The sequence below is a fragment of the Haloferax mucosum ATCC BAA-1512 genome (genome assembly GCF_000337815.1).
Lineage (GTDB): Archaea > Halobacteriota > Halobacteria > Halobacteriales > Haloferacaceae > Haloferax > Haloferax mucosum.
This window is the reverse complement of record NZ_AOLN01000017.1, coordinates 56,146-111,116: the sequence shown is the minus strand read 5'-3', so window position 1 is coordinate 111,116 and position 54,971 is coordinate 56,146. Positions and strand designations below refer to the sequence as shown.

The window sequence follows — 54,971 nt, the reverse complement described above, 5'->3', positions numbered from 1 at the left end:
ACCGACCTCGCGGGCGTAGTTCGAAATCTCGCCGGACGGCCGCCCTTCGCGGATGGCGACGGTGATGTCGTGGTCCGTCTCCGCTCGAACGTCGGCCAACGCCTCCTCACCTCGCTCGCGGAGCGCGTCGCGCATCTCGTCGCGGAGACGCTCTGGGGCCGTCTCGACGTCCCCGGCATCGACGACGTAGAGCGCGTGAACCGAGGCGTCGAAGCGGTCGGCGAGATCGACGGCGACGCGAACCGCCCGGCGGACGCTCGCCGAACCGTCGGTGGCGATGACGATGGTGTCGAACATGTCCACGGGTTCACGGTGCGGCGTCATAAAACCAGTCTGAGACGCCGGGAACTGGGACGGTGGGGTGACTTTTTTGTCATCCCCCAACGGAGATGGGTGCATGTCATCGCGCCCGCTCTCCATTGACCTCGTTCTCGTGCCGGTCGATCAAAGCGAGGAGGCGACGCGTGCGGCGGAGTTCGCCGTCGCCATCGCGGCCGAATACGACGCCGCGGTCCACGCCGTTCACGTACTCGGCGACGACGTCGTACGCGCTATCGAGCAGGGCGTCGTCGATCAGGACGCCGTCGCCGAAGACAGCAAGGCCGTCACCAACACGGTGTCGCACATCGCCGCCGACGCCGACGTGCCGATTACTACCTCTGTCGCGTACGGCTTCTCGCGGACGAGCAAACTCCGCCACCCCGGAAGCGTCGTCCTCGACACCGCAGAAGAACTCGACGCCGACTTCGTGGTCGTCCCGCGAGAACCCATCTCCGACGACCCCGGCGAGGTGCTCGCCAAGGCCGCCGAGTACGTCCTCCTGTACGCCAGCCAGCCCGTACTTTCGGTCTGACATTTCGCGGCTTCAGAGCCGTCGAAGGCGTCTTCGTCTCGCGTTTCTGTTTTTTCTGCGTTTCTATTTTTCTGGCGTCCTCGTGTTTCGGCCTTCACGTTTCGTTTTTCGCGCTTCGCGTCCGCTTACGCCGCTTCGTCCGGTTCGGAGAGTCGAATCGTCATCTCCAATTCGAAGCTTTCGGCGTCGCTCGTCTCGAAGCCGACGGTCTTGTAGAGTCCGACCGCGGCGCGGTTCCAGCGTTCGACCGTGAGCCAGACCTTTTCGACGCCGGATTCACGGCCGTGGCCGAGAAGCGCTTTGATGAGTCGCGTCCCGATACCGGCGCGCTGGTAGTCCTGATGGACGAAGATGGCGAGTTCGTAGGCGTCGCCGTCGGGGACGAGCGTCGCGTGACCCGCGACTTCGTCATCGCTCCACGCGACCACGTTCAGACAGTCGTCGCCGAGGATGTTGTCCAGCCAGTCGCGGATGCGGTCTTCGCGTCCCGGCGGGATTCCCTGTGCGCGGTCCGAGGGGTCGAACGCGTCGTACATCTCGACGAGCGCCTCTAACTCCTCGTCGGAGCCGTCGTAGGCCCGAAGTTCGATGGTTCTGTTGTCCCCGTCGGTAAACGACAGCGGCGGTGCCTCGTAGGGGTCGGCGACGGCTTCGGAGTACGTTCGTGGGCTCATCGTACCAGAGTCACGGTCACGTGGGAGTTGAGCAGGACGAACTCCGCGATGTTCCCGATCTGAATCTTCCCCATCGGACTTCGCTGGCCGCCGCCGAGGACGAGTTGTTCGAACCCTTCGTTCTCGGCGAGGTCCACGAGCGCGCTCCCGGGGTCGCCGTCGAGCCGGAGGACGGTCGCATCGACGCCATGGTCGCCGAGCACGTCTCCCACTGTCGTTTCGATGTCCTCGCGCGAGCGCTCGACGGCGGGGTTATCGACGACTGCGATGGTGAGGTCATCGCCGGCGTCGGCCGTCCGCTCGACCGTCTTTTCGAGCGCTCGGATGGAATCGTCACTGCCACCGATTCCGAGCAGTACCTTCATGATTCCCAATCTCGCGGTGGTGATAGAAAACCCTTACCCGAAACCGGGGGTCGAACGTGGGGTGAACGCGGGGTGAACGTGGGACCGACCGTCGCGGAACCCTTTTCGGCGATGCCGCGGTAGCCCGCGGTATGACTGACGAGTCCGACGAGTTTGAGACGGGGGCGGCCGACACCGAGGCCGACGCACCCGAGCGCGATGCCGAACGCCAGCCAGACGCCGACTCGTCTCCGACAGCCACCGCCGACGAGACTTCTAACGTCGAAATGACTGGCGAGGAGGCCGCAACCGCCGAAGGCGAAAGCGCTGACGAGGCGAGCGTCGCCGACGCCGACGTCCCGGGCGACGACGCTTCCGACTCCGCCACCGCCGACGTTCCCAAAGACGTACAGAAGTACGCTCGATTCAAGAAGGTCGATGGCGCGCAGTACGACCGCGTCAACGACTTCCTCCGCGAGCGAACCTACGTGACGGCGCGCGAGTGGGCCATCGCTCGACTCTGTGCCGACTTCCGAACCGAGACGGGCGTCGAGATGACGAAAATCGGCGAGAACCTCCCCGAACTCGTCCCCTTCATGACCGACACGTACACCCCACAGGCAGTCAACCAAGCGCGCTCTGCCTTCCGCGACAAGGTCCGAAAGTCGGGTGCGACGTTCCTCTACGGGGCGATGTCGGGCTTTTTCACCGCCGAAGAACTCGACGAGATGATGTACGAGGTGACGGAAATCGCCAAGTTCCTCCTCGAAGTAGAGGGCGTAGACCTCTCCGTGGAAGAAGAACTCGAAGCCGAAGAGCGCATTTCGAGCGTCATGCGCGAGGTCCGCGAGGCGAGTACGGAACTGCGAGAAGAAGAACTCTCGAACGACGACTGAACACCGCTCGCAGTCGAAACCGGGACGTTACGGAAACAGCGGGTCCGGGTCGGACTGGACCAATTCGACGCGCTGGTCGGCTTCGACCGGCCGGACGTACAGACGGAGCGCGCCCTGTTTTTTCGCCCGCCGTTTCAACACCGACACCTCGTCGAGTCCGTAGTACAGCGGCACGACGACCGCTCTCTCGGTTGTCGCCGATTGGACGACCGAGACGACGAACGCGGTGCCGTCCTCGTGGGCGCGATACACGTCGTACCGGTCGAACGCGGCGTCGGCAACCCACTCCGAGAGCGTCTCGAACTCCTCGCCCGGAACGAGTACGTCGAAGCCGACGCGCGCCGTCGAGTCCGGGAGATTCGACGGCGGGAGCACCGTCACGTCGCTGGGGTGGAGCACGAGCGTCTCCCAGCCTTCCTCTGTGTACTCGGCGGCGGTCGCCTCGGCGTCTTCGATGACCGTCTCCCAAAACGAGAGCATCCCAGTCAGCGCGTGCGACTCGTCCGCGTTCGGGCCGCGACTCCGCGGCGTCTGCTCGTCGGTCATGCCTGTGGGTGTCTCAGGTCGTCAGACGGGAAAATGTTCGCTTGCGTGACCTGTCGAGGAGGGAGTTACGCGCGGACGTTCTCGCCCGCCACGTCTCCGAACGACTCGCCGTCCCAGACCGTCTCGCCGCGGAGCATCGTCCACTCGGGGAAGACGCCCGTGAAGCCCTCGAACGGCGTCCACCCGCACTTCGAGTGGAGGTCGTCGCCGCGAATTTCGCGGGTGGCGTCGAGGTCGTACAGCGCGAGGTCGGCATCGGCACCTGCCTCGATACGGCCTTTCCGCGGCAGATCGAAGATGTCCGCGGGGTTCGTCGCAACGACGTCGCGGACGCGTTCGATCGAGAGGTCGCCTTCGACGGCGGCCCCGAGCAGGAGCGGCACCATCGTCTCGACGCCGGGGACGCCGCTCGGCGCGTCGAGGAGTGACTGGTCTTTCTCATCGACCGTGTGGGGCGCGTGGTCGGTCGCAACCACGTCGATGCGGCCGTCGGCGAGGCGTTCGAACATGGCTTCGCGGCGCGTTTCCGACCGGAGCGGCGGGTTCATCCGACCGTACGTCCCGAGTTCGTCGCAGTCGTCACGCGACAAAAAGAGGTGGTGCGGCGTCACTTCGCAGGTCGCGCCGCCGTCGCGGGCGGCATCGACACCTTCGGGCGTGCTCGTGTGAGCGATGTGGACCTGTGCGCCCGTCTCGCCACCGACGCGGACGGCGCGCTCGACGGCGGCTTCCTCGGCGTCGGCGCGGCGGTAGGCGCTCCACGCGTCGGCGTCGGCGTCGCGGCCCGCTCCGCCGAGGTCGCCCTCGATAGCGGACTCGTCGAACAGGTCGGCGTCTTCGGCGTGGACGGTCACGGGAACGTCGGCTTCGCCGGCGCGTTCGGCGGCCGCGGCGAACAGGTCGGCGTCGATGCCCATGTCACCGGTCGAGTCCGCGAGGAACACTTCGCCGAGGGCGAAAAGCGGTCGGTCGAAGAGCGTGTCGGGGTCCCAGTCAGCCGTGACGCCGCCGTTGATACCGTAGTCGATACACGACGTCGTGGCGCGTTCGGCCTTCGCGTCGAAACCCTCGCCGGTCGTCGTCGTCGGGTCCGTGTTCGGCTGGTCGGCGACGGTCGTCACGCCGCCCGCGGCGGCGCTCTTCGAGCCAGTTTCCCACGTCTCTTTGTGTTCGAATCCGGGTTCGCGGAAGTGGACGTGCACGTCGATAGCGCCCGGGAGCAACAGGTTCTCGTCGGCGTCGATTACCTCCTCGCCGTCGGCGGGGTCGAGGTCGCCGACGGCGTCGATGACGCCGTCTTCGACGCGGACATCGACCACGCGCCCGTCGGCCAGCGTCGCGTTCTCGATTCGCATAGGTGAGGGTGCGACGTGCCGGGTTCTAAGTCCGGCGGTTCGGCCGGTGAGTGCGTGCCCGCGTCGGCGGCTTCACGTCACGTCGGCGGCGTCTTCGACCCGCGATTCCGCGTCGCCGACGAAGACGGATTCGAGCGCGCGGCACACGTCGTCCGGACTCGCGGAACCGCCTGCGGTTGCGACGCTCCCGACCGAATCGGGGTCGAACGGCACGCCGATGGCGTCGTATATCGGGACGAGTACGTCGACGATTTCGTCCCGGTCGGCGACGACGACGACGCCGGACACGAGCGCGGCCGACTTGCGGACGCGCTGGGCGATACCGCAGAGTTTCCCGCCCGCTTGCACCGAGTGCTCGCCGGGGCAGTACGAGTTCGGCGGCTCGCCCCGTCGCGCGGGAACGCCGAGGGTTCGCAAGGCGCGAACGACGGCTGACGTTTCGGCCTCGTATCGCGCGTCGAGACCGGCCCGCGCGTCGTCGAGGGGAACCGCGTGGGCGAACGCGACCGTCGTACCGGTGTAGGCGACCGCTCGACCGCCGACGGAGCGCTCGACGGGCGGGAACCCGCGTGCTTCGGCGGCGGCGACGGCGTCGTCGTATCGGTCGGCGCGGGCGTCCCGCCTGCCGAACGCAATCTGTCGGTGCGGCGTCCACGCGCGGAAGGCCGGTTCGCCCGTCTCGCCCGCGTCGCGGAGCATGGCCGCGGTGACCGCGCTGTCGGCGTCTCTGTCAGTTCCGCGACCGCGGATGACGCGCATACCCGTTCGAAACACCCCGACGTACCTAAGCACATCCGTCCCGTCCCGACGACCATGTTGCGTCTGCCGCGGTCGATCTGCTTTCGGTTCGAGCGCTTTTCACTCTACAACTCCCCGTACCCCGCCCACGACAGCGGGTGTGCAATCGACCTCTACGTGGACGACGACGACCCAGTGGCCCGCTCGCCGGTCGCGGGCGTCGTCCGCGAGACGCGAACCGTCCGCGCTCCGGACAAGCCCTACGCCCACGACGACGAGTATCTCATCTTACTCGACGTGGACGCCGAACGGACCGGGCTGGGTTGGAGCGGCGACCCCGAAACCGACCCGCGTGATGGACTCGTCGCGCGAATTCTCCACGTCGAACCCGGCGTCGCCGTGGGCGACGAGGTCGCTGTCGGCGACTCGCTCGGGCGACTCGTCCGGTCCGGGTTTTTCGCGCCGTGGGTTTCGAACCACGTCCATCTCGGCTTCCGCCGGGCGTCGGCGAATCTCCATCGCGCTCGCGGGTCGCTCCCCCTTACGGCCGATGTCCCCGTCTTGCCACTCGACTGGGACGGTCGCGGAACCGTCGTCGATGTCGGCGAGACGTTCGTCGTTCTCGACCGACCGACTAGAGCCGACAACGCGGTCGATACCGGCGAGTTCGCCGGCCTCGCCAGCGACGACGGTATCGTCCTCGACGGCGGTCTCGCTCACTACGCCGCCGGTGGGACTCTCTCGCCGGTCGCAGACGAGACCCGACTCTCGCTTTTCGACGTCGATGTCGGCCGCACCACCGGCCGCGACGTTCCGTGGGCGGCGTTCGACGTGGTCGCAAACGGCGAGCGCGTCACCGGACTCTCGCTTTTCGCCTCGCAGACGACGTTCGGAACGAAGGTAGTCTGTCCCGACCACGACTTTTCGGTCGGCGACGACCTCGAAGTGACGATTCGGACGAGCGAGAATCCGATTCGGCTTGGATAATCGTTTAATATTACATTTCGTTGTCTTGTTTTGCCTAGAATACGTCGGGATACCATCGACAACTACCACCGGTGTACGCTCATATACATTTAAACACCTTTACTATGAAAGGTGGCGGCTCCGCAAATAATATCCTCTATTCGTTCGTGTTTCACACTGTTTGTGAGACGTGATACGCGGATATGTGACGATGTTTTGATTTCTTCCGTCGGCACGCTCGCGCGACGATGACTGGTGGCTACACCCACGGGTACGAAGTCGAACTCGGCCACTCACTTGACGATTCGTGTCTGAGTGCCGTCCTCGCCGACGCCGACCTCGAAATCACGTTCGTCGGGTGCGTTCCCGTCTCGGGCGAGCAGATTCCGTACTTCTTTGCCCACGGCGACGGATTCGACGCCGTCTCCGACCGTCTCGAAAGCCACGTCGGCGTCGAGGATTTCGAAGTCGTCTCGGAGAGCCAGCGAGGGCGACTCTACCGGTGTGAGTGGATGCTCAAAGGTGACGGACTCATCACGACGATTCGTGAGTGCGGCGGTATCGTTCGGAAAATCGTCGGCACAAAACACGGCTGGACGCTCTCTATCTACTTCCCGACGAACGAGCAAACGACCCAGTTTCACGACGCTTGCCTCGACCGTGGCATCGACATCGACATCCGACGCGTCGAATCCACGCACCTCGACGAGCGACACTACCCGAACAGCAACCTCTCGGAGAAACAGTTAGCCGCGCTCAAACTCGCGTTCAGTCACGGTTATTTCGAGACGCCGAAAGAGACGACGCTCGGCGATATCGCGTCGAACCTGGACATCTCCGAACAGGCGCTATCGCAACGGCTCCGTCGCGGACTTCGACACCTCGTCGGCTCTGCGGTCGAAGACCTCGACGACGACTCGCTCCAAGTAGAGTAATCTCGATTCGCCGAACTCCGCCGCAGTCCCGAAAAATCCGCTATCGAGAGGCGTGCGAAGGCGAGGTCCGTTCGCCGACGACACGTCGTACCTCGAAAAGGGGTGCCACTGACAACGAAAATATCGGCCATTCTAGTAATATATCTGACCCTTGTTCTGTCAACCTGTATTTATATGGTCAAAATAATCGACGTACGACGCGACGAACGAGGTGAGTTCTTCGTACGTCGGCGGGCGTCCGTTGCGGACGAAATGGCCGGCGACCGCGTTCCCGACGACGAGCGACTCGGTGGGACCGAGACCGAGAACGTGCGCGAGGGCGAGTCCGGCGTTGAAGTGGTCGCCGGAACTCGTCGTGAGCACCGGGTCGTCGGTTCGCGGGACGCCGACGCTGACGAGACCGTCGTCGTCAACGAGGTGGGCCGCGTCGATTCCGTGGCCCGCGAATCGGGCGACGTCGAGGTGGTCGAACGCGGCACGCGCCTCGCGTTCGAACGCCTCGTCTTCGACGCCTGCGAGTTGTGCGAGATACCGCGTTTCGTAGCGATTCGCCGAGACGACCACGTCAACGACGTCGTTCAGCGCCGACACCTGTTCGACGCCGTCGGCGACGACGTCGGGTTCGCGCTTGCGCAGGTCGCCGGGGTCGAGAAGAAGCGTCTCCGGCGGGTTCGAGAGCGTCGGCCAGAGGTCTGTCCGAAGCCCGCGGGCGATGTCCGGCAGGGCGGGGAGTTCGGACCAGTAGCCGACGCCGAGCAGGTCGGTCCCATCGACGAGTTCCGTGAGTCGGTCGAGACCGACGCGAGATTCGATATCGGCCCAGTCGAGCGTCATCAGCGCGCCGATTTCGGTGAGCATCAGTTTGCCGTCGGCGAACTCCACGGCGTCGGTGTATCCCGGCGACCCGAGGGTTTCCAACGGCATGTCGCCGAACGCTTCGAGAAACGGGTCTTTCGGTGGGTCGCCGAGACAGCCGACGATAGCGGGCTCGAAGCCCAACGCGTCGAACGCGCGGGCGAGGTGGCTCACGTGGCCGCCGGTTCTGACGCCCGCTTGAATCCATTCGAACGAGAGCGAGCTTTCGGCTTCGACCGACGCGTTCACGCGGTCGGCGAAGGCGTCGAGCGTCGGCACGCGCTCGTACGACGTCGCGGACTGGCGCTCTGAGACGAACTCTCTCACCCGGTCGATGTACCCGTCGAACCCGAATACGACGCGTCCGCCGTCTACCGCCGGTGGGAGCGCGTCGTGACACGATGCGACCGCTTGCGTCGTCGCCTCGTCCGGACTGTTCATACGCTGTCGTTGGGCCGACCGGGAATTAGGCGTTTCCGACGGTAACAGTGGACTCGCCCGTCAGCGGGTGCCGTCGGTCGTGACTTCGAACCGAACGCCGCCGCCGTCGGTCTCGGCGAGTTGGATAGCCCAGCCATGTGCGTTGACGACGCCCATGACGACGCTCAGACCGAAGCCGGTTCCTTCGGCACTCGTCGTGTAGCCCGCCTCGAAGACGTGCGACTGCTCGTCGGACGGGATGCCGGGACCGTCGTCTTCGACGTAGAACCCGGGGGCGTCTTCGAGCACACCGACCCTGATCGTCACGTCGTCACCGCCGTGACGAATCGCGTTCGACAGGAGGTTTTCGAAGAGCTGTCGAAGCCGTCCGTGGTGAGCCGCTATCTCGGTTTCGCCGTCGAATTCGAGCGTCGCGTCCGGCGCATCGGTAGCGACGGTGTTCCACGCCTCGGAGGCGACGCGCTTGAGCGAAAGCGTCTCGACTTCATCGACCGTCTGGCCGCTTCGCGCCAACGCCAACACGTCTTGGATGATGTCTTCCATCCGGTCGTGCGCCTCTTCTACCCGCGCGAGTTCGTCGCTGTCGTATCTCTCTTGGGCGAGTTCGAGATAGCCCATGGCCACGTTCAGTGGGTTCTGGAGGTCGTGAGAGACCGCCGACGCGAACGATTCGAGTTGCTCGTTCTGTCGCGCGAGTTCGCGCTCGCGCTGGCGGAGCAGTTGCTCGCGCTCGACGCGGTCCAGTGCGGCGCGCGTGTTCGACGCCAACACTTTCGCCAGCATGAGGCGCTGGTCGGCCAACGCGCCCTCGTCGCGCGACCCGACGAAGAACACGCCGTGGTCGGGTATCGGGACGACCAACTCCTCTTTGAGTTCTTCGACGGGTTCGTACCGGTATGGGTGCGCCTCGAAATCGGTGTACAGGTGTGGCTCACCACGCTCGAACACTTCCCACGAAAAGCCGGTTCCGCGTGGGAGCGGCGGCACCTCGCCGAATATCTCTCGGGCCTCGGCCGTGAACGCCGTCGGCACGAGCGAGTCGGTTGCCTCGTCGTACAGGAGGACGCCGCTGATGTTGTAGTTGAGGACCCCGTCGGCCGCATCGCAAACGACCGTTGCGACCTGCTCTCGGCTGGTTGCGGCGGTTAGCTCCCGCGTCGAGACGTGGAGCGCGTTGAGTTGCTTTTCGTACCGTTTCCGCTCCGTGATGTCGGTCGAAATGCCGACCGCACCGGTAATCTCGCCGTCGTCGCCGATAATCGGCGAGATGGCGAACTCGACGACGGTCCCCGCGTCGGAGTCTAACGGTTCGAGTTCGAATCGCTCGCCGTCGCTCTCGCCGCGCAGAACCGCGTCGAGCGCAGTTTCGAGACGGGCGCACTGCTCGTCGTCGAGGAGCGTCATCTCGCGCACATCGGAGATGTGATGTCCGACCAGTCGTTCCCGCGGAACCGACGTTCGCTCGACCGCCGCCCCGTTGGCGTACCGGAGGATGCCCTCGTGGTCGAAGACGTAGGCCCCCTGCCGAATGCTCTCGACGATACTCTCGTGTCGTTGTAACTGCTGTTCGTAGTTCCGCTGTTCTGTCACGTCGCGGGTGGTGACGACGAAGCCATCGACCGACGTGTCAGTCTGGTTCGACCCGGTTGACTCCAGCCAGCGCCACGCTCCGTCCGCGTCGCGGTGTCGATACCGAATCGGCTCTTGGGTGTCCGTGCCGGTTCGTATCGACGCTTGGAACGCGTCTTCGACGGTGCCCCAGTCGTCGGGGTGGATGTGCTCGCTGATGTGCGTGCCGACTAGCTCCTCTTGGCCGAACCCGAGGATGTCTTCGATGGACGGGCTTTGGTACTTGATTCGCCCGTCGGACCCGATGAGCGTCACGATGTCGCGTGCGAGTTCCACGAGGGCGCGAAACTGGGCCTCCGTGGCGCGTCGCTCGGTCACGTCACGCACCGTGACGAGGATGCCGTAGGAGTCGTGATAGACGATATCCTTGACGTTGGCCGAGCACTCGTGGACGTCCCCGTCGGTATCGACGATTCGGACGTCGTAGCTCACGGGTGCGTCGTCGCCCCGTCGCCGCATCTCGGAAATTTCGGAGACCTTCTCCCTGTCGTCGGGGTGGATGACGTCCAACAGCGTACAGTCGGCGAGTTCGTCGTCGGTGAGACCGGTGAGGTCGGTCAATCGCCGGTTCCAGAACCGAAACCCGCCGTCTTGGGCGATGAAGATGGCGTCGTGGCTCTGTTCGACGACCGTCCGGTACAGCGATTCGCTGTCCCGACTCGCCGCGACCCACTGTGAAAACTCGACCGCGCGCTCGACTCGTGCCGCGAGCGCGTTGCACTCGGCGTCGGTCGCCGGCCACTCGACCGCGATTGCGCCGTTTTCGCTCGTCGAAACGTCGGCTTCCGGCTCGCCGTCAACGAGGAAGAATATCGGAACCACACCGAGGTGGTCACGGACGTGAGAAACGAGTTCGACGTCGATGTCGCCGCCCACGATGATTCCATCGACGGATTCGTCCAGCATCTCGAACGGTGCGTCGTCGGTCGAATAGATATCGACGGAGAATCCGCGTCGCTCGATGGCCTCCGCGAGGTTCGACGTGCCCTCGTCGATACAGAGGACGCGGAAGTCGCCCATACCAGTATGATTTTCGGGTGCAGTATATATCTCACGTCCCAAATTACGAAGCCAGAACCCGGCGACTGTCTCGCCGACCGTCGGTTACATGCTATCTCACACACTCGTTGTGGTATGAACGACGATTTTCCCGCCGAGGCCGCGGCCATCGTCCAGCAACACATCGAAGACGAACACGGCTATCTCTCGTGGCTCAACACCCGCGTCGATGCCATCGAACGCGGTCGTATCGTGATGACCATCCCCTACGACGAGAAACTCACCAACACGGTCTCGCCGCCGACGATTCACGGCGGTATCGCGGCGACGCTTATCGACACGGCGGGCGGCATCGCGCTTCGAACCATGCTCGACGACCCCCTTTCCGGCGGCGTGGCGACGATTAACCTCAACGTGAACTACCTGCGCCGAGCGGCTGGCGACCTGACCGCCGTCGCGGAGGTCGTCCGCGCGGGCGGTTCAGTCGGCGTGAGCACGATTACCGTCGTCAGTACCGACCCCGAAGACGACTCCGACGTGGCCGGCCGACAGTCTCCTTCGACCGACTGGCAGGACGCCGTCGCCACCGGACAGGGCGCGTACCGACTGTTCCGAGAGTAACGTCGGTGCCTCCGGGCACCGTCTTCGACGGCCCTCAATCGAGATTACTCGAATTCGGCGTCCGCGAGCGTTGTCGTCTCGCCGAACAGCCAGTTTGCGTGGTCTACGGCGTACTCCTTGTGTTCCGCTTCGATGTAGCCGAGTGCGTCGGTGACCAGAATCGGACGGTAATCGCGTAGCCCGGCGCTTCCGGCGGTGTGGAGAACACAGACGTTCGCAAGCGTCCCGCAGATGAGCAGGTCGTCGATGCCGCGCGCGTCGAGCCAGCCTTCGAGTTGCGTCTGATAGAACGCGTCGTAGGTGTGTTTCTCAACGACGAGGTCCTCTTCGCGGACGTCCAGTGCATCGACCAATTCGGCATCCCACGACCCCTCGACGACGTGTTCGCCCCAGCGCTCGAACTCGTCGTAGTAGTGGTTGCCGTCGAACTGCTCTGGCGGATGAACGTCCTGCGTGTAGACGACGTGTGCGCCGGCGTCGCGGCCCCTCGAAACGAGGTCGGTTACGGGGTCGATTGCGGCCTCGCTCCCCGGCGCGAACAGACTGCCGTCGGGGTGACAAAAGCCGTTTTGCATATCGACGACGACGACTGCGGTCCGCGTTGCATCGAGTGACATACCGGATACTTACGTCGGGACGACCAAAAGCGGTCGGCGCGCCGCCTCTTGGTTCGACGCTCGTTTCGACGCGGAAACCGAACAAGTACTTCACGCCGGAGCCTAACCATACGGTATGCGAACGATTGGTCTCCGTGCCGTTTTCGTTGCTGTTCTCCTGGTTCTCGCCGGGTGCGCCGCTCCAACGGCGATTCCCGGTGCGGGTGACGGCGACACGGCACCCGCTTTAACACCTGACCCTGACCGAACCGGATTCGACGACCCCGACGAAGACGTGCTCGGGTGGGAAGACGGCTACTGGTACGACGAATCCATCGCGGTCGATCAGTCTGACGGCCTGAACGACACCGAACTCGACGCCTACGTCAGCCGTGCGATGGCCCGCGTCGAAGCCGTGCGCGAACTCGAATTCCAAGAGTCGGTCCCGGTCGAGGTCATCTCCCGCGAGGAGTATCGGAGCGGCAACGCCGGTGGCTCGGGAGCTTCGAACTCCGAGTACAACCGCTGGAACGACCAAGTGTGGGAAGCACTCTTTATCACCGGCGAGTCCGAAGGCAGTTCCGACGCGATCTCCGAGACAACCGGTAGTTCCGTCGCTGGCTTTTACTCCCCGTCGGACGACGAAATCAAGATTGTCACCGACTCGACCGGCGCGCCGACAATCGACAACGCGACTCTGATTCACGAACTGCACCACGCGCTTCAGGACCAGCATTTCGACCTGACTGACCGGCGCTACCGCGGGAAAACCCAAGATGCAGACCTCGCTACCGATGGCATCGTCGAAGGCGACGCGAAACTCGTCGAACTGCGGTACGTCGAACAGTGCGACGCCGGCAACTGGGAGTGTGTTGCCACGCCCTCTGCGGGCGGTTCCGGTGGCTCCGGTTCCGGCGGTGGACCGAACTTCGGCATCCTGCTCACCATTTTCCAACCGTACTCCGACGGGCCGGTGTACGCCAACGACCTGTACGAACGGGGCGGCTGGGAGACCGTCAACGACGCGCTCAGAAACCCGCCGGTCTCCACCGAGCAGACGATTCACCTGACCAACGACACGCCGAAACCGATCGAATTCGAAGACGAGGGGACGAACGGCTGGACGACCTTCCCCGAGTTCGGCGTCGATGGTTCCGACACGGTCGGTGAGGCGTCGATGTTCTCCATGTTCTGGTATCAGGCCAGAGAGAGCGGCGCACGCACCGTCCGCGTGCGGTCCGTCACGGACACCGACTCGTCCTACGACACCTACAACTACGAGGCGGTCCCGTCGAGTGGCTGGGGTAACGACCGCCTCTTCCCGTACCGAAACGAGGACGGGTCGGAATCCGAATACGGCTACGTCTGGGTGACCAAGTGGGACTCGGGGGGCGACGCCCGCGAGTTCACTGACGCGTACGAGAACATCCTCGACGCGAACGGGGCCGAAACACAGGCAGGCGACATCCACGTCATCGAAGACGGCGAGTTCAACGACGCCTTCCGGGTCGTCCGCACAGGTGACCGCGTCGTCATCGTCAACGGGCCAACGCCCGCCGACGTCAACGAGATTCGGCCGAGTCTCGCCTCCTGAGCGCTCTGCGACCCACCCAACCCTCCGTGACGCTTTTTCCGTCGCCGCACCACTCTCTTCTATGCATCGCCCTCGACTCGCCGCGCTCTTTTCCGCGCTCTTGCTCGTCGTCGCCGGGTGCGCCGCACCGGTCGCAAACCCGGATGCAGACGCGGATTCGACCGCAGACGGGTCCGCAGACTGGTCGTGGCCCGCCGACCCGCCGACCGACAGACTCGGCTGGGAGGCCGGCTACTGGCACAATGAGTCTATCGCGGTCAACCAGTCTGACGGCCTGAACGCGACAGAGCGCGAGGCGTTCGTCGCCCGCACGATGGCGCGCGTCGAGGTCATCCGCGAACTGGAGTTCACAGAACCAGTTCCGGTCGAGGTCATCTCCCGCGCCGAGTACCGCAATCAATCCGAAGACGAGTCGGACCCGTTCTACGCCGACTGGAACGACCAAGTGTGGGAAGCCCTCCTGTTGGTCGGCGAAGACCGCACCATCGAAGACGTGTTCGACGAACTCTACGGCGGGTCGGTCCTCGGCTACTACTCGCCTTCGGAGGACCGAATCGTTCTCATCAGCAACGGCGAGTCGCCGACTATCAACCGCCGGACGCTCGCTCACGAACTCCACCACGCGTTGCAAGACCAGCAGTTCGGACTCGACGAGACGCCACCCACGCAGGACGGACAACTCGCCGAAAACGGTCTCGTCGAAGGCGACGCTCGCTACGTTGACCGCCTCTACGAGGAGCGATGTGCCGCCGATTGGGAGTGCGTTCCCCGCCCGGGTGGAAGCGGGTCCGGCAGTGGCGCTGTTGACTATCCGGTCTTTTTGACCATCTACACGCCCTACAGCGAGGGACCGACGTTCGTCTACACGCTCCGCGAGCGCGGGGGTTGGGCCGCGGTCAACGACGCCTACGCAGACCGGCCAGTCTCGACAGAGCAGATTCTCCACCCGAGGGACTACCCCGACGAGAAGCCGGTCGAGGTGACTATCGAAGACCGGTCGTCCGCCGCGTGGACGCGATACGACACCGACCCGGTGGGTGATACAGTCGGCGAAGCGTCCATCTTCACGATGTTCTGGAAGCATAGGGCTATCGACCGCGACAAGCTTCGAGACGACCCCGGAGCGTACTCCGCGTACAACTATACCGCCGGCCCCGCCACGGGATGGTCCGGCGACCTCGTGGTCCCGTACCGCCCGGCCTCGGACGCCGAAGCCGATTCGAACCCCCACGCCCGCGGCTACGTCTGGAAGACGGTCTGGGACACGGAAACGGACGCCAGACAGTTCGAGTCGGCGTATCTGACCCGAACGCTCAAACTCAGACTCGGCGCACGACTGGTCGCGGAAGACACCTACGTCGTCGATGACGGTCCCTTCGCCGACGCCTACCGCGTGACCCGACGGGGTGAGACAGTGACTATCGTGAACGCGCCGACGGTCGAAGAACTGGACGACGTACACGCGCGGGAGTAGAAGATACTTAGCTCAAACCTGACAGTTCTGCGTCCGTCTCGTCGAACCGGGCTGTTCGCTCTCGTCGCCCTCGCGCTCGTTTGATCGGTTCCCGGTAGACGACGCCTCCGAGGATGTCACGGTGGTCCCGTACGACTCGCTTTCTCCCACGCCCTATCCTCCCGACGTTCTCGTTTGCTGACCGGGCCGGCACGGCCTGTTGAAGACCATCTCTCTTCGACGTTAGCAAACGATTATACACCTTTTTCATCGGGCGGGCGGAACCTCGGGCAATGAGCGAATTCGACATCGTCGGTCCCGAAGCCATCCGTGAGGGCGTTGCGACCGACGCCTACTTCCAGCGGACCGAGGCCACTCTCAAGCACGCGGGGCGGAACCCTCGCGTCGTCGCCGAGGTGACGGCGGACCAGTTCCCGGACGGGAACTACGAGGTGTTCGCTGGTGTGAAAGACGCCGCGGCGCTCCTCTCCGGGCGCGACATCGACGTTGACGCCATGCGCGAGGGCCTCCTGTTCGACGGCGGTCCGGTGATGCGAATCGAGGGCGACTACCTCGAATTCGCCCGGTTTGAGACCTCTCTTCTCGGCTTCCTCTCGCACGCGTCCGGCTGTGCCACGGCCGCGCTCGAAACCCGAACCGCCGCCCCCGACTCGACGGTGTTTTCGTTCGGCGCGCGCCACGTTCACCCCTCGATTGCCGCGATGGTCGAACGGAGCGCGCTCGTCGCCGGTCTCGACGGCTTTTCGCACGTCGCCGCCGGCGAAATTCTCGGCAAGGAAGCCTCGGGGACGATGCCGCACGCGCTTCTCATCTCCTTCGGCCGCGGCAACCAAGCCGAGGCGTTTCAGGCGTTCGACGAGGCGGTTCCGGAGGACGTGCCTCGCGTTACGCTCTGTGACACCTACGGCGACGAGACCGAAGAAGTCCTCCTCGCGGTCGAAACGCTCGGCGACCGCCTCGATAGCGTCCGTCTCGACACCACCTCGTCTCGGCGTGGCGACTTCCGCCACATCGTCCGCGAGGTTCGCTGGGAACTGGACGCCCGCGGCCACGAGGATGTCGGCATCTTCGTGAGCGGCGGTCTCGGCCCGACCGAACTTCGAACTCTCCGCGACGTCGTCGAAGGGTTCGGCGTCGGCGGTTACATCTCGAACGCCAACCCGGTCGATTTCGCGCTCGACATCGTCGAAGTAGACGGTGAACCAGCGGCGAAGCGTGGGAAACTCTCGGGCGTCAAAGCGGTCTACCGAACCGAAGACGGCGGCCACCACGTCGGTCTCCGCGGCACAGACGCACCGGCCGACGGCGAACCACTGCTCGAACCGCTGATTCGTGACGGCGAAGTCGTCCGCGACTTCGACCTCGACGCGGCCGCGGCGAGGGCGCGCGAGGACGCCGCGAACGTCGGGTTCGGAGCCGAGTAACGGACGTTCGCCGCTTTTTCCTCACTCCGTTCGCTTTCTACGCGCTCTGCTCTCTGAAACTACTCTACTCATACTTCTCACTTCATCCCCCACCTCTCACCTCTCACTTTCACCACCGCCCTTCATTCGAACTGTGGCGGACAGAGCGACGCCTCTCTGGGCGTGTGACGATGGTCGCATGAAGGAGTCGCTCTTCTCGTCGCCGGGCTACAGCGCTTCGACGCTCCCGCCGTCTTCGCGCTCGCGGAACACTTGCCCCTCGAAGAGCGTAATCATCGTATCTTCTTTCTGCCACGCAAGCGGCGACAGACCGGCCTTTCGGCAGGCGTTCGTCAGGAACTGTTCTTTGGACCAGCCGAGTTCGACCGGAATCGTTGGGTACATCCAGCCGTGTTCTCCGCCGGCGTCGATGGCGACCCCGTGTTTTCCGAGTTCGATGTCAGAAAGTGGGTCGTTCGTCAACGTGTATTCGTTGACGATACAAACGGAGATATTCAGGTTCGGGAGTTCGGGTGCTTCGATTTCTGTTTGACACGAGTCGCCAGACGCGGCTTTGATGGCCGCATCGACGATGGCGTGACCGAGTTGGTCTTTGCCGCGATAGGCCCCCGCGCATCCGCGAAGTCGCCCACGCCCCCGTGTCGATTTGACGCGCACGAACGCCCCAGTTCGTGCGTAGAATGCGTCCCGCATACTGCCCGGTTGTTCTCTCTGCCCATGAAGAACGTACGATTCGACGGATTCCCGCGCTAGTTCGACCGCCCGCGCCCCATCCTCGTAGGTGAGGTGTACGGTCTGCGCCTCGGACATATTACCATTCAAGTTCCACGGTGACTTCAACGCTTCCCTCGACTGTTATTCAGCTGTTACGTAAATTAACCAGTATCTAACAGGTCGAAAACCTCGCGTTCGACTGGGGTAATCGAACCGCTTATCTGAGGGACGGGGCTAGAGTACGTCGGCAGAGAGAGCCCAGTTCCCGTGCCCGGTTTCGGGTATGAGGAAAGTCCCCCCACCGTCTGAACAGGTGACCGGGCGCAAGCCCGGAGTCGGAGACGGCTGGCGCTGGAACAGAAACGAGACCGCTCGACCCGACCGATGATGCGCGCGCGACGGCTCCGCCGTCGCCGGCGCGGACGGTTTCGCCGTCCGCGCGCGAACCGACCCGTAAGGGGAGGGAGATAACCCGCAGAGGATGGACGGTCGAGAATGGGTGGAACGGCGAATCCTCACCGGTGCAAGTCCGCGCCGCGAAGGTAGTTCGGACGGCGCGTCGGGTTCGCCCGGCGTGCCCTCGGGGTTCGCCCCGAGAAGGACGCGGACGCTAAGCCGAATGCTGGGACGAACAGAAGGGGGCTTACTCCTCTCAGCCGCTTTCAATCGTCGAGCCGCCGCACTCGCGGTTCGAGACGCTCGCGTTTGTTCTCACTCTTACACTCCACGGCTGGGTCTATCTTCACGGCTGGTCTCACTCTCACGCCGCTTCGACTCCCGCGAACAAACCTTCTTACCGATTCGTCGCCCCTCAAATAGTATGCGTGGCGTCTCGGTTTTCGTCGTCCTCCTCGTGGTTCTCGCCGGCTGTACCGCGCCGCTTTCCCCGACCGAAGATGGGCGGACGACTACGACAGCAACGCCGACGACAGCGGAGGGACAGACGCCTGCCACCGCGACGGCCGAGCCGACGACTACGGCGCAGGACACACCGCCAGCGCCGACGACTGCTACGCCAGCGCCGACGACAACGCCGGAGCCGACGACGCCAGCACCAACGCCCGAACCGACGCCAACGACCACGCCAGCGTCTGGCTTCGGGCCGTGGGGGTCCGACCCGGTCGTCATAGCCGTAGAAGTCCCCGAGGGCGACGACCGAGAGTACGCGTCGCTCGTGAGCGAGGCGGCGGCGTTCTGGGAGGCAAACGACGCGCGGTATCTCGGCTACGAAATCGACTACGAAGTCGATGCCGACGCCCGAAACCCGGACCTCGTGGTTCGCTTTTCCGACGACATCCCGGAGTGTAGCGGACAGGCCGACGCCGCCGGCTGTGCGCCGTACATCACCGACCGCAGACAAATCGACCGACCGGAAACCGTCTACGTCCGAACCGGATTCGGCGACCGTTCGACGGCCGAGGTCATCGAACACGAACTGGGTCACACGCTCGGTCTCGACCACGACGACGAACCCGCCGAACTCATGAACGCGACGAGCATCCTCTACACGCTTCCGCGGACGAACGCCACCGACAAGGCGTTCCCGTGGGACGACTCCTCGTTTACCGTCTATGTGAACGACACGGGCGCGGCCGACACCGACGCGGCACGCGACCAGGTTCGGAACGCGCTCGACTACTACACTGACGGCGCGCCCGGAATGCCCGACAACGTCACGTTCACCTACGTTTCCGACCCTGATGAGGCGGAAGTCAGAATCTCGTTCGCCGAGACCTCACCGTGTGTGCGGGGGGCGGCCTCGTGTGCCGCCGCGAGCGGCTACGACCCCGACGGGGACGGAGCACTTGAGACCTACGGCGGCCTCCGAATCGTCCTCGTTGACCTCGATACCGACGCCGTCGGGTGGCACGTCGGCTACTGGTTCGCCCACTATCTCGGCGCGGAGGACGACGAGGACAAACCCGACCCGTTCCGAAACGCCACGTACAGCGAGCGTCGAAGCGAGTGGTGGAACGAATAACAGTGCGGTCGGCAACGGGGTACCAACAGCCAGGAACTGCGGACGGTCAGGCAATGCGGTAGTCAAGCAGTTCGAACGACCAACCGATGCGGACGGTCAGGCAGTCAAGACGACCGTGTACTACGGACAATCACACAGCCAGAACGGCCAACCGAGGAAGCAGAATAAGCCGTCGAAGGCGCCGATATCGACAGATTCGACGCTAGCACAACCGAATCAATCGGCCGAGCCCTTCTTTGTGACAGCACCCGTAGGTAGCGTGTGATCCCCACTGATCGGAACGACAGCCCTCACACCTCGTTCGACGAGGAGTCGTTTCGGGACGCCCTCGTCGAGTTCGGCGGCACGGAGGCCGAGCGACAGGTCGTCGCGCGACAAGCCCGCGACCTCGTCGATTCGGAACAAGCTAAACGCGACCGCGGCGCACCGCTGACGGAAGACGAAATCGTCCGGAACATGCGCGACGCGCCCGAAGGCGGTCCCGCGACGCGCTGGAACTGGTGGCTCGGCGCGCTCGAAGCCGCCTACGGCGGTTACCGCGAGTTTCAGGTGCGGCGCATTCCGGAGCCGTAGGTCTGTTCTCTGCGACCGCATCGTCCCCGCGCTTCACTCACTCGTTGTGTTAGGACCCGTGTCGTTCTATCTCTCCTCTATTTTGTTGCTTCTGGGAGAACTGTAGTAGCGATTGTACGTCTGTACACGCTCGGTCGAACGTCGTCATGCGATGGGCTGTGTACGAAGTTGTAAACACTCCTATACTATCGGCGCACGAGTCGGCATCGGTGACCGTCCAAAACCAAAGCAGATTACACGCTTGTTTCAGAAAGGGTGGGTAACGCGTGTACGAACAAGACTACCGGTGATGCCTACTTTACAATGACAGATACATACGACGTGATTATCGCTGGTGCGGGTCCTGCGGGTGGACAAGCGGCACGAGACCTCGCGGCTCGCGGCTACGACGTTTGCGTTCTCGAAACCGAGTCCGAGGACGAATTCCCCTCGCGGAGCAACAAATCGACCGCCGGGACGTTCCCGTCCACGATGGCTTCGTTCAACGTCCCCGACGAAGTCGTGATGAACTTCACCGACGACGTCATCTTGGAGTCGCCGAATAACCACTTCCAGCGACACCAACCCGGTGCCGTCTTGGAGTTCGCGGACTTCAAAAACTGGTTGGTAGACGAGTCCAGAGCGGACGGCGCGGAGTACCGCTTCGACGCCCGCGTCTCCAAGCCGGTGATGGAAGGCGGTGAAATCGTCGGCGTTCGGTACAACGGCGACGAAGAAGTGTACGCCGACATCATCATCGACGCGACCGGCCCGAGCGCGCCCCTTGCGAAGGCGCTCGACGTGTGCACCCTCAAACGGAAAAAACAGGCTATCGGCATCGAATACGAGTTCGAAGGTCTCGATTTGAACCCCGACGGCTACGCCGACCTCCGCGATTCGATGATGCTTCGTCTCGACCACAACATGGCCCCCGGCGGTTACTCGTGGATTTTCCACACCGGCGAGGACACCGCGAAAGTTGGCGTCTGTTACATCCAAAACGAGGGTCACAGACAGAACGCCCGGTCCGGGTTTACGGTCGATGACTACCTCCAGTACTGGGTTGACACCGACCCGCGCTTCGAGAACGCATCGCGTATCGCAGGCAAACAACACCGCGGCTCGGCGCACATCCAACTGCCCGGAAGCATGAGCACGGATAACTTCATGGCTATCGGTGACACCGTCCCGACCGTGGACCCACTGTGGGGCGAGGGCATCGACAAGTGCATGCGCTCCGGCCGGGTCGCGGCCGCGACCGCAGACCGCGTGCTCACCCACAGCGAGCGCGACACCTCCGCGTCCGAACTCGCTATCTACGACCGCCTCTGGCACGACCGCGTCGCGCCCAAGGCGAAAAACCGGCTGTTCATGACCGAGATGCTCTACCGCGCGTCCAACGAGCGGTACGACACGTTCCTCGAAGACCTCCACAGAATCCCACAGGAGCGGTTGAACGCCGCGAACGACGGGAACCCGCTCGCCATGTTCCAGATGTTGAAGCTCGAAGACTTCTCGATTCTCGCTTCGACGGCGAAAGACTGGTTCTCGAACTAACCCGTCTGCCGTCCGTATCCGGTCGCGCATCCGTTCTCGGTGTTTGCCTTCGACACCCGACACCCGACCGAATCGCCGCAGTCCTTCGTCAGTCGAGCGCCGCGAGCGCGTCCCAAAGCGCCTCGCGCGCCGCGGCAACGTGTTCGTCAGCGTCGGCGTCTTCTGTCGCCTCGACGTTCGAAAGCAGGTGTTCGACGTGGCCGAGACGCCGTTTCACGACGGTCGCTTCCGGGAGCGGCCCGGCGTCGAGGTCGGACACGACCGCTTCGGCTTCGCCGAGCCATCTACTCGCGTCCTCGCGGACGGGGCGCGTCGCCGTCGCGGCGAGGTGTTCGTGAAGCGTCGAGACGAGTCGGTCGAGCGGCGGGTCGGACATACAGTCTATAACGCGGGCGGCGAACAAAAGCGTCGAGTGTCGTCGCGGGCGTTCGCGTCGCTCTCGCCACCCGGACCGACGAGCAAAAGCCCCTCCAGTCGGTACGTCTCTCCAATGCAACTCCAGTTCCTCGGCGGGGCCGGGGAGGTCGGGCGCAGTGCGATTCTCGTCAACGACTCACTGCTTCTCGATTACGGGATGCTGACCGGCAATCCGCCGCAGTTCCCCGTCGGCACTGTCGAACCCGACGCCGTCGTCGTCTCTCACGGCCACCTCGACCACGTCGGGACGGTCCCCTCGCTTCTCTCCGGTGCCGAGTGGCCGGCAGTCCACTGGACGCCGCCGACGTACGAACTCGCGCTCACACTCGCGCGAGACACCCTGAATCTGCACGGCGGCACCTACGACTGCCCGTTCACCGAGACGCACATCCAGCGGATGACCCAACAGTCGGACCCGCACGACTACGGCGAGACCTTCACCGCCGCCGGTCACGAAGTCACCTTCTACAACGCGGGTCACATCCCCGGAAGCGCGCACGTCCTCATCGATGACGGCGAGACGAGACTGCTCTATACGGCCGACTTCCACACCGACGACCAGCGATTGGTCTCGGGCACGACCGACCGGCCGGACGCCGACGTCGTTATCTGCGAATCCACGTACTCTGACGTGGAACACGACGACCGCGCGACGGTCGAAAAGCGGTTCATCGAGTCGGTGCAGACCACGATTTGGCAGGGCGGAACGGTCGTGGTTCCCGCCTTCGCCATCGGACGCACACAGGAGATTCTTATGGTGCTTGACGCGCACGACATCGACTGTTACGTCGATGGCATGGGCACGCATGTCCTCCAGATGCTCCGCAATCACCCCGACTACGTCCGCGATTCGGACGCGCTCAAGCGGGCGAAATCGAACGCTCGAATCGTCTCGGGACGCGACGGTCAACGACGCCGTATCGCCCGGCAAAATTCGGTTATCGTCACTACGAGCGGGATGCTTTCGGGCGGGCCGGCGATGACCTACATTCCCGAGATTCGGCAGGACCCGACGAACAAAATCTGTCTCACCGGCTACCAAGTCGAAGGGACGCCCGGACGCGAACTGGTCGAACGCGGCCGGTGTGAACTCAACGGCGGCGTCGTGCCGGTCGCCGCACGCGCCGAGATGTACGACTTCTCCGCGCACGCCGACAAACACGGGCTTCGTTCGTTCCTCGACGAGTACCGCGACGCTCCCGTCTTCGTCAACCACGGCGACCGCTGTGGAGCGTTCGCCGAGGAATTGGCGGCAGACGGGTACGAGGCTACCGCACCCGACCTCGGAACCGTCGCGGAAATCTGACTGACACCGCGCTCACTCCGTCGCGCCGCGCCGAAGCGCTCGCTTCTGGTACCCTCCTCTTTTTCCTCTTATTCTTACTCTACTCCTCTTCTACTCTATCTCTTCTTCTTGTTCCTTGCCGGTCTCGTCGTCGGAAGACTCCGTTAGCGACCGGCTTGCGGCGACGCACGCGGCCACCCGAATCCGCGTCCGCTTCGGCTTGAACTGCCGCAGAACCGAAATGAGACCACCGTTCTGTGACTCCGAACCCATATATTTAGGTTGGCCTAAACATTGATAGCTGTTCCGGATGAATCACTCGCCCTTGACTTCGACTCGCTCGGTAGTTCACGGTCTGTTCCCTTCGAATCTGTGTTCCGCTCTTCGAACCGACTTCCCTTTCTCCTCGAACTCGTTTTCTCTCTTTGAACCCATCTTTCTCCCCTCGACCTCCCCACTTCGTCTCGAACCCCTTCGTTTCGCCTGCAACAATCTGCGCCCCGACTTCGACGAGTAAGTCGGTTGTTCGAGAGGATACCGGGGTCTCAGTCGCGTTCGAGGCGTTCGCGCCGTCGGTCGAACTCCTCGTCGTCGATGTCGCCGCGGGCGTAGGCGCTACGCAGTTCGGCGAGTGCTTCATCGCCGCGGGTTCCGTCCCCACCCACCGCTCGAAAGAGCAGGACGCCGCCGCCGACGAGCACTGCGATGAGGAGCAGTTGGCCGACAAGACCCGTTCCCCACATCCACCACGGGACGGCGCTTCCGCCGCCTCCACCGTGCATCCACGTGTCGTGCATCCAGCCGCCGCCCCAGCCCATTGGTCCCGCGCCGAAGAACCCGGACATTCCGAGGAGGACCGGAAACACGAACAGCGCGGCTACCGCGAGCAGTACGATACCGGCGAGCCGTGTCGAATTTGTCGTCGTCATTGGAATCACCGAGGGAGCGATTGCCGCCCCTCAGTAGCTAGTACGTCGTCCCAATTTAGGGCGATTTCCGTTTTCTAACACCGGTTTCAGCCCCCGGTAGACGTTCGAATCTGTCGTCGAGGTGGGTGTCGAGTTTGGAATCTTAGTCGGACCCGAGACGACGCTGTTCGCCCCGGCCGAGGCGACGTCCCGCCGGTTCATACTTCAACTTCGAAGTCCACAATCCGGTATGTCTGGTCGGCTGAACGTTCTCGTCGTCAGCGAGAACCAGTCCGTGCGTGAACGCCTCGCCGAGGCACTCCCCGATGCAGTCGGCGGTACGACGACCGACGTTCGGGTCTCGACGACGGACAGTATCGACACCGCCTATTCGGAACTCGAACTGTCTCGTGTGGACTGCCTCGTCGTCTCGACGCACGTGATGAACGAGATGCGTCAGCCGATTATCCGCACGTTGCGGTCCGACGGCGTGCCGCTCGTCTCGTTCGAACGGTCGAATCCGTCAGCAACCGACATCGAAAATCTCGGGCACGTCGTCTACGGTGCCGCGCGAAACACCGTCGGGTCGCTCGACCACCGAGAGTTATTCGAGGCCGTCAACGTCGGGCTTGCGGTCCGCGACCTCGATACGCTCGAACTCATCGACATCAACCAGCGGTATCTCGACCTTCTCGGTGCCGACCGCGAGACGATGCTCGAAACCGCCCCGTCGGACGTGACCGCCAACTTCCCCGGCTACACCGCCGAGCGCGCCACTGCCGAGGTCAAGACGGCCCGCGAAACTGGGAGTAACACGTTCACGTGGCCGATGGAGACGACCGCGGGAGAGACCGTCTGGATTCGGGTGAGCCTCACAGTCGCCGAACTTTCGGGCGGCCGTCGGCTCGTTTCGACTATCGAGGACGTGACGGAGGAACGAAAGCGAAAACGCGACCTCGAAGCGTTCAAGCGGGCGGTCGATGCCGTCGATGCCGGTGTCGCGCTCACCGAGGGCGGAACGCACGTCTATGTCAACGAGACGGGGGCGAACATCTGCGGCTACCCGGACGCCGCGTCGATGGTCGGCGTCTCGTGGCACGAACTGCACGACGAGACAGAGGCCGACCGAATCAACGAGTCAGTCATCACCGCACTCGAAACCGTCGGCCGGTGGCAAGGCGAGGTAACGGTTCGAACGCCTGACGGCGCGGCCGTTCCCGTTCGACTCTCTATCACCTCGCTCGTCGATGACCGGTCCGTCATCGTCTTTCAGGACCTCGCAGAACAGAAAGAACGCGAGCGCGAACTCGAACGCAGTCGTGATTTCTTGGAGCGGACACAGCGCATCTCGAAGGTCGGCGGCTGGGAACTCGACCTCGTAACGGAGTCGCTCGAATGGACCGACCAGACGAAACGAATCCACGACGTCCCACTCGATTACGAACCCTCGCTGGACGACGCACTCGGATTCTACGTCGAAGAAGACCGAGAGCGGGCGACCAAACTGGTAGATCGCTGTCGCAACGAAGGCATCGCATGGGAAGATGAATTTCGAATCGTGACCGACGAGGGCACGGAACTGTGGGTTCGAACCCGTGGCGAACCGGTCATCCGAAACGGTCGCGTCGCGGCTCTCAGGGGGACGATTCAGGACGTAACGACCCGACGAAGCCGCGAACGGGAGTTAGAGCGAGCAAACGCCGAACTGGAGGCGCTGAACCGCATCGTCCGCCACGACATCCGAAACGATATGTCCGTCATCGTCGGATGGGCGGAGTTGCTCGAAGAACACGTTGACGACGAAGCTTCGGACATCCTCTCGCGCATCCTCTCGACGGGGCGGCACACCATCGAGATAACCGAAGTCGCCCGCGACCTCATCGAGACGATGAGCGGCGACACGGTCGATACGCGGCCGCTCCCGCTCGCAGACTCCCTGCAGCGTGAACTCGCCGTCCGGCGCGAGGCGTTTCCGAACGCCACGTTCGAGGTCGAAGGTGAGATTCCGGACGTCGCGGTACGGGCGAACCCGCTTCTCGCGTCGGTGTTCGGCAACATCTTCAACAACGCCGCCCAGCACAACGAGGGCCACATCACCGTCACGCTCTCGGCGACGGTTGACGAGGACGCAGAATCCGTCGTCATCCGCATTGCCGACGACGGCTCTGGCATTCCAGACAGCAGGAAACCGGTCGTCTTCGGCAAAGGCGAGAAAGGACTCGACAGCACCGGCACCGGTCTCGGACTCTACCTCGTCAACGAACTCGTCAGTTCGTTCGGCGGAACGGTCCACTTCGAGGACAACGAACCGACTGGCTCGGTCGTCGTCATCGAACTGCCGCTCGCATCGGCCGACTGAGTGGCCCACTTTTCGCCGACTTACTGGATGGCCGGACATCAGGCCCGTGGTTAGTTATCGACCCGAAAACTGCGACTCGCCAGCCCGCCAGCCGCCCATTTGACGACTTGCTCACCCGCTGAACTGCCGACTCACCGAATCTCCCACCCACCGGCCAACTGACCAGTTGCTCTCCGATTGCTCTCAGCCGTCGTCTCGCCTCAGACGGTATCCGTCGGGTCGTGGGTCTCAGCCATCTCCTGTGCCGCCGCGGCGTAGGCCTCTCGTGTCTCTTCGTCGGTGACGCGGCCCAGCGCGTCCGAATCGACGTCGAGTGCGGCGTACGTGTCTCGAATATCGGATTCGAAGCTCGTTATCGACCGCTCTTTTCGGTGGTACCGCGTTCCGTCCGGCGTCGCGTATACGAGGATGATGATATTCTGTTCGTCGTCCGAATACGTCCGTTCGACGAGCCACGTTCGCACGGAGTCCGACATACGAATCTCTACGCGACGCGGGCAGGTAATCCCAATGGCGGCGTTCAGCTCTCGATACCCAACTCGTCTAGCAACGTCTCCAACGTGTAGCTCTGTAGCGCCCTGTGGCTGTCGCGCATCGTCGAGATGACGAATGTGGAGTTCGTTCGCTCGACTTCCGGTATCGCCTCGAAGTCGCTGATGAGACGCTCGACGCGATCGGAGTCGGCGAGGTGGGCCACGACGATGAAGTCCGTCTCACCCATCGTGAAATACAGTTGGGTGACGCCTTCTATCTCCAGCAGTTTGTTGCCGACGCCCTCGTAAGAGCCGCTGTAGTCGGCCAACACCTCGATGACGACGGTGACGCCGAGACCGAACGCTTCGAGGTCGATGTCGTAGAGGTCGTTTTCGATGACGCCGTCGTCTTTCAGGTTGTTCAACCGGTAGTGGATGGTCGATACCGGGATGTCGGTCGCTTCGTGTAGCTTCTCGGGACTGCCCGTCCCGAGGTCCGCGATGGCCTTCAACAGGCGCACGTCGCGTTCGTCCATACCTACACTGGGCGCAGGCGGAGACCTAAGTCCTTGTTCTGTCACCCGTATTCGCCACCACGACGCACGCACTCAGATTTTAACGATTTATGTGAAGTCAAATCCAGTAAATATGGTATTACTCAATGAAAGATTCAACTAATTCTGTTTCTATTGTAGAAGGATTTAACAACACGCCGGTCGGATGTTGGAGTAGATTCGACTATGACGCGAACCACTTGGAGAAATATTCCGACGACTCCCCTGCTGTTCGTCGCCCTCGCGGCGATGTGGGGCACGTCGTTCGTCGCCATCGAGGTCGGCTTGGAGTTCTTCCCGACGCTGACCTTTGCGGCGGTCCGCTACGAACTCGCCGGGCTCGTGATGTTAGCGTACGCCGTGTACTCGACCGACCGTTGGCGACCACGAACCAGAGACGAACTGCTTGCGACGGCCATCGGTGCGGTGTTCATCATCGCCGCCTATCACGGCCTGCTCTATCTCGGCCAGAACCACGTCCCCGGTGCCGTCGCCTCGATTATCATTAGCCTCTCGCCTATCCTCACCGCCGTCTTCGCCGCGGCAATTCTCTCGAACCAGTCGCTCGGCACGTCGGGCGTCTTGGGCCTTCTCTCCGGCTTCGCCGGTGTCGTTCTCGTCGCCAACCCCGGCACCGGAATTCTCGACTCGGCGCAGGGCCTCGGCATGGTTCTCATCTTCTTCGGTGCTGTCTCGTTCGCCCTCGGCGCGGTCCTCACCCGTCCGCTCCGCACCGACCTACCGGTCCAGTCCATGCAGGCGTGGACGATGCTCGGCGGCGGCGTCATCCTCCACGTCTGGGCGCTGTTCCGTGGGGAGTCGCTTTCCGCCATCGAGTGGGCACCGACTGGAATCGCGTCGTTCCTCTACCTGACGCTCGTCTCCGGCGCGGTAGCGTTCCTCCTCTACTTCGAACTGCTAGACCGCCTCGGCCCGACGGAACTCAACCTCATCGGCTACGTCGAACCCGTCGTCGCGGCACTCATGAGTTGGGTCCTCCTCGGTCACGCCATCGACACAATGGCGCTCGTCGGCTTCGGCGCTATCTTCGTCGGCTTCGCCATGATGAAAAAAGAGGTTCTCGTCGATGTTGTCGTCGCGGTTCGGCGGCGTGTCGCGGCGTAATCCGGTCTTTCGTGTCTTTCGCTCCCCGAAACGGTCTCCTCGGCCCTCCCTCGTGCGCTTTTCTCACTCCGCTTCGGCGGGGCGCTTCGTTGCCGTCCCAACAACCTTGGCCACGCTCTCGCGTTGAACGAACACGAACCCGGTGACGATGACTCCGAATCCGAGTACGGTTGCCGCCGAAATCGATTCACCGAGGAACGCCCATCCGGTGATGGTTGCGACGATTGGCATCGCGTAGGCGACGAGATTGCCGCGGACCGGGCCCGCCTCCGCGAGCAGTGCGAAATACACCGGGTAGGCGGCCGCCGTCGCGGGCATCCCCACGTAGAGAATCGCGGCGACGACAGTCGGTGACCACGCCACCTGTGCGGGCGATTCGCCGAGACCGAGGCTGGCGACGTGGATGCCGACGGCGGCGACTGCCATCGCCCACGCGGTTAGCGGGAGCGTGCCGATATCGGGACCGACGCGGTCGAGGAGAACGGTTCCGAACGCCACCGAGAGTGCCGACCCGACGACGAGCGCCTGCCCGACGTTGCCGCCGCCGAGGACGCTCTCCGGCCCGACGATGACGACGACGCCGACCAGTCCGAGCAGAATCCCGACGGCGTCGAGTGCCGAGATGCGTTCGTCGTCGAGGAGGAGCACGGCGAACACCGGCGAGACGACGGGCATGAGACTGTACATGACGGCCGCGGCACCGGTCGTCGCGTGTTGCTGGCCGAGAAAGAGAAGCACGTTGTTCGCGCCGAGGACGAACGCGCCGCTGGCGAGGATGCCGAACACATCGGCGCGACTCCGCGGTCGCCAGTAGCCGCCGCGGACGAAGACGAGACTCAAAAGCACGATAGCGGCCACATCGACGCGGAACGCCGCGAACAACACGGGCGGCACGACGTCGATAGCGGCTTTGATGCCGACGAACGAGGTGCCGAACAGCACCGCGGCCGCGACGAAGAGAACGAGGCTTCGGTGACGGCTCACGCCACCACCCCCCGTGCTGTGACCGGCGTTCGATTTGCCGGGTGAGCACGGGAGGTGGAGAGTGACCGACGCGCGATGCGTTGACGGCGTGAGAGCATCGTCTCTAGCACACGCTACGCTGTGGGTTTCGAAGTCATATGTCTACCGATGGGCGGTGACGATATGTGAATGAACAATTAGGTGGCTCGTTTCTCATCGAACGTTTCGAATATGGCGCAATTATCTGTGTGCCTGGTTGTCGAGGCGCAGGGGTTATCGACGGGCCGGTCGGTGGCGACTAGGTGGGAATTGGAACAGCACTGCGACGGAACAGCAGTAGACAGCACTGCGACGGTGTTGAACGCACTCGACAGCCACGTTGCGTGTCGTCTCTCTCGGCGCTCGGCACGTCTCGGAACTGCGGTTAGTCGCCTCGTGCGGCTTCGACGCGGTCGGCGTGTTTTTCGAGGTCGGCGGCGAGACTCCGGGCCTCCTCGGGTGAGAGCGTCACCGTGGTCGCGTGCGGAGGAAGCGACTCCAGTTGCGTCCCGTCGAGTTCCAGTTCGAGCGTGATTTCGTCGGGATTCTTTCGCGGCGACGTCGCGTTGAGCACCGCGAACGCCGTGTCCTCGAAGTCGTGGCCCGTCGCCGTCGCATCAACGAGGTCCAGCGTCGTGTACGCGTTGACCTTCAGGATACGGTCCATCTCAGTCGCCGCTCGTGATTGGAGTGCCGTCGGCGCGAGTCGGTGCAGGACCGGCGTCGAGGCTGTCCTCTTCGGCGTAGGGGTACCACGTGCGCTTCGTGTTGTGCATCATCGGGTCCTCGTAGCTGGTCTCTTCGGGTTCTACCAGTTCGGCCAGTTCGTCGTCGTCGTGCCGCTGGACGAACTCGCGGAACGTCTCGCCCTCGTCGCTCTGGTCGTCGAAGTTGGCGAGCAGGTTCTTGATTGCGCCGGGTACCTCGTCTACGGGAACGCGCTGGGTTACCCAGCGGGCGAACTGCGGTTCCTCGCCGAGACCGCCGCCGAGACCAATGTCGAGTGCTTCGACCGGGTCTCCGTTTTTACGGGTCTTCATCCCGCGGAGGCTCACGTCTGCAATCTGCGGCTGGGCGCAGGAGGCCGTACAACCCGAGAGGTGGATGTGGAACGCATCGACGCCGGACGGTAGTTCGACGTTCTCTTTCAGCCAGCGAGCGAAGCGGACCTGTCGGTTCTTCGTCTCGACGATGGAGAGCGAACAGAACTCGGTGCCCGTACAGGCGACAGAGCCGCGCATGAACGGCGACGGGTCGGGCGAGTAGTGTTCGAGCAGGTCTTCCGCGAGGAAGTCGTCCAGTTTCTCGTCCGGTATGTCGGGGATGATGACGTTCTGCCGTTGCGTCAGGCGGGCCGCGCCGGAGCCGTACGTCTCGGCGAGGTCGGCGAGTTCGATAACGTCATCCGCGCCCATCCGGCCCACGAGGACGTTCAAGCCGACGAAGTTCTTGCCATCCTTCTGCTTGTGGACGCCGAGGAGGTCGTTGCGGCCGTCACCGCCGGCGTTGTAGGTGTACTGGTCGCGCACGTCCTCGCCTGCCGTCTCCAGTTCGAAATCGACGTACTCCGATTGGAGTGTCTCCCGGATTTTCTCCGGTCCCCACTCGTCAACGAGGAACTTGATGCGGGCGTTGTAGCGGTTCTCACGGTCGCCGTAGTCACGGAAAAGTGCCGAAAGGCCCCCGGCGACGGCGGCGGTGTCCTCGGGAGCGACCCACACGTCGATATCGCGGGCGAACCGCTCTTCGTTGCGGGCAAGCCCGCCGCCGACGCGGACGTTGAACCCCACCGTGCGCTCGCCATCGATCTCTTTGTAGGCAGGTTCGAGCGCAAGGTCGTTGATGTCTCCTTGCCCGGAGCCGTCGGCCGACCCGGCCACGGACACCTTCCACTTGCGCGGGAGGTTCGAGTGGTCGTCGTTGCCCTTGAACGTCTCGTTGAGTTCCTTGATGACCGGCCACGCGTCGATGATTTCGGCCGCGTCGTCGCCGGCCATCGGGTTGCCGACGATGTTGCGCCACGAGTCGCCACAGGCCTGCTGTGCGGAGAGTCCGTTAGCTTCGAGCGTTTCGAAGAGGTCCGGAACGTCTTCGAGCTTTATCCAGTGGAGTTGGATGGATTGTCTGGTGGTGAAGTCGGCGTAGGCGTCGCCGAAAATCGGGTTCGTTCCCGGGCCGGTCGCGTACTCCTTTGCGACTTCGCCGACGACACGGAGTTGTTCGGGTTCGAGACGGCCGTTCGGCGTCCCGATACGCAACATGAAGTACGACTCTTGGCCGTTTCGCTGGTGGTACAATCCCCACCATTTGAAGCGCTCGAACCACGCGTCTCGTTCGTCGTCGGGAATCGCGTCCCAACCCTCCTCGGCGAAACGGAACAGATGCTCTCGTATCTCGTTTCCGTAGACCTCTGATTTCCAGCGTTCGACGTCCGTGGGCATTCGTACGAACACCCATGTATTTCCCTACGTAAGGCCCCGAGCGTACCGTCAACCCTTCCCGGTGCTACCGAAAAGGGGACAGTATTGCCTATGTTATTCAGCTATCATTTCGGACCGGGAGGACGACACGCTCGCGGGCGATATCGGTGAATTCGCCGTCCGAGAGGCGGCCGACCGGGACCCAACCGGGGGTGCCGGTCTCGCCGCAGGCGATACATTGGCCGTACACTTTCGCCGAGACGGTTCGTCCGTCTGCCCCGACCGAGAGGACGTTTTCGACGACGAAATCCGGGAGGTCACAGCCACAGAATGCGGGCGCGTCGAGTCGCCAGAGTTCGCTTACGCTCACTTCTCGGGCGTCGTTCACGGAGACCCACGCCCCGTCGTCGAGGACGCGAAGAGAGACGCTCATGTCTCTTCGTCGGTGCCCCGTGTACGTATGTGAGACGACGGCCGCAATTCCCGCGGGTGGGACACGACAGCGACTCGGGGCCTGAGGCCGTCGCAGTCGGGTGGTTTCGCCCGTTTTCGACCGTCTGAGGTAGTGGCAACCGCTTCCGGTACCCGGGAGTGGGGGTACACATTACAGGTGCGGATTCGCTTATGACAGTTCCCTCGGTATGGCAGGGTGATGAGTGACCACCGAACCGCCGTCAGACAACACGCCTCCGCCGACGTCGCCCCCGAACTGTTCGACTGGCCAACGGAGGACGAAACATGACGAGCGAGGCAGAACTCGACCCCGACGAGTTGGAATCGGACGCCGACGCATCCACCCACGCCCCCGCAGAGACCGAAGACTCGGACGCGACGGCCCACCTCAAGGACCTCGAAGACGGTGCCGGATGCGCCGAAATCTGGTCGCACCTCTCGGAGTCCCGCGAGGAGTGACCCGAACGAACCCCGCTCGCGCGCGAATCTCGCCACTCAGGGGGACGTTTTTATCCGCGAGCGCGTAACCGACTCGTAGATGACGAACGACGAACGCCGACGCACCGGTCAGGTGCCCGCCGACCGGCGAGAACCGGTCGGCCAGCCTGTCGTCCGTGGGGACCCCGCGGTCACGGGTGACCGCGCCCACGAGGCGGTCGGGTTCGACCCAAACGACCCCGAGAGCGTCGCCGAAGCCGCCCGGACGGTCCGCTCGTTTTCCGAATCGACCGCTGGCGACGACGACCACGTGTTCATGCTCCGCGGAGCCGCCGCCTGCGCCGCCCTCGTCCGCGGTGTCGGGTCGTACAAACGCGCCGCAGAACGAGCCGGCGGCGACGTTTCGGTCTCTTTCATCCGCAAGTGGGCCCGCGTACACGACCTGCCGCAGTCGGTTCGGCGACACGTCGCCCGCGGACAGATTGCACCGACCGCCGCGAAACACATCGCACGCGTCTCCGGTGACGCCCGGCTTCACCTCGCGTGGGCGACGCTCGACGCCGGCTTGACCGTCCGAGAAGTGCGCCGCCTCGCAAGCCAAGTCAACGACGGAACGCCCGTCATCACGACCCTCACCGACCACGGAGTCGATATCGGAACTCTTGACGTGTCGCTTCCGCCCGACGTGTATCTCGAACTCCGGCGACGTGCTTCGCTGGAGGACACGGACCCGGGAACCGTTGTCGCCGACGCGCTCGACGCTTATTCCGACTGAAGGAATCGACGCGCCGTCTCCTGCAGTACGTCGCGGGCGACTTCGACATCGTTCCACTCGATAGTCTCGTCGGGGAAGTGCGCCTGTTCGATGTCCCCCGGCCCGAAGAGCACCGTCGGAATCCCCGCCTCGACGTAGTGCCGCGAGTCCGCGCCGTAGGTCGCTCCCGTCGGGTCGTCGTCCAGATTCGCTTCGCGGAGCGCCGCCTGAAGCGCCGCGACGACGGGTTCGTCGGCGTCGATTTCTGCGGGTTCGAACTGGACGGAAAATCGCTCGAACGTGGGCGGGTGTTCTGCGAGCCATTCGTCGTCGGCGACGACGGCGGCCAGTCTGTCTTCGAACGTCCGCTCGACCGCTGAGACGGTCTCACCCGGCGCGACTCCCAGTCGCCACTCGGCGGTGAGTGTTCCGGCGACGCTCGACGCCCACGTCCCGGCTTCGACGCGGCCGACGCAAATCGGCCACGGAATCGGGTGGTCGTACAGTGGATGTGACACGCGTTCGGCGCGCTCTGCTTCGAGCTCGAAAAACGCTTGACGGATCGCCTCGAACTTCGGGAGAACATCGACGCCGCGCCACCGCGAGGCCGCGTGAGCGGTCCGCCCGGTCAGGCGGAGTCGCTTCATCACCGAGCCTTCAGTGGCGACGACCGGCTTGAGTTGCGTCGGCTCGGCGACGACTGCGGCATCGCGCTCGAACGGATACGGGTTGTCGAGCGCGGCGGCCGCCGCACCGATTCCGCCTTCTTCTTCACCGACGACGCTCTCGACGACGATTCGGCCGTCGAGTTCGGTAGCCCCGGCTTCGACCGCATCCCGGAGACCGAGCGCGGCGAACACGCAGGCCGAGAGACCGGCTTTCATGTCGGCCGCGCCGCGGGCGCTTACGGTTTCGTCGCCGTCGCTCCAGCGGGGTAAAAACGGGTCGTAAGACCACAGTTCCGCGTCGGCAGGGACGACATCGACGTGTCCGTTGAGGACGAGCGTCGGCCCGGCATCGGGGTCGCCGAACTCGAACACACCGGCGACGCTCGGGCGGTCTACGGTGTCGATATCGGCGGAGTCGTCTGGAAACGATGGATGCTCTGCGAGGCGCGTTGGGTCCGCGGTCCACTCGTACGTCTCGAATCCGAGGTCGTGCAGGCGGTTTTTGACCCATTGCTGTGCCGGCGCTTCTGCACCGCCGACACTCTCGAATCGTAAGAAGGTATCAACGAAGTCTCGCAAGTCCATACATTGGTAGACGGCAACGGGGTACAAAGCAATCGGGGGAGCGAAAATAAACGCTTATCAGTATCCCCATTTAAAGAGAAATCGAGGGCTGGTAGCTCAGTTAGGCAGAGCGTCTGGCTTTTAACCAGACGGTCGGGGGTTCAAGTCCCTCCCAGCCCGTTTTTACACTCTGAGCGGTAGTGCTCGATACTGCGTGGCTGTGGATTCACGGAAGCTACCGCGAACCCGCCGGTCGAGGATTCTGCGACGGGAGACATACTCGTGAGATGCGTCGTCTCACAATTGTTCATGCCCGTCCATGCCCGCCGCATCTTCGGACGTCAAAAAGTTTCCACGCCGTGTTTTCGGTCTTTGTCCTGCGTGTTCGCTATTCGAGGTCGAGAAGCGCCGCGGCTTCGTCGAGGAACTCGCTGTAGACGGACATCGCGTCCTCGATGGGTTCGGGGTCGGTCATGTCTACGCCGGCCGTCTGCAACACGTCGATTGGGTACTCACTTCCGCCGAGCGAGAGCGCTTCGCGGTAGTCTACGGCGGCGTCTTCGCCTTCTTCGCGGATGCGTTCGACGATGGCCGCGGCGGCCGAGATGCCGGTCGCGTACTGGTAGACGTAGTAGTTGTAGTAGAAGTGCGGAATCCGCATCCACTCGCGGGCAATCGAGTCGTCCGTCTCGGCGGGTTCGTAGTACGTCGATTTCAGGTCGCCGTAGAGCTGGTCGAAGCGGTCCGGGGTGAGCGCGCCGTCGTCTTCGACGATGTCGTGAATCTGGAGTTCGAAGTCGGCGAACATCGTCTGCCGGAAGAGCGTCGAGCGGAACCGTTCGAGATACTCGTCGAGGACGTGCATCCGGAGTTCGTCGTCATCGACGTTTTCGAGGAGATACTCGGTGAGAAGCGTCTCGTTGACCGTCGAGGCGACCTCGGCGGTGAAGATGTCGTAACTCGCGTCGTGCCACGGTTGGGCGTCGTTGGCGAGTTCGGAGTGCATCGAGTGGCCCAGTTCGTGTGCGAGGGTGAACATCGAGGCCGCGTCGTCCTGATAGTTCATCATGATGAACGGCTGGGTGTCGTACGTGCCGGCGGAGTACGCCCCGGCGCGCTTGCCGCGGTTTTCGTACACGTCAACCCAGCGGTCTTCGAGTCCGGCGGCCATGCGCTCTTGGTAAGCTTCGCCGAGCGGTTCGACGGCCTCGATGATGTACTCTTTCGCCTGTTCGTACGGAATCTCGGGACCGTGGTCACCGGTGAGAGACACGTAGAGGTCCCACATCTGGAGCGTGTCAGCACCGATGGCTTTCCGCTTCAACTCGGCGTGGCGGTGGAGGTGGTTGAGGTTGTCGCGGACGGTTTCGAGCAGGTTGTCGTACACCTCGACCGGGACGTTGGGACCGTCGAGCGCGGCTTCACGGGCGGTCTCGTAGTTTCGGATACGGGCGGTCTTGACGTCCTTTTTGACGCTGTTTTTCAGCGAGGTGCCGACCGCGTTTCGCACGTCGGCCCAGCGGTCGTAGAACTCCTCGTGGACCGTTCGGCGGAACTCGCGGTCGGGGTGCTTCTGGAGTTTCGTGAAGTTACCCTGCGTAATCTCGACTGTGGACCCGTCGGGCTTTTGGACCGTCGGGAACTCCATGTCGGCGTTTGCGAGCATGGAGTAGATATCGCTCGACGCGCCGGTCACGTCGGAGAGGTCCGCCAACACTTCCTCGACTTCGGCCGAGCGGGTGTGTTCTTTCGTCCGAAGTACGTCGTCGAAGTAGTGCTCGTAGGCTTCGAGCGCCGGCTCTTCGTCTATGAACGCCTGTATCTCGTCGCGGTCGAGTGCCTGCAGTTCGGGGTCGAGATAGCTGACTGCGCTCCGCGCTTTCGACGCCAGTGCCTCCGAACGGCTGGCTTGGGCCTGATACTCCTGATTTCGCGTGTCCTCGCTACTCCGGAGGTTCGCATACGAGGCGACCATCGAAACCTCGCGGAGCACCGACTCCATCGTTTCGAGGAGTTCGAGAAGCGTCTCCGGGTCTTCGGTGACGCGCCCCTCGTAGGCTTCGAGTTCGGGGATGCGCTCGGCAACGTCCTCGTAGGCCGCTTCCCACTCCTCGTCGTCGGCGTAGATGCTGTCGAGGTCCCACTTGTACTTCTCGTCGATGTCGCTTCGCTCGGGAACCGAACTCATATCTCGGCAGTTGCACCCGCGGATGGTAAGCCTTGTCAATCAACTGCCGGCGGGGAGAAATGGAGGGTTGCAGGGCGGTCGTGAGCCGGGGTTAGTGTCGAGTCGCTCTCGCCTGCCGAACTTGGGCGCCGTCACGGACCAAATCCTCGCAGTGTGGACAGACCCGTGGGTCCTCCATGCCCTCGGGTGCGAACACCTTGACGTAGCCTTCTGTGACGAAAGAACTGCAGTTCTGACATGTTGGCATGGTGCTCGTTCGTACCACGTCAAATTAGTTAGATGTTGTGGGCAACGTTTTTATCCGCGCTCCGAGCGCGACTGGCACAAACGACTTTGGCCGACGGCGAGTGGGTGGGACATGGACGACTTGTCAGCCGACGCCCGCGGAGCGTTCGCCCGCACGTGGACCGACGACCGCCCGTGGGAGTTCCTGACGGCCCTCACTTCGATTGGCGACCGGATGGCCGGCGGCGAGGGCGACAGTCGGGCCAGTTCGCTCGTCGCCAACGCGTTTGCCGATGCGGGCGTCGAAGCCGTCGAGTTCGACCCGTTCGAGATGGCCCGCTGGACGCGCGGCGAAACGACGCTCGAACTCACCGCGCCCGACGAGCGGTCGTTCGACGCGGTTGCGCTTCCGTACGCCCCTGCGGTGGACGTTTCCGGCCCGCTCGTTGATGTCGGCTACGGCACGCCGTCCGAAATCGACGACTGCGACGTAGACGGCGGTATCGCCGTCGCTAGCACGACGACGCCCGGAGACGGTCGCTTCGTCCACAGGATGGAGAAGTTCAACTACGCTATCGACTCGGGCGCGCTCGGGTTCGTCTTCGTCAACCACGTCCCCGGACAACTCCCGCCGACCGGCGCGCTCCGATACGACGAGGTGGCTGTCGCTCCCGGGGTCGGCGTGAGCAAAGAGACCGGCGCGTGGTTGACCGACTACGCGGAGCGAAACGGAACCGCTCGACTCTCGGTTTCCGCCGCGACGACCCCTGGTGAGAGTCGGAACGTCGAGGGGCACCTCGGACCCGACACCGAGCGCGAACTCGTCTTCTGTGCGCATTTCGACGCCCACGACATCGCCGAGGGCGCGCTCGACAACGGATGCGGCATCGCAACCGTCGTCACCGCGGCCCGACTTCTCGCGGCGATGGACCTCGACCTCGGCGTCCGTGTGGTCGGCGTCGGTGCCGAGGAACTCGGTCTCACCGGCGCGGAACACCTCGTCCGGCGTCTCGACCTCGACCGCGTGGCCGCCGTCGTCAACGTCGATGGCGCGGGGAGATTCCGTGACCTCGTTGCGATGTCCCACACCTCGGAGGCGACGGCCGACGTCGCAACCCGCGTCGCGGACGAGACGCGACATCCGATTCGCGTCGAGGAGACGCCACACCCGTTCAGCGACCAGTGGCCGTTCGTCCGCGCCGGCGTTCCGGCGCTCCAACTCCACAGCGACAGCGGCGAACGCGGCCGGGGGTGGGGCCACACTCACGCGGACACGCGAGACAAAGTAGACGTGAGGAATATCCGTGAACACGCGATGCTGGCGGCGCTTCTCGTCCGAGAACTCGCGTCGGCCGCCGCCGCCGACGAACTCTCCCGCCTCGATGCCGACGAACTTGCCGGGGCTTTCCGGCGGGCGGACTTTGCGACCGGGATGAAAGCGGCGGGTATCTGGCCCGACGGCTGGGAGTAACGTTCCTGTCGTCAGTCGTCGGCGTCGTCTCCGTTCACAGCCTTCTCGTCGGAGAGCCCCAGCTCTTCGATGGCGCTTTTCGTCCCCGCTTCGACGACCATGCCCGCCCCGATGACGACGTAGAACATCCCGTAGACGAACGTCGGAACCGCGACGAGGAGATAGAGCGCCAGACTGGCGATACCCACCGCGCTGGCGACGAACGCGCCGATGGTGTTCCCGATGCCGATGACGAGCAGGCCGAAGACGATGCGGAGGGTTGCATCCCACGCGGCAGAGCGTTCCATGTGTCAGCAGACGGACGAAGCCCCGTTGAATACGTCGATACCGAGATAGTCAGGAAGTCAGCGTTATGTCGCCACCCGGTTGTACTCCGCATGAGGCCAGTCACCGCCCGCGCGACTGTCCCCGTATCGAGTCAACAGACTGCGGGCAGTTCGGATAACGAATCGAGTTCGTACGTCGGGTCGGCGGCGAGTTGGTACCCCTCGCGGTGCGGGCGGCGGACGAACGCGGAGTCGATACCGGCGCGGTTGGCGGCGACCACGTCAACGTTGCTGTCACCCACGTAGAGCGCGCTTTCGACACCGAGGCGGTCCATCGCCCGCTCGATGTAGTGTGGATTCGGCTTTTTGACGCGAACACCCTCGACCGTCGGGTCGCGGCCGTAGGCGACCTCGAAGCGGTCGCCGATGTCGAACACGTCGAGGATGTGTTCGATGGTCGCGTGCTGGTTGTTGCTCACGACAGCGAGCGGATGTTCGATATCGTCGAGCGCGTGCACGTCGTCGTACAGCGGCTTCATCCCGTTTTCGAGACATTCCAACTGTGTGGTGGCCGCGTGCGCCTCGTGACGCGACCAGAACTCATCGACAGGCACGTCGTGTATGCCGCAGATTCGACGCAGATTCGTAAGCCCACCGTGAATCACGCCGTCGATAGCCTCCGTCGTCGGGTCCACGCCGAACTCGGCGAACGCTCGGCGGACCGCCTCGCGCTCCACTTCGAGGAGTGTCGGTTCCGTCAGCACGCCGTCGTTGTCAAAGATGACAGCGTCGTAGCACATGTGCGTACGATTCGTCCCCGGGGGTCGATAGCCTTGCTATGAGCCACCCCCACCGCTCCGGAGTGCTATTGACGTCTGTGTGTGCTACAAACGACCGACGCCGTCGCGGATGCGCGACCCGACGCGCCACCCGATTCGGTCCGCGAGCGCCCGCTCGTCGAACGCCGTGACGGTGCTTTCTGCCGCCATGGAATCAACCTCGAACTCGACGGTCGGATACTCGACGGCGGTGAGGAGAAGCGGTGTCGGCGGAGCGGCCGGGACGCCGTCGGGTCCGCCGAGGTGTTCCGGGCCGAGTACGTCATCGACCTTCGATGTCGGTGCCGCGCCCGACGCGACGGCGCGAATCAGCGACACGAGTCGGCGGACGAGTTCGCGGGCGAACCCACCGGCTTCGACCCGAATGACGAGAAAGTCGCCGTCACGTTTCAGGTCGCCGTCGATGGCTCGGACGGTTCCCCGTTCGTCGGGCGTGAGGTTGTGAAAGTCGTGTTCGCCGCGGAGTTCGTCGAGCACGGCGGCGGCCCGGTCGTCGTCGAACTCGTCGGTCGGCGCGTACAGGTCGTAGACGTACTCGCGGCGGGTCGGTCGGTGTCTCGCGTGAAAGTCGTCGGGCACGTCGGCGGACGCCCACGCCCGAACCGTCGCCGGGAGTTCCGAGTTCAACGCCCGCGGCGTACACCAGTCTGGGCACTCGAACGCCACGGTCTGTGCGAGCGCGGAGACGCCGGCGTCGGTCCGTCCAGCGGCGGCGTACGCGGTCGGGTCGGTATCAGAATCGCAGACGCCGAGGGCGCGGCAGGCGTCGAAGATGGTGTCTTCGACCGTCGGAACGTCGGGTTGTCGCTGAAATCCGTGAAACGGGCGGCCGTCGTAGGCGACGCGGAACGCGCGCATACGCTGGCTTTTTTGCGGGTCTACTTAACCGAATCACCCTTCGTGCGACTCACTCGGTCTCTTCTTCCCCGGTCTCTTCCCTTCTGGTCCCTTCTCCTCCGGTTTCCTCTCCACCAGTCTCGTCTATCGTCTCGTCTTCCGCAGGAGACTCCGTGGCTCGAATCGTAAGCACCGGCGCATCGGACAGCCGAAGCACGCGCTCTGTGACACTTCCGATGAGGTACCGTTCGAGACCGCGTCGGCCGTGCGTCCCCATGACCACGAGGTCGATATCGGCCGTTTCGATATACCGGCGAATCTCTCGGTGCGGCGTGCCGTGTTCGACCGCCGTCACGACTTCGAGACCCGCTTTGCCGGCTTCGTCGGCGGCCGCGGTGACGATTTCGTCGCCTTCCTCTTCGTAGCCGCGTACGAGACCGCCGGCATCGAGTTGGGTCGCGTGGAGAATGCGCTCGTCAACGACGTAGAGCAGGTGTAGCGTCGCGTCCATGCTCACCGCGAGGTCGAGCGCGCGGTCGAACGCCGCGTCACTCGGTGCGCTTCCGTCGAGCGGAACGAGGATGGTCTCGTACATACCTCGTCGTAGGTCGGGACGCGACAAAAGGCCGCCCGGCGTTCCCGGTGCGAAAACGGTGCGACAGAGCGGAAACGAGGATGCGGCGGCCGCAACCCCCCGACAGTCGGTCTATTCGAAGTCCTCGTACGTCGGTTCGCCGCGGTCGCCGGGGAACTCATCGACGGCGGCGGTCGTCTGGTCGCCGGTTTCCATGTCTTTGATGGTCACTTCGCCGTTTTCGAGGTCGCGCTCGCCGACGATGACGACGGTGCTCGCGTTCACCGAGTCGGCATACGACATCTGTGCGCCGAAACTCCGGTCGGAGACGTCGGCTTCGACGATATTGCCCGCCGCGCGGAGGTCCCGAGCGATACGGGAGGCGACATCGCGGGTGTCGCCGACGGTGAGGACGTAGTAGTCGGTCGTCAGTTCCTCGTCGGGCCAGACGCCGGCGCGCTGACAGAGCAGTTGGAGCGTCGCGTTGCCGATGCCGACGCCGACCGCAGGGGTCGGTTGGCCGCCGAACGATTCGATGAGGTCGTCGTAGCGGCCGCCGCCGAAGGTCGCGCGGGACACGTCGCCCGTGGAGTCGAAACATTCGAAGACGACGCCAGTGTAGTAATCAAGCCCGCGGGCGGTCGTGAGCGAGATTTCGCAGTAGTCGCCCGCCCCGAAGTCGTCGGCCGCCGCGAGGACGCTTCTGAGGTTTTTGACCGCCGATGCGACGCTCTCGCCGCCGAAGTCGGCGATTTCGTCGAGGTCGCCGCGCTCGATGAGGTCGGCGAACTCGTCCGCCTGGGCGTAGGAGAGACCGGCGTCGGAGAGCAGGCCGAGGTACTCCTCGCGTTCGACTTTCTCGGACTTATCGACGGCGCGAATCGCGTCCGCGACGTGTACGTCGGCGTCGAACGACCGGAGGAGACCGCCGAGGATGTCGCGGTGCGAGACGCGGAACTCGAAGTCGTCGGCCGTGAGACCGAGGTCGGTGAGCGCGTCGGCCGCGAACGCCAGAATTTCGGCGTCCGCCTCGGGTTCCGAAGAGCCGAAGATGTCGGCGTTGGTCTGGTAGAATTCGCGGAATCGACCCTGTTGGACCTGCTCGTAGCGCCAGAAGGGGCGCGTCGAGACCCACTTGATAGGTTTCGAGAGCGCCTGCTGTTTGGCGACGACCATCCGGGCGACGGTCGGCGTCAGTTCGGGCGTGAGAGCGATTTCGCGGCCGCCTTTGTCCTCGAAAGCGTACAGTTCATCGACGATTTCCTCGCCGGACTTATCGACGTACATCTGTGTCCGTTCGAGGTACGGCGTCCCGATTTCGCGGAAGCCGTACCGGGCGGCGGCGGTTTCGACGGTGTCGATTACCTCGCGCCGGGCCGACATCTCTTCGGGATAGAAGTCACGAAATCCCTTGAGTCGGTCGTACATGGACAGTGGTTGGCGAAGGCGGCGCTTGAAACCTGTTGTTCCGAGCAAGTTCCCGCGACGCTATCGGACGGCCGCGAGGATGACGTCCACGTCGCCGATGGCGATAAGCGAGACGCCGGTGACGGCGAGCAGAGCGGCGACGAGGCGCGTTCCGAACTGCGCTTCGCGGAGGACGACCCCGCCGAGAACCACGGCGATGACCGCCTGCGTGTTGACGATTGGGGAGGCGATGCTCGCGGGAACCAGGCCGAACGCCGTCGAGGTGATGTGCTCACCGAGCGCGACGAGCGCACCTGCGGCGGCGAACTTCGGCAAATCCCCCCGGACACTCGTCCACTTCCGGAGTGCGACCGGGAGAACCGCGATGCCCGCGCCGGCGAACAGAATCGGGACGAACACGCTCGTCGGAATGGAAAGTTCCTGTAAGGCGACGCGCTTTCCAACGTCGCTGGCGGCGTAACAGGCCGCACTCGCCAACGCGAGTTGCGCCGGACGGGAGCGAACTGCCCTGCGAAGCGGGTCGAGCAGTGCGCCGCCCTCGTAGTTCGCCACGTAGACCGCGACGGTTGCGACGGCGACGCCGGCTACCTGGAGTCCCGTGAGAAACTGGTCCAAGAAGAGAATCTCGATTGGCAACACGAACACCGGGACCAGTTTGTTGATCGGCGCGACGTAGGAGACATCACCCGCGTCGAGCGCGTCCACGAACAGAATGAAGGCGACGCCGACGAGGACCGCCGTCCCGGCGACGATAACGGTCCCGTCAGCGCCGATTTCCGCAGGCGACGGCACCGCCGACGGCTCGAACGTCACGACTGAGACGGGCAGATACCACGCGACGGCGAACGCGTTCACGACGACGGTGAGAACCGCGCCGGGGTAGCCCGGAAAGTAGCGCTTCAACACGAAGATGTAGACGCCCCAGACGAACGCGGCAAGCACGGAATAGAAGATACCCGGGTCCATGTTTGAGTCGGCGAGTGGCGCGGTCAAAAACGGCGCGGTACTGACGAACGGCGGGGCGACTGGATGTTAGTCTCCCCACACCTACCGCCGACCGTGGACGTAACTTTGGACGTGGTCGGGGAACACCTCATCAACCGCCTCCCGGCCGTGCTCCGCCGCGATGAGTGCTCTGAGTTCGCCCTCGTAGTCGGCTTTCGGTATCTCCTCGGAGGGACCTGTCTCGACGTCGAGGTGCGTCTCGACGAGGCGGTCAACCGCGCCGCGGCCGAACCCGGAAAGCGGCGAGAGGTAATCGACACCGTGGCGGTCTTCGAGACTCTGCGCTTGCGCCCGCGAGATGGACGGCACGCGGTCGTCGCGCCGGGTGCCGTCGGCAATCGCGTCGAAATCGAGCCCGCAGACGGCTTCGAGCGCGTGTTCGTGGACCTGTTGGATACCGCCGCGAGGGTAGCCGTCTTCGACCATGCGGGCCGTCGCTTTCTCGGCGATGTCGCGGTCGAGTTCCAGCGTTTCGAACGCGTAGCCGAGTTCGCCTGCGGCGTCTTTGGCGTGCGCCCAATCGTCGGTGACGCCGAAATGCGCCGTCACGAGCGTTACGTCGTAGAACGTATCGAGAAGCAAAGCGGCGAGCGAAGAGTCTTTCCCGCCACTGTAGAGAAGCGCGAGTTCCACGTGTTTACCGGCGTCGGATGTTGAAGCTCTTCGATTCGGGCTGTAGCTCCTTGAGGAGCGCCTTCATTTTGTCGTCGTCGATGCGGCCCTGAATCCGACCGCTCTGTGCGAGCGCCACGATTTGGCGCTCTACTTTCTCTGCGAAGTCCGGCTTCGACATCTGGACCGCGTTGAGTCGCTGGCGGGCCTCGTCGGTTAGATACTGCTTGAGAACCGCCTGTTTCTGCTGTTCGGCGCGTTGTTGGGCCGCCTCTTCGGCCTGCTGTTGTTCGGCAGACCCCTGTTGTCCCGACTGCTGTTCTTGGAGTTTCTGCATCTTCTTTCGGCGAAGCTCCTCCAGTCGCTCGTCGTCTGGACTGCCACTCATATGCTAGCGCACGGTCCGATGTCTGAAAACCATTACGGACCCGTGTACGGACGGCTCGCTACGGGATTCTCGGTCGAAGAAGAACTCTCAGTATGTGTCGGCGGTGTTACGCGTAGCGTTCGAGTTCCGGGCGGTCGAGGTCGGAGAGCACGTCGGACGCGGCGTTGTCGAGGAAGCTTGTACCGTCGGCCGTGATGCGGCGACCTTCGCCCTTCGCAGTCTCGACGAAGCCTTCTTCTTCGAGTTGCTGGAGGAGCTTGCGGATGATCTTCTTGCTTCCGGTGTCGTTGTGTGCGCCGGAGACACTGTATCGGTTGCTACCGCGCTTGAGGCCGCCGTATTCGGTGGAGAGCCGGTCAACACCGACGGGACCGTTCATTGCGACCTTGCGGAGCAGGCTTGCGCCGCGGATGAACCAGAAGTTGTCCTGCTGAGGCGGCAGTTCGCGGGTCTGGCCGCTCTTTGCGAAGGCCATCCAGTCGGGTTGCTCGATACGGTCTTCGAGTCGTCCGGCGACCTCCTCGATGAGGGCGTCCGCCGGGACGTCATAGATGGTTACCATGGCTATTGGTTCATAATCGCGGCGTTTAAAGGCATCGTATTCACCCGATACGGGCGATTGGAGGCTCCTCTGCCCCGCCCGGCGTGTGCCGGGAACGTGCGCGTTCGAGACCTCGTTTCACGCGCGTCTTCCCTGAGCGCTCTCGACTCCCATCACGAGGCCACCGAGGAGCGTCGGCACCCAGTAGATGAACCCGCGGAAGACGACGACGCCCGCGGTCGCCGCTTCGAACGAGACGGCCGAACTCGCGGCGGCGACGAGAATCGCAAGCGCCCACTCGATACCGCCAGCCCCACCCGGAAGCGGCGTCACGCCCGCAATCGCACCGATAGGAACGACGAACAGCGCAATCGAGAACGCGATTGGGACGCCAATGGCGTGAAACGCGAGCCAGAGTGCGACCATCTGGCAGAACCAGCCGAAGCCAGACAACAAGAGTGCGACGACCAGTCCTCGGGGATTTCGACCAACGCGTTCGATAGAACGGAAGAACCCGTTTATTCGTCGCTTGATGCCGTCGGCAGAGGGGACGGGCACTCGCGGAACGTAGCGGGCGATGGTGCGGATGACCGGCGTCAACGCTCGGATAATCCGTCGTTCAAGGTCGTACCGCCGTTGCCACGCGACGTACACCGTCGCGGGGACGCCGATGGCGAGACCGACGACGGCGACCAGCGCGATTTCGAGATTCCTTCCGAGCGTTACCTCGGTCGCGTAGTAACCCGCGCCGATGAGCGCAATCGTGATCGAGGGGACGAAGTTCAGCGTATCCACGCTGGCGATAGCCGCCAGTCCCGTCTCGTACTCGGTGTTGGTGCTCCGCGAGATGAGAAGCGCAGTCACGGGTTCGCCGCCAGCCTGTCCGAACGGTGTGATGTTGTTCGAGAACATCGCTCCGGTGAACACCAGAAACGCCCGTGTGACGGAGATTCGGACGCCGAGCACGCCGAGCACCGTCTTCAGTGAGGTTCCCCACGAGAGAAGCCAAAGGAGCGTGATGCCGAAGATGACCACCAGATACATCGGGTCGGCCATCGTCACTCGGTCGATGAGTTCGTCCACGCCCGCGAAGTAGAACAGAACGGCGAAGACGACGATGGCCGCGGCGAACCCGAGGATTGTCGCACGAATATTCTCGCGGGCCATTTGCTGTGAATGTATCCACGACGAGCATTAAGTCACCGGATTTGGCGGCCGGCACGACGGCTCGCAACCGTGGGACGCCGAGGCCGATACGGACCTTTGTCACCCGGAAGCACCGGGTTCGACTCGGATAGATGGACATTTCCGCTCCGCCCGACACGTCCGAGATATGGACGAGCGCGCCGCCCTCCGATTGCTCGCCGCGGACCTTCCGGGTGCCGGTGACGACGCCGCCGTCGTTGACGGTCTCGTCGTCACGACCGACATGCTTCACGAGGCAACGGATTTTCCCGCCGGAACGACCCGATACACCGCCGGGTGGCGTGCCGTCGGAGCCTCGCTGTCCGACGTGGCCGCGATGGGTGCAACCGCAACCTGCGCTGTCGCCGCGTACGCCGCAACTGAACTCGATGCCTCGGAACTCGGCGATTTCGTGCAGGGCGCTCGTGACGTCTGCGAAACGGTTTCGGCGGAGTACGTCGGCGGCGACCTCGACACACATAGCGAGTTCACGACGGCGAGTACGGCCATCGGCCGCACCGACGACCCGGTTTTCCGCTCGGGTGCGAAACCGGACGACCTGCTGTGTGTCACCGGTGAATTAGGTCGGTCCGCAGCCGCGGTCCTCCTCTTCGAGAGCGGCGAGACGGAGCGCGCGAACCGACTCTTTCGGTTCACGCCGCGGGTCGAAGCCGGGATTTCGCTCCGCGGCGTTGCGACGGCGATGATGGATTCCAGCGACGGACTCGCCCGCTCTGTTCACCAACTCGCGGAGGCGAGCGACTGCGGGTTCGAACTCGACTGGGACGCGCTCCCCGTCCACGAAGCGGTTTCGGACGTCGCGGACGACGACGCGGAGGCACGTTCTCTTTCGACCTACTTCGGAGAGGACTTCGAACTCGTGTGTACCGTTCCGGAAGCCGACTTCGACGCCGCCCGTGACGCGCTTGGCGTTCCCCTCACGGCTGTCGGGCGCGCCACCGAAACGACGGATATCCTCGCCGATGGCGACCCGCTTCCGGACCGCGGCTACACCCACGGCGACGACTGAATCTGCGTCCGCGCTCGGACTGTGACTCTGTATCTTCCCGCGACACTGTCTGCATCTCACTCACGCCGGGATTACTTGAATCGGGACGAGGAGGAAACACGCCGCTCCGAGCGCGAACGTGAACACCCCGACGGCCATTCGGCCCCGTCCGAGCGGCGTCTCATCGACGGGATTCGCGGGTCCGTTGTAGGCGATAAACGTTGCGAGCAGTCCCCAGAAGAACCAGAGACCGACCGACTGGTTGATTCCGAGACCGCGGACGTAGTGAAGGTAGCCGGAGAGACCGAAGAGACCGAACGGGACGACCGCGGCCAGTGACTCCTGTCGCTCTCCGAGCATCGCCCGAACCATGTGCCCACCGTCGAGTTGACCGACGGGAAGCAGATTCAGGACGGTAAAGAACATGCCGACCCACCCGCCGATGACGACGGGATGGACGGTCGTCTGCGGGTCGGGATATTCTGTCGGTTGACCGAGCACGGCGGCAATCGCGTCCAACAGCGGCGGGTTATTGAACATAATGACGTCGCCCGACCCGTTGAGCGCCCACGCCGGAACGGTCATCGGGTCGAGCGAGAGACCGACAGCCGTGACGACGATTGTCGCCGCGAGTCCCGCCAGCGGCCCGGCGACGCCGATATCGAACAGCGTCTTTCGGTCGGGCATCTGCCCGCGCATTCGAATAATCGCCCCTAGTGTCCCGAACGGGAAGATAAAGGGAATCAGATACGGGAGCGAGACGTTGACTCCGTGATACCGTCCCATGACGTAGTGGCCAAGTTCGTGAACCGAGAGCACGCCCAAGATGGCGGCGGTAAACGGCCACGCCTGTAGAATCAAGAGCGGATTCGCCGCGATATCTTCGAAGGGGATGTAGTACCAACTTCTCGCGCCGACGAGGAGCGTCGAGAGAACGGTCAAACAGAAGAGTGCGAGATTCTTCCACGGCACCCCGTCGATGCCGATCGAAACCGGTTCGGCGACGACGACGTCTGTCTGGCCGACCCTGGAGACCTGTGCTTGCACGTCGTAGCCGGCTTCCCGAAACGTCGGCCAGATCTCCCGAACGAGCATCTGCTCGGGGACCAGCGATTTCCCGTAGTAGACGCGTTGCTCACCGTTTGAGCGTACCTCGTGTACGTCGAAGACTGCACGAAGTGCCTCAACCGGCGGGCCGCCCGCCGATTCGGACTGTTCCATTGACTCGTGGTAAGTATGGCACGTGCATAAATCCCGTGACGAATCTGAGCGTCGAATTCCGTGACCACGCCGTTACGCGGGAGAGTAGCCGTTCAGTACGTGTCCGGTGGTTCGCTCCCCGAGATATGAGGGCTTTGAAGGGCTGTAAATGGCTGTACTGAAGGGCCATACAGGGGGACTATAGGGAGTAGCGTTCGGAGGGGTGATTCAGTTCGCACTCGGCGAGCTGAACGAAGCCGTGTCAGAGGGGACTGTCAGGGGGCGTTTTCGTGAGTGGCTCTACGGGGACCGTGTGGGTGGTGCGCCGTGCGGCGGCATACGGTCGGAGAGTCTTCTACTTACGCGGTTTCGACGCGCCACGTCGTCGCACTCGTGTACGACCACTTCTCGATGGTCAGTTCGGTCGCGGAGTCACGAAGCTTGACCATCAGGGCACCAATCTCCTTGGGAGACAGGCCGACATCGTCGGCGATGAATTTGCTCTTAAAGTACATCTCGCCGTCTTTCGCACGGTCGAGCAAGTACTGCTGGAGGCGGTCTTCCTTGGAGCTGGCGTCGGTGGAGGGGGTTGCTGTTGCGCTCATCTGGTACACCTCACTTCACCCTATGACACCAATACCTGTTATAAAGGAAGGACCGTTGGAATTAGTTCGGCCGCTTTCAGCTTGAATCGACACAAACGATACATTTTACGAATGTTTTTGAGAGCGCTAGACATTTTAAAAACGAATTTGCTTGATTTATTCTCAAAATCAGATGTCGAATATATGCGGGGTAATACGCCTGAAAACGTCGTTTTTGACCCTACTCACCAGCAAAAATTTCCTAAAAATAAGCGGGTTTTCTGGTTTATCAGAGTGTCTCCGGTACTGACTCGTCTTCGGACGACTCAGCGGTCGTGCACCCAAAACTCCTCTTCGGTGGTCGTCTCTTTCTTGAATATCGGCACCGCTGATTTCAGCCGGTTGATGCCGTCTTCGACCGTTCTGAACGCTTCTTTTCGGTGTCCGGCGAGGACGACGACGAACACGATGTCTGCGCCGCCTTCGATAACGCCGACTCGATGGTGCATGAGAACGCGCTGGACGCCGTCACGCGCTTCGAGTTCGTCGGTGATCGCTCTCATCTTGCGCTCTGCCACCCCATCGTACTTCTCGAATTCGAGGCTGACCGTTCGGTCGTCGCTCTCGTTTTCCTTCGCGCGGACGCGGCCGGTGAACGTGGCAATCGCCCCGGCGTAGTCTGCGAGCGGGTCGTCTTTGACCTGCTCGACCAACGATTCGAGAGTCACGTGTGGTTCCACCGACTCAACTTCGGCCGCGAGGCCACCGATATCGACCGCGCTCGCGGCTTCCGCTTCCATCACGACGGTCGTGGCGCCGGCCCCGCCAAGAGCGAGCGTGGGAACGTTCGCGTCGGCGAATCCGGCGAGAAGCGCGTAGTCGTATCGAGATGCGAGACTATCGAGGAGGTCGTCGAAGTTGCGGCTGTCGCCGGTCCCGACCCAGTTTCCGTCTGCACCGAGCCCGTAGGCCGCGGCAACCGCTTTTGTTTCGGAGCCGACTCCGGTCGCCTCCCGTTCGGTTGCACCGTCCGGAAGCGATTCGACAGTGGCGACGCGGCCGTCGAGTTCCGAGGCGAGTCGCTCACAAAGCGTCGTCGCTCCCGCACCGACGATGCCGAATACCTGCATAGCCGAAGTGACGGTCTCTGCCGGTTTAAGACTGCTCCGAAGGAGAAGACGAGGTGTCGTCGGTGGCCCGCGGACGCGTCCGATAGAGGTAGAGCGCGACCGCGACACCGACGAAGCCCAGTAGGGTCGCAACCCACGGTGCCACCGCCCCGAGTGTCGTGTCCGCAGTCGCCGGTAGCGTGTCGTACTGCCACAGCGCCCAGCCAACCGAGAAACACGCCACCAACACCCAGTTGAGTCCAGTCCGTCGGTCGAACTCGCCGCGTCGGTGGCGGATGAAAATCGCGCCGAGAGCGAGCATCCAACCGACGACGAGGAGCGTAACCGTTTCCACGGTGACGAGTCGCATACCAATACTCGCCGCGAACGTGGTTTAAACTCCTCGACACGGGTGTCTCGCACTTGATAACCCTTAAGATGCGCTCACGGATACCCGTGTGCAATGAGAGTCGTCATCTCCATCGGCGGAAGTGTGCTCGCGCCGGACCTCGACGCTCGTCGCGTAGAAGAACACGCGGCCGTCGTCGAGACCCTCGCCAGAAACGGGTGTGAAATCGGTGCAGTCGTCGGCGGCGGCGGTGTCGCCCGCGATTACATCAGTGCGGCCCGTGACCTCGGCGCGAACGAAGTACAACTTGACCAGTTCGGTATCGACGTGACTCGAATCAACGCGCGCTTGCTCATCGCGGCACTCGGCGCGCAGGTTGACCCGAAGGTCGCCCACGACTACGAGGAAGCGGGAGACGCCATCCGACGCGGTGATATCTCCGTGATGGGCGGCGTCATGCCCGGCCAGACGACGGACGCCGTCGCGGCCGCACTCGCAGAGTACGTCGATGCCGACCTGCTCATCTACGCGACCAGCGTTGACGGCGTCTTTAGCGCCGACCCGAACACCGACCCCGACGCGACGAAATTCGAGGAGATGACCGCGGGCGAACTCGTGGACGTTATCGGTGACATCGAGATGAACGCCGGGTCGTCGGCACCGGTTGATTTGCTCGCCGCGAAACTCATCGAGCGCGCGAAAATGCGCACTATCGTCCTCGACGGCACGAACCCCGACCGAATCGAACCCGCCGTCCTCCGCGGCGAACACACGGGTACCGACATCATCCCCGAGGGCGGCGACGAACCGACCTACTGGGCACAGTGAGATGACGACAGACGAAGCCTCCCCCGTCGATTCCGACGGTGTGCCCGAATCTGGCGACGACCACCACGATTTCTGGGCCGACGACGTTGCAGACGAAATCGAGAGCCGCGACCCGGACGAACCCGTCGTCATCAAAGGCGGCGTCTCTCCGTCTGGTGTCGCCCACCTCGGAAACTTCAACGAAATCATGCGCGGTTACTTCGTCGCCGAAGTACTCCGCGAGCGCGGCCACGAAGTCCGGCAGGTCTTCACGAGCGACGACAAGGACCCGCTCCGAAAACTGCCGCGAAAGCTTGCTGACGCCGACGGCAACATCGTCGGACTCGGCGAAGTCGATGCCGGCGCACTCGGCCGCAACCTCGGCAAGCCGTACACGTCGATTCCGGACCCGTTCGGCGAAACCGAATCTTACGCGGCACACTTCGCGGCCCTGCTGAAGGCCGACGCCGACCGTCTCGGCGTGCCGGTGGAGATGATTTCGAACACCGAACTGTACGAAAACGGCGATTTCGACCCCGTCGTCGAACACGTCCTCGAACACATCGACACCGCCCGCGAGGTCCTCAGCGAGTACCAATCGAAAGTCGATGCCGACTACGTTCCGTTCAATCCCGTCTGCGAAGCGTGCGGGAAGATTACGGAGACGGTCACGGATATCGACCTCGACACCGGAACCGTCGAATACACCTGTACTGACATGACCGTCGGCGACAACACCATCGACGGCTGTGGACACGAGGGCACCGCGACGTTCCGCGACGGCAAGCTTCCGTGGCGCTTCGAGTGGCCCGGCCAGTGGCAGGTCCTCGGCGTCGATCACGAACCGTTCGGCAAGGACCACGCCGAAGGCTCGTGGCCCTCCGGCAAGGACATCGCCGAGAACGTCCTCGAAATCGAACCGCCGGTGCCGATGGTCTACGAGTGGTTCACACTCAACGGCAAGGCGCTCTCGTCGTCGGCCGGAAACATCGTCACCGTCCCGGAGATGCTCGAACTACTCGAACCCGAGGTGCTTCGGTACTTCTTCGCGCTCAACCCGCGGAAGGCCCGCGACCTCGATTTGACTCGTCTCGACCAACTGGTCGATGACTTCGACCGATTCGAGCGCGCTTACTTCGGCGAGGTGGACGACGACAGCCTCACCCGCTTTGCCAAGCGCGCGTACCCCTTCGTCGTTGACGACGTTCGGGAAGACCGCATCCGACTTCCCTACACCTTCGCGGCCGTCCTCGGTATGACCGACGACGAGGACCTCCGCATCAAGATGGCGCGCAACGAGGGCTTTTTCGACGACGACACGCCGGAAGCGGTCATCCAAGAGGCGCTCGGTCGGGTCGAACGCGCCCGCCGCTGGGCCGAGAAGATGGACAACCAGTACAACTACCGTCTGCAGGTCGAACTCCCCGACTTCGACTTCGAGCCTGCGGTCGAGTCGGCACTCGACGACCTCGCCGACTTCGTCGCCGAAGGCCACGACGGCGAGGAGATTCAAGGCGAAATTTACGAGACCGCCCGCGAACACGATATCGAGATGGGCGACTTCTTCGCCGCCGGGTATCGCCTCTTTTTCGACGACACCCAGGGGCCGCGTCTCGGCGAGTTCCTCGGCGAATTAGAACAGGACTTCGTCGTCAAGCGACTGCGACGCGAAGACTGAAGACCGCACACGTCGGGACGCTGAGACCGGTCTCAGATACCGACGCTCGGTCGTTCGATTCTCTCGGCCTTCGGACTACGCTCGTCGTCCAGCGAGGAACGCAACTGCACCGACTGCGGTGAATGCAAACACAGCGGTTCCGATGCCGAATCCGGGTGCCATAATTCCGCTTTCACCCTGCTGGGCCGTCTCAGTCCCGGCGGCCGTCTCGTTCGTCGAGGCGTCGGATTCGGTTGCAGTCGTCTCATCCGCTGTTGTCTCGGTTGCCGTCGCGGTTTCGGTGGTCATGTTCTCAGTATTTCCAACGACGACACCCTTGCTTTCAACGTCGAACTCGTCTCCGTTCGGTCCCGTATAAATCTCGGCAGTAATAGTGAACGTACCTCCGTCCGGAACCTCGGAGAAATTGAATGTGGCCGAGAAATTTCCGTCCTCACCGACGGTGGTCGCTCTCGTCCTGAGGAACGGTTCCGTGTCGCCGGCTGCCTCCACGCGCAGGTTGACGTTGGCTCCCGATTCGAGGTCGCTCGTCGCGCGAATCGTCTGATTCTCTGCTGGTTGCACCGTCACCTTTCCGTCTTCGGTTACAAACGACACCGACGAATTCGAACTCTCTGCAGTAGCAACTCCAGTGCCGCCGACCACTGCACCGATGAGCACAGTAGCGACGAACAGCAGGCGAACTGCGTCTCTGACTCGCTCAAACATATCAAATAAAATCATATTCTAACCGACAAAATAGTTGTCGGATTACTATTTTGATTTTAGCCTCGCCGTCCGCGAAATGTCGCGCCTTTCGATTAGTTCTCTTCGATGGCGTCGATAACGACGGCACCGACGACGAGGAGTCGCGGGTCCATCTGTTCTGTGTCGATGTCGATGGTGTACTTGTCCCGGAACGAGAACTGCTCGCCGATAGAGCCGACTGGCTCGCCGGCCGCGTTTTCGATGCGGTACGAAAAGGGGATGAGCGTCGAGAGGACGCGTCGGGCAATAGCCATCGGCACGTTGTCTTCGACGATTCTGCCGACGACCGACCCGTCCGGGCCGAGCAGTTGGTAGGTGTGTTTTGCGAACGAGAACGCGCCGCGTTTGACCGCACCGACGCGCTCGCCCGTTTGACTGTCAACGATGTCGTAGGCCGCGGACACGTCGAGCACGCTGTCAGCTTTCACCCGGAAGCGTTCGTCGCCGCTGTCGTAGTCTTTCAGGCGGAAGTCCTCTTTGAGTTTGAACTTCTTTTTCTTCGCGGAGAGGATAGGCGTGCCGTCCTCGTAGACGACGTACTTCGTGCTGATAGAGACCTTCTGTCGGACCTCGTACCGGGAGCTGTCGAACATAGCTCTCGATGCTTCCCCCATCGGATAAAACCCTTCTGGGACACGACTTATGTCCGTGTCCTACGTACTGCGACGCAGGTTCGTTCCTCCGAGCGACCCGCCGCGGCCTCGCCGCAGTGATTTCACATGTCTCTCATCGACTTCATCCGATCCGTCGAGGAAGCGCAAGACG

At 63.4% G+C, this 54,971-nt stretch carries 59 protein-coding genes, 1 tRNA gene and 1 other RNA gene (2 of these 61 only partly in view); 23 read left to right on the top strand and 38 right to left on the bottom strand.

The window, feature by feature from the left end; genetic code table 11:
• A protein-coding gene (locus C440_RS12455) for a universal stress protein (protein ID WP_193788407.1) crosses the window boundary here: on the bottom strand, positions 1-297 show its 5' portion. Its footprint begins 165 nt before the window's first position; 297 of the gene's 462 nt are visible here — the first part of the coding sequence; its start codon is at positions 295-297; its stop codon lies beyond the left edge, outside the window.
• A gap of 100 nt (positions 298-397) precedes the next feature.
• Here C440_RS12455 and C440_RS12450 point away from each other — a divergent pair, with 100 nt between their 5' ends.
• Positions 398-853 (top strand): universal stress protein, encoded by a 456-nt coding sequence (locus C440_RS12450; protein ID WP_008320849.1) that lies wholly within the window; start codon positions 398-400, stop codon positions 851-853.
• Positions 854-978: 125 nt separating this feature from the next.
• On the opposite strand, the gene C440_RS12445 is transcribed toward C440_RS12450, so the two are convergent.
• Together C440_RS12445 and C440_RS12440 are read right to left on the bottom strand one after the other, a co-directional pair.
• Positions 979-1,527: a GNAT family N-acetyltransferase gene (locus C440_RS12445; RefSeq protein WP_008320848.1), complete on the bottom strand. Its 549-nt coding sequence runs from the start codon at positions 1,525-1,527 to the stop codon at positions 979-981.
• Entirely contained in the window at positions 1,524-1,892 is a 369-nt protein-coding gene (locus C440_RS12440; RefSeq protein ID WP_008320847.1) for a universal stress protein, read from the bottom strand. The genes C440_RS12445 and C440_RS12440 overlap by 4 nt, the downstream gene beginning before the upstream one ends.
• A gap of 131 nt (positions 1,893-2,023) precedes the next feature.
• On the opposite strand from C440_RS12440, the gene C440_RS12435 reads away from it, so the two are divergent.
• On the top strand, positions 2,024-2,767 hold the full coding sequence (locus C440_RS12435) for a DUF5806 family protein (protein ID WP_008320846.1): 744 nt from the start codon (positions 2,024-2,026) through the stop codon (positions 2,765-2,767).
• Positions 2,768-2,794: 27 nt separating this feature from the next.
• On the opposite strand, the gene C440_RS12430 is transcribed toward C440_RS12435, so the two are convergent.
• From C440_RS12430 to C440_RS12420, 3 genes are all read right to left on the bottom strand, one after another.
• Positions 2,795-3,313 (bottom strand): DUF7529 family protein, encoded by a 519-nt coding sequence (locus C440_RS12430; RefSeq protein ID WP_008320845.1) that lies wholly within the window; start codon positions 3,311-3,313, stop codon positions 2,795-2,797.
• A 65-nt stretch (positions 3,314-3,378) separates the two neighbouring features.
• A complete protein-coding gene (locus C440_RS12425; protein WP_008320844.1) occupies positions 3,379-4,668 on the bottom strand; it encodes a dihydroorotase in 1,290 nt (429 codons plus the stop codon).
• Positions 4,669-4,740: 72 nt separating this feature from the next.
• Complete coding sequence (locus C440_RS12420) at positions 4,741-5,427, bottom strand: lipoate--protein ligase family protein (protein WP_008320843.1); 687 nt, start codon at positions 5,425-5,427, stop codon at positions 4,741-4,743.
• Between the two features lie 54 nt (positions 5,428-5,481).
• Here C440_RS12420 and C440_RS12415 point away from each other — a divergent pair, with 54 nt between their 5' ends.
• Positions 5,482-6,393, top strand: coding sequence for a hypothetical protein (locus C440_RS12415; protein WP_008320842.1), 912 nt, complete (start codon positions 5,482-5,484; stop codon positions 6,391-6,393).
• Between the two features lie 227 nt (positions 6,394-6,620).
• The gene (locus tag C440_RS12410) at positions 6,621-7,307 is read left to right on the top strand and encodes a helix-turn-helix domain-containing protein (RefSeq protein ID WP_008320841.1); all 687 of its coding nucleotides are present in this window, start codon (positions 6,621-6,623) and stop codon (positions 7,305-7,307) included.
• Positions 7,308-7,466: 159 nt separating this feature from the next.
• Here C440_RS12410 and C440_RS12405 read toward each other — a convergent pair whose 3' ends face one another.
• Positions 7,467-8,603 carry a carbohydrate kinase family protein gene (locus C440_RS12405; RefSeq protein WP_008320840.1) on the bottom strand — a complete coding sequence of 379 codons (1,137 nt, stop codon included), beginning with the start codon at positions 8,601-8,603 and terminating at the stop codon, positions 7,467-7,469.
• A gap of 60 nt (positions 8,604-8,663) precedes the next feature.
• Positions 8,664-11,252: a sensor histidine kinase gene (locus C440_RS12400; protein ID WP_008320839.1), complete on the bottom strand. Its 2,589-nt coding sequence runs from the start codon at positions 11,250-11,252 to the stop codon at positions 8,664-8,666.
• 114 nt (positions 11,253-11,366) lie between these two features.
• Between C440_RS12400 and C440_RS12395 the strand changes: the two genes are divergently transcribed.
• Positions 11,367-11,852, top strand: coding sequence for a PaaI family thioesterase (locus C440_RS12395; protein ID WP_008320838.1), 486 nt, complete (start codon positions 11,367-11,369; stop codon positions 11,850-11,852).
• A gap of 44 nt (positions 11,853-11,896) precedes the next feature.
• On the opposite strand, the gene C440_RS12390 is transcribed toward C440_RS12395, so the two are convergent.
• A complete protein-coding gene (locus tag C440_RS12390) occupies positions 11,897-12,469 on the bottom strand; it encodes a cysteine hydrolase family protein (RefSeq protein WP_008320837.1) in 573 nt (190 codons plus the stop codon).
• Positions 12,470-12,584: 115 nt separating this feature from the next.
• On the opposite strand from C440_RS12390, the gene C440_RS12385 reads away from it, so the two are divergent.
• From C440_RS12385 to C440_RS12375, 3 genes are all read left to right on the top strand, one after another.
• Positions 12,585-14,042, top strand: coding sequence for an Hvo_1808 family surface protein (locus tag C440_RS12385; protein ID WP_008320836.1), 1,458 nt, complete (start codon positions 12,585-12,587; stop codon positions 14,040-14,042).
• 61 nt (positions 14,043-14,103) lie between these two features.
• Positions 14,104-15,516, top strand: a complete 1,413-nt coding sequence (locus C440_RS12380) for an Hvo_1808 family surface protein (protein ID WP_008320835.1) — start codon at positions 14,104-14,106, stop codon at positions 15,514-15,516.
• Between the two features lie 272 nt (positions 15,517-15,788).
• On the top strand, positions 15,789-16,940 hold the full coding sequence (locus tag C440_RS12375) for a nicotinate phosphoribosyltransferase (protein WP_008320834.1): 1,152 nt from the start codon (positions 15,789-15,791) through the stop codon (positions 16,938-16,940).
• Positions 16,941-17,147: 207 nt separating this feature from the next.
• Here C440_RS12375 and C440_RS12370 read toward each other — a convergent pair whose 3' ends face one another.
• Positions 17,148-17,750, bottom strand: a complete 603-nt coding sequence (locus tag C440_RS12370; protein WP_008320833.1) for a TIGR00296 family protein — start codon at positions 17,748-17,750, stop codon at positions 17,148-17,150.
• 150 nt (positions 17,751-17,900) lie between these two features.
• Between C440_RS12370 and rnpB the strand changes: the two genes are divergently transcribed.
• The 4 genes from rnpB (at position 17,901) to C440_RS12355 (ending at position 21,744) form a co-directional block, all read left to right on the top strand.
• Positions 17,901-18,312: RNase P RNA component (gene rnpB, locus C440_RS12585), an RNA gene on the top strand.
• A gap of 162 nt (positions 18,313-18,474) precedes the next feature.
• Positions 18,475-19,635 carry a zinc metalloprotease gene (locus C440_RS12365; RefSeq protein WP_008320832.1) on the top strand — a complete coding sequence of 387 codons (1,161 nt, stop codon included), beginning with the start codon at positions 18,475-18,477 and terminating at the stop codon, positions 19,633-19,635.
• Positions 19,636-19,896: 261 nt separating this feature from the next.
• On the top strand, positions 19,897-20,208 hold the full coding sequence (locus tag C440_RS12360; protein ID WP_008320831.1) for a hypothetical protein: 312 nt from the start codon (positions 19,897-19,899) through the stop codon (positions 20,206-20,208).
• A 303-nt stretch (positions 20,209-20,511) separates the two neighbouring features.
• Positions 20,512-21,744, top strand: a complete 1,233-nt coding sequence (locus C440_RS12355; RefSeq protein WP_008320830.1) for a digeranylgeranylglycerophospholipid reductase — start codon at positions 20,512-20,514, stop codon at positions 21,742-21,744.
• A gap of 88 nt (positions 21,745-21,832) precedes the next feature.
• On the opposite strand, the gene C440_RS12350 is transcribed toward C440_RS12355, so the two are convergent.
• On the bottom strand, positions 21,833-22,120 hold the full coding sequence (locus C440_RS12350; protein ID WP_008320829.1) for a hypothetical protein: 288 nt from the start codon (positions 22,118-22,120) through the stop codon (positions 21,833-21,835).
• Positions 22,121-22,234: 114 nt separating this feature from the next.
• On the opposite strand from C440_RS12350, the gene C440_RS12345 reads away from it, so the two are divergent.
• The gene (locus C440_RS12345) at positions 22,235-23,467 is read left to right on the top strand and encodes an MBL fold metallo-hydrolase (RefSeq protein WP_008320828.1); all 1,233 of its coding nucleotides are present in this window, start codon (positions 22,235-22,237) and stop codon (positions 23,465-23,467) included.
• A 90-nt stretch (positions 23,468-23,557) separates the two neighbouring features.
• Here the strand turns inward: C440_RS12345 and C440_RS17825 are convergent, their stop codons facing one another.
• Complete coding sequence (locus C440_RS17825) at positions 23,558-23,719, bottom strand: hypothetical protein (RefSeq protein ID WP_169317794.1); 162 nt, start codon at positions 23,717-23,719, stop codon at positions 23,558-23,560.
• 272 nt (positions 23,720-23,991) lie between these two features.
• Entirely contained in the window at positions 23,992-24,375 is a 384-nt protein-coding gene (locus tag C440_RS12340; protein ID WP_008320827.1) for an SHOCT domain-containing protein, read from the bottom strand.
• A 229-nt stretch (positions 24,376-24,604) separates the two neighbouring features.
• Here C440_RS12340 and C440_RS12335 point away from each other — a divergent pair, with 229 nt between their 5' ends.
• Complete coding sequence (locus tag C440_RS12335) at positions 24,605-26,713, top strand: PAS domain S-box protein (protein ID WP_049915820.1); 2,109 nt, start codon at positions 24,605-24,607, stop codon at positions 26,711-26,713.
• 200 nt (positions 26,714-26,913) lie between these two features.
• Here the strand turns inward: C440_RS12335 and C440_RS12330 are convergent, their stop codons facing one another.
• Positions 26,914-27,189: a hypothetical protein gene (locus C440_RS12330; protein ID WP_008320825.1), complete on the bottom strand. Its 276-nt coding sequence runs from the start codon at positions 27,187-27,189 to the stop codon at positions 26,914-26,916.
• Positions 27,190-27,233: 44 nt separating this feature from the next.
• Positions 27,234-27,722: an Lrp/AsnC family transcriptional regulator gene (locus C440_RS12325; RefSeq protein ID WP_008320824.1), complete on the bottom strand. Its 489-nt coding sequence runs from the start codon at positions 27,720-27,722 to the stop codon at positions 27,234-27,236.
• A 204-nt stretch (positions 27,723-27,926) separates the two neighbouring features.
• On the opposite strand from C440_RS12325, the gene C440_RS12320 reads away from it, so the two are divergent.
• The gene (locus C440_RS12320; RefSeq protein WP_008320823.1) at positions 27,927-28,865 is read left to right on the top strand and encodes a DMT family transporter; all 939 of its coding nucleotides are present in this window, start codon (positions 27,927-27,929) and stop codon (positions 28,863-28,865) included.
• 63 nt (positions 28,866-28,928) lie between these two features.
• Here C440_RS12320 and C440_RS12315 read toward each other — a convergent pair whose 3' ends face one another.
• The 4 genes from C440_RS12315 to C440_RS12300 all read right to left on the bottom strand — a co-directional run bounded on the left by C440_RS12315 (position 28,929) and on the right by C440_RS12300 (position 32,720).
• The gene (locus tag C440_RS12315; RefSeq protein WP_008320822.1) at positions 28,929-29,849 is read right to left on the bottom strand and encodes a DMT family transporter; all 921 of its coding nucleotides are present in this window, start codon (positions 29,847-29,849) and stop codon (positions 28,929-28,931) included.
• Positions 29,850-30,252: 403 nt separating this feature from the next.
• Positions 30,253-30,534, bottom strand: a complete 282-nt coding sequence (locus C440_RS12310; RefSeq protein ID WP_008320821.1) for a DUF6360 family protein — start codon at positions 30,532-30,534, stop codon at positions 30,253-30,255.
• 1 nt (position 30,535) lies between these two features.
• The gene (locus C440_RS12305; RefSeq protein ID WP_008320820.1) at positions 30,536-32,308 is read right to left on the bottom strand and encodes a nitrite/sulfite reductase; all 1,773 of its coding nucleotides are present in this window, start codon (positions 32,306-32,308) and stop codon (positions 30,536-30,538) included.
• Between the two features lie 97 nt (positions 32,309-32,405).
• Positions 32,406-32,720, bottom strand: a complete 315-nt coding sequence (locus C440_RS12300; protein WP_008320819.1) for a hypothetical protein — start codon at positions 32,718-32,720, stop codon at positions 32,406-32,408.
• A 305-nt stretch (positions 32,721-33,025) separates the two neighbouring features.
• Here C440_RS12300 and C440_RS17820 point away from each other — a divergent pair, with 305 nt between their 5' ends.
• Both C440_RS17820 and C440_RS12295 read left to right on the top strand, forming a co-directional pair.
• On the top strand, positions 33,026-33,199 hold the full coding sequence (locus tag C440_RS17820; protein WP_008320817.1) for a hypothetical protein: 174 nt from the start codon (positions 33,026-33,028) through the stop codon (positions 33,197-33,199).
• 79 nt (positions 33,200-33,278) lie between these two features.
• Positions 33,279-33,953, top strand: a complete 675-nt coding sequence (locus C440_RS12295; protein ID WP_008320816.1) for a DUF7119 family protein — start codon at positions 33,279-33,281, stop codon at positions 33,951-33,953.
• Here C440_RS12295 and C440_RS12290 read toward each other — a convergent pair.
• Positions 33,941-35,185 (bottom strand): M20/M25/M40 family metallo-hydrolase, encoded by a 1,245-nt coding sequence (locus C440_RS12290; protein WP_008320815.1) that lies wholly within the window; start codon positions 35,183-35,185, stop codon positions 33,941-33,943. The genes C440_RS12295 and C440_RS12290 overlap by 13 nt on opposite strands.
• 85 nt (positions 35,186-35,270) lie before the next feature.
• Between C440_RS12290 and C440_RS12285 the strand changes: the two genes are divergently transcribed.
• Positions 35,271-35,344 (top strand) — tRNA-Lys (locus tag C440_RS12285).
• 208 nt (positions 35,345-35,552) lie between these two features.
• Here C440_RS12285 and pepF read toward each other — a convergent pair.
• Entirely contained in the window at positions 35,553-37,352 is a 1,800-nt protein-coding gene (pepF, locus tag C440_RS12280; protein ID WP_008320814.1) for an oligoendopeptidase F, read from the bottom strand.
• Between the two features lie 91 nt (positions 37,353-37,443).
• Positions 37,444-37,599: a DUF7563 family protein gene (locus tag C440_RS18285; RefSeq protein WP_425497314.1), complete on the bottom strand. Its 156-nt coding sequence runs from the start codon at positions 37,597-37,599 to the stop codon at positions 37,444-37,446.
• 111 nt (positions 37,600-37,710) lie between these two features.
• Between C440_RS18285 and C440_RS12275 the strand changes: the two genes are divergently transcribed.
• Positions 37,711-39,048 carry a M28 family metallopeptidase gene (locus C440_RS12275; protein ID WP_008320813.1) on the top strand — a complete coding sequence of 446 codons (1,338 nt, stop codon included), beginning with the start codon at positions 37,711-37,713 and terminating at the stop codon, positions 39,046-39,048.
• Positions 39,049-39,059: 11 nt separating this feature from the next.
• On the opposite strand, the gene C440_RS12270 is transcribed toward C440_RS12275, so the two are convergent.
• The 10 genes from C440_RS12270 to C440_RS12225 all read right to left on the bottom strand — a co-directional run bounded on the left by C440_RS12270 (position 39,060) and on the right by C440_RS12225 (position 46,705).
• Positions 39,060-39,335, bottom strand: coding sequence for a hypothetical protein (locus C440_RS12270; RefSeq protein WP_008320812.1), 276 nt, complete (start codon positions 39,333-39,335; stop codon positions 39,060-39,062).
• Between the two features lie 131 nt (positions 39,336-39,466).
• Complete coding sequence (locus C440_RS12265) at positions 39,467-40,114, bottom strand: HAD family hydrolase (RefSeq protein WP_008320811.1); 648 nt, start codon at positions 40,112-40,114, stop codon at positions 39,467-39,469.
• An 84-nt stretch (positions 40,115-40,198) separates the two neighbouring features.
• Positions 40,199-41,011, bottom strand: a complete 813-nt coding sequence (gene truA / locus C440_RS12260) for a tRNA pseudouridine(38-40) synthase TruA (protein WP_008320810.1) — start codon at positions 41,009-41,011, stop codon at positions 40,199-40,201.
• Between the two features lie 49 nt (positions 41,012-41,060).
• Entirely contained in the window at positions 41,061-41,585 is a 525-nt protein-coding gene (locus C440_RS12255) for a universal stress protein (protein WP_008320809.1), read from the bottom strand.
• A 111-nt stretch (positions 41,586-41,696) separates the two neighbouring features.
• On the bottom strand, positions 41,697-42,992 hold the full coding sequence (hisS, locus tag C440_RS12250) for a histidine--tRNA ligase (RefSeq protein WP_008320808.1): 1,296 nt from the start codon (positions 42,990-42,992) through the stop codon (positions 41,697-41,699).
• Between the two features lie 60 nt (positions 42,993-43,052).
• Positions 43,053-43,958 carry an EamA family transporter gene (locus tag C440_RS12245; RefSeq protein WP_008320807.1) on the bottom strand — a complete coding sequence of 302 codons (906 nt, stop codon included), beginning with the start codon at positions 43,956-43,958 and terminating at the stop codon, positions 43,053-43,055.
• Between the two features lie 81 nt (positions 43,959-44,039).
• Positions 44,040-44,630, bottom strand: coding sequence for a DUF7411 family protein (locus C440_RS12240; RefSeq protein ID WP_008320806.1), 591 nt, complete (start codon positions 44,628-44,630; stop codon positions 44,040-44,042).
• Positions 44,631-44,634: 4 nt separating this feature from the next.
• Positions 44,635-44,997 (bottom strand): DNA-binding protein, encoded by a 363-nt coding sequence (locus C440_RS12235; protein ID WP_008320805.1) that lies wholly within the window; start codon positions 44,995-44,997, stop codon positions 44,635-44,637.
• A 106-nt stretch (positions 44,998-45,103) separates the two neighbouring features.
• Complete coding sequence (locus C440_RS12230; RefSeq protein WP_008320804.1) at positions 45,104-45,559, bottom strand: 30S ribosomal protein S19e; 456 nt, start codon at positions 45,557-45,559, stop codon at positions 45,104-45,106.
• Between the two features lie 117 nt (positions 45,560-45,676).
• Positions 45,677-46,705: a lysylphosphatidylglycerol synthase transmembrane domain-containing protein gene (locus tag C440_RS12225; RefSeq protein WP_008320803.1), complete on the bottom strand. Its 1,029-nt coding sequence runs from the start codon at positions 46,703-46,705 to the stop codon at positions 45,677-45,679.
• Between the two features lie 166 nt (positions 46,706-46,871).
• On the opposite strand from C440_RS12225, the gene thiL reads away from it, so the two are divergent.
• Complete coding sequence (thiL, locus tag C440_RS12220; protein WP_008320802.1) at positions 46,872-47,753, top strand: thiamine-phosphate kinase; 882 nt, start codon at positions 46,872-46,874, stop codon at positions 47,751-47,753.
• Between the two features lie 60 nt (positions 47,754-47,813).
• Here thiL and C440_RS12215 read toward each other — a convergent pair whose 3' ends face one another.
• From C440_RS12215 to C440_RS12200, 4 genes are all read right to left on the bottom strand, one after another.
• On the bottom strand, positions 47,814-48,953 hold the full coding sequence (locus C440_RS12215; protein ID WP_008320801.1) for a site-2 protease family protein: 1,140 nt from the start codon (positions 48,951-48,953) through the stop codon (positions 47,814-47,816).
• A 338-nt stretch (positions 48,954-49,291) separates the two neighbouring features.
• Complete coding sequence (locus tag C440_RS12210; RefSeq protein ID WP_004059283.1) at positions 49,292-49,537, bottom strand: DUF7123 family protein; 246 nt, start codon at positions 49,535-49,537, stop codon at positions 49,292-49,294.
• A gap of 305 nt (positions 49,538-49,842) precedes the next feature.
• Complete coding sequence (locus tag C440_RS12205; RefSeq protein ID WP_008320800.1) at positions 49,843-50,646, bottom strand: molybdopterin synthase; 804 nt, start codon at positions 50,644-50,646, stop codon at positions 49,843-49,845.
• A gap of 25 nt (positions 50,647-50,671) precedes the next feature.
• On the bottom strand, positions 50,672-50,995 hold the full coding sequence (locus C440_RS12200; protein ID WP_008320799.1) for a hypothetical protein: 324 nt from the start codon (positions 50,993-50,995) through the stop codon (positions 50,672-50,674).
• Positions 50,996-51,088: 93 nt separating this feature from the next.
• Between C440_RS12200 and pyrH the strand changes: the two genes are divergently transcribed.
• Complete coding sequence (gene pyrH, locus C440_RS12195; RefSeq protein WP_008320798.1) at positions 51,089-51,802, top strand: UMP kinase; 714 nt, start codon at positions 51,089-51,091, stop codon at positions 51,800-51,802.
• Between the two features lies 1 nt (position 51,803).
• The gene (gene lysS, locus C440_RS12190) at positions 51,804-53,459 is read left to right on the top strand and encodes a lysine--tRNA ligase (RefSeq protein ID WP_008320797.1); all 1,656 of its coding nucleotides are present in this window, start codon (positions 51,804-51,806) and stop codon (positions 53,457-53,459) included.
• A 75-nt stretch (positions 53,460-53,534) separates the two neighbouring features.
• Here lysS and C440_RS12185 read toward each other — a convergent pair whose 3' ends face one another.
• Both C440_RS12185 and C440_RS12180 read right to left on the bottom strand, forming a co-directional pair.
• A complete protein-coding gene (locus C440_RS12185; RefSeq protein ID WP_008320796.1) occupies positions 53,535-54,167 on the bottom strand; it encodes a BGTF surface domain-containing protein in 633 nt (210 codons plus the stop codon).
• Positions 54,168-54,259: 92 nt separating this feature from the next.
• Positions 54,260-54,799, bottom strand: coding sequence for an LURP-one-related/scramblase family protein (locus tag C440_RS12180; RefSeq protein ID WP_008320795.1), 540 nt, complete (start codon positions 54,797-54,799; stop codon positions 54,260-54,262).
• A 126-nt stretch (positions 54,800-54,925) separates the two neighbouring features.
• Here C440_RS12180 and C440_RS12175 point away from each other — a divergent pair, with 126 nt between their 5' ends.
• Positions 54,926-54,971, top strand: partial view of a hypothetical protein gene (locus tag C440_RS12175; RefSeq protein WP_008320794.1) — the beginning only. The gene runs 452 nt beyond the window's last position; the window shows 46 of its 498 coding nt (coding positions 1-46); its start codon is at positions 54,926-54,928; its stop codon lies off the right edge, out of view.

Coding starts and splice junctions, on each gene's coding strand:
- C440_RS12450 (WP_008320849.1), top strand. CDS start 398: ATGTCATCGCGCCCGCTCTCCATTGACCTCGTTCTCGTGCCGGTCGAT.
- C440_RS12445 (WP_008320848.1), bottom strand. CDS start 1,527: ATGAGCCCACGAACGTACTCCGAAGCCGTCGCCGACCCCTACGAGGCA.
- C440_RS12440 (WP_008320847.1), bottom strand. CDS start 1,892: ATGAAGGTACTGCTCGGAATCGGTGGCAGTGACGATTCCATCCGAGCG.
- C440_RS12435 (WP_008320846.1), top strand. CDS start 2,024: ATGACTGACGAGTCCGACGAGTTTGAGACGGGGGCGGCCGACACCGAG.
- C440_RS12430 (WP_008320845.1), bottom strand. CDS start 3,313: ATGACCGACGAGCAGACGCCGCGGAGTCGCGGCCCGAACGCGGACGAG.
- C440_RS12425 (WP_008320844.1), bottom strand. CDS start 4,668: ATGCGAATCGAGAACGCGACGCTGGCCGACGGGCGCGTGGTCGATGTC.
- C440_RS12420 (WP_008320843.1), bottom strand. CDS start 5,427: ATGCGCGTCATCCGCGGTCGCGGAACTGACAGAGACGCCGACAGCGCG.
- C440_RS12415 (WP_008320842.1), top strand. CDS start 5,482: ATGTTGCGTCTGCCGCGGTCGATCTGCTTTCGGTTCGAGCGCTTTTCA.
- C440_RS12410 (WP_008320841.1), top strand. CDS start 6,621: ATGACTGGTGGCTACACCCACGGGTACGAAGTCGAACTCGGCCACTCA.
- C440_RS12405 (WP_008320840.1), bottom strand. CDS start 8,603: ATGAACAGTCCGGACGAGGCGACGACGCAAGCGGTCGCATCGTGTCAC.
- C440_RS12400 (WP_008320839.1), bottom strand. CDS start 11,252: ATGGGCGACTTCCGCGTCCTCTGTATCGACGAGGGCACGTCGAACCTC.
- C440_RS12395 (WP_008320838.1), top strand. CDS start 11,367: ATGAACGACGATTTTCCCGCCGAGGCCGCGGCCATCGTCCAGCAACAC.
- C440_RS12390 (WP_008320837.1), bottom strand. CDS start 12,469: ATGTCACTCGATGCAACGCGGACCGCAGTCGTCGTCGTCGATATGCAA.
- C440_RS12385 (WP_008320836.1), top strand. CDS start 12,585: ATGCGAACGATTGGTCTCCGTGCCGTTTTCGTTGCTGTTCTCCTGGTT.
- C440_RS12380 (WP_008320835.1), top strand. CDS start 14,104: ATGCATCGCCCTCGACTCGCCGCGCTCTTTTCCGCGCTCTTGCTCGTC.
- C440_RS12375 (WP_008320834.1), top strand. CDS start 15,789: ATGAGCGAATTCGACATCGTCGGTCCCGAAGCCATCCGTGAGGGCGTT.
- C440_RS12370 (WP_008320833.1), bottom strand. CDS start 17,750: ATGTCCGAGGCGCAGACCGTACACCTCACCTACGAGGATGGGGCGCGG.
- C440_RS12365 (WP_008320832.1), top strand. CDS start 18,475: ATGCGTGGCGTCTCGGTTTTCGTCGTCCTCCTCGTGGTTCTCGCCGGC.
- C440_RS12355 (WP_008320830.1), top strand. CDS start 20,512: ATGACAGATACATACGACGTGATTATCGCTGGTGCGGGTCCTGCGGGT.
- C440_RS12350 (WP_008320829.1), bottom strand. CDS start 22,120: ATGTCCGACCCGCCGCTCGACCGACTCGTCTCGACGCTTCACGAACAC.
- C440_RS12345 (WP_008320828.1), top strand. CDS start 22,235: ATGCAACTCCAGTTCCTCGGCGGGGCCGGGGAGGTCGGGCGCAGTGCG.
- C440_RS17825 (WP_169317794.1), bottom strand. CDS start 23,719: ATGGGTTCGGAGTCACAGAACGGTGGTCTCATTTCGGTTCTGCGGCAG.
- C440_RS12340 (WP_008320827.1), bottom strand. CDS start 24,375: ATGACGACGACAAATTCGACACGGCTCGCCGGTATCGTACTGCTCGCG.
- C440_RS12335 (WP_049915820.1), top strand. CDS start 24,605: ATGTCTGGTCGGCTGAACGTTCTCGTCGTCAGCGAGAACCAGTCCGTG.
- C440_RS12330 (WP_008320825.1), bottom strand. CDS start 27,189: ATGTCGGACTCCGTGCGAACGTGGCTCGTCGAACGGACGTATTCGGAC.
- C440_RS12325 (WP_008320824.1), bottom strand. CDS start 27,722: ATGGACGAACGCGACGTGCGCCTGTTGAAGGCCATCGCGGACCTCGGG.
- C440_RS12320 (WP_008320823.1), top strand. CDS start 27,927: ATGACGCGAACCACTTGGAGAAATATTCCGACGACTCCCCTGCTGTTC.
- C440_RS12310 (WP_008320821.1), bottom strand. CDS start 30,534: ATGGACCGTATCCTGAAGGTCAACGCGTACACGACGCTGGACCTCGTT.
- C440_RS12305 (WP_008320820.1), bottom strand. CDS start 32,308: ATGCCCACGGACGTCGAACGCTGGAAATCAGAGGTCTACGGAAACGAG.
- C440_RS12300 (WP_008320819.1), bottom strand. CDS start 32,720: ATGAGCGTCTCTCTTCGCGTCCTCGACGACGGGGCGTGGGTCTCCGTG.
- C440_RS17820 (WP_008320817.1), top strand. CDS start 33,026: ATGACGAGCGAGGCAGAACTCGACCCCGACGAGTTGGAATCGGACGCC.
- C440_RS12295 (WP_008320816.1), top strand. CDS start 33,279: ATGACGAACGACGAACGCCGACGCACCGGTCAGGTGCCCGCCGACCGG.
- C440_RS12290 (WP_008320815.1), bottom strand. CDS start 35,185: ATGGACTTGCGAGACTTCGTTGATACCTTCTTACGATTCGAGAGTGTC.
- pepF (WP_008320814.1), bottom strand. CDS start 37,352: ATGAGTTCGGTTCCCGAGCGAAGCGACATCGACGAGAAGTACAAGTGG.
- C440_RS18285 (WP_425497314.1), bottom strand. CDS start 37,599: ATGCCAACATGTCAGAACTGCAGTTCTTTCGTCACAGAAGGCTACGTC.
- C440_RS12275 (WP_008320813.1), top strand. CDS start 37,711: ATGGACGACTTGTCAGCCGACGCCCGCGGAGCGTTCGCCCGCACGTGG.
- C440_RS12270 (WP_008320812.1), bottom strand. CDS start 39,335: ATGGAACGCTCTGCCGCGTGGGATGCAACCCTCCGCATCGTCTTCGGC.
- C440_RS12265 (WP_008320811.1), bottom strand. CDS start 40,114: ATGTGCTACGACGCTGTCATCTTTGACAACGACGGCGTGCTGACGGAA.
- truA (WP_008320810.1), bottom strand. CDS start 41,011: ATGCGCGCGTTCCGCGTCGCCTACGACGGCCGCCCGTTTCACGGATTT.
- C440_RS12255 (WP_008320809.1), bottom strand. CDS start 41,585: ATGTACGAGACCATCCTCGTTCCGCTCGACGGAAGCGCACCGAGTGAC.
- hisS (WP_008320808.1), bottom strand. CDS start 42,992: ATGTACGACCGACTCAAGGGATTTCGTGACTTCTATCCCGAAGAGATG.
- C440_RS12245 (WP_008320807.1), bottom strand. CDS start 43,958: ATGGACCCGGGTATCTTCTATTCCGTGCTTGCCGCGTTCGTCTGGGGC.
- C440_RS12235 (WP_008320805.1), bottom strand. CDS start 44,997: ATGAGTGGCAGTCCAGACGACGAGCGACTGGAGGAGCTTCGCCGAAAG.
- C440_RS12230 (WP_008320804.1), bottom strand. CDS start 45,559: ATGGTAACCATCTATGACGTCCCGGCGGACGCCCTCATCGAGGAGGTC.
- C440_RS12225 (WP_008320803.1), bottom strand. CDS start 46,705: ATGGCCCGCGAGAATATTCGTGCGACAATCCTCGGGTTCGCCGCGGCC.
- thiL (WP_008320802.1), top strand. CDS start 46,872: ATGGACGAGCGCGCCGCCCTCCGATTGCTCGCCGCGGACCTTCCGGGT.
- C440_RS12215 (WP_008320801.1), bottom strand. CDS start 48,953: ATGGAACAGTCCGAATCGGCGGGCGGCCCGCCGGTTGAGGCACTTCGT.
- C440_RS12210 (WP_004059283.1), bottom strand. CDS start 49,537: ATGAGCGCAACAGCAACCCCCTCCACCGACGCCAGCTCCAAGGAAGAC.
- C440_RS12205 (WP_008320800.1), bottom strand. CDS start 50,646: ATGCAGGTATTCGGCATCGTCGGTGCGGGAGCGACGACGCTTTGTGAG.
- C440_RS12200 (WP_008320799.1), bottom strand. CDS start 50,995: ATGCGACTCGTCACCGTGGAAACGGTTACGCTCCTCGTCGTCGGTTGG.
- pyrH (WP_008320798.1), top strand. CDS start 51,089: ATGAGAGTCGTCATCTCCATCGGCGGAAGTGTGCTCGCGCCGGACCTC.
- lysS (WP_008320797.1), top strand. CDS start 51,804: ATGACGACAGACGAAGCCTCCCCCGTCGATTCCGACGGTGTGCCCGAA.
- C440_RS12185 (WP_008320796.1), bottom strand. CDS start 54,167: ATGTTTGAGCGAGTCAGAGACGCAGTTCGCCTGCTGTTCGTCGCTACT.
- C440_RS12180 (WP_008320795.1), bottom strand. CDS start 54,799: ATGTTCGACAGCTCCCGGTACGAGGTCCGACAGAAGGTCTCTATCAGC.